Origin of the sequence: Ureibacillus yapensis (genome assembly GCF_003515775.1) — a bacterium.
In the GTDB taxonomy this organism is placed as follows: Bacteria; Bacillota; Bacilli; order Bacillales_A; family Planococcaceae; genus Ureibacillus; species Ureibacillus yapensis.
In genome coordinates this window covers 173014-214761 of the sequence record NZ_QWEI01000005.1, presented here as the reverse complement: position 1 = coordinate 214761, position 41748 = coordinate 173014, and the positions used below count along the sequence as shown (strand labels likewise).

Annotated in this window: 55 protein-coding genes (1 of these 55 only partly in view); 5 read left to right on the top strand and 50 right to left on the bottom strand. The window is 40.8% G+C overall.

Features of this window, described 5'->3' with window-relative positions:
* Window positions 1-243 precede the first annotated feature (243 nt).
* Window positions 244-897, top strand: a complete 654-nt coding sequence (locus D1B33_RS11710; RefSeq protein WP_118876579.1) for a hypothetical protein — start codon at window positions 244-246, stop codon at window positions 895-897.
* A gap of 87 nt (window positions 898-984) precedes the next feature.
* Here D1B33_RS11710 and D1B33_RS11705 read toward each other — a convergent pair whose 3' ends face one another.
* Window positions 985-1662, bottom strand: a complete 678-nt coding sequence (locus D1B33_RS11705) for a KinB-signaling pathway activation protein (RefSeq protein ID WP_118876578.1) — start codon at window positions 1660-1662, stop codon at window positions 985-987.
* 244 nt (window positions 1663-1906) lie between these two features.
* Between D1B33_RS11705 and gerD the strand changes: the two genes are divergently transcribed.
* Complete coding sequence (gerD, locus tag D1B33_RS11700; RefSeq protein ID WP_118876577.1) at window positions 1907-2521, top strand: spore germination lipoprotein GerD; 615 nt, start codon at window positions 1907-1909, stop codon at window positions 2519-2521.
* A 66-nt stretch (window positions 2522-2587) separates the two neighbouring features.
* Here gerD and D1B33_RS11695 read toward each other — a convergent pair whose 3' ends face one another.
* The 9 genes from D1B33_RS11695 to D1B33_RS11655 form a co-directional block, all read right to left on the bottom strand.
* Window positions 2588-3643: an Mrp/NBP35 family ATP-binding protein gene (locus D1B33_RS11695; RefSeq protein WP_118876576.1), complete on the bottom strand. Its 1056-nt coding sequence runs from the start codon at window positions 3641-3643 to the stop codon at window positions 2588-2590.
* 106 nt (window positions 3644-3749) lie between these two features.
* Entirely contained in the window at window positions 3750-4595 is an 846-nt protein-coding gene (locus D1B33_RS11690) for a glycerophosphodiester phosphodiesterase (protein WP_118876575.1), read from the bottom strand.
* Window positions 4596-4717: 122 nt separating this feature from the next.
* Complete coding sequence (locus tag D1B33_RS11685) at window positions 4718-6073, bottom strand: ABC transporter substrate-binding protein (protein ID WP_118876574.1); 1356 nt, start codon at window positions 6071-6073, stop codon at window positions 4718-4720.
* A 64-nt stretch (window positions 6074-6137) separates the two neighbouring features.
* A complete protein-coding gene (locus tag D1B33_RS11680) occupies window positions 6138-6953 on the bottom strand; it encodes a carbohydrate ABC transporter permease (RefSeq protein WP_199677401.1) in 816 nt (271 codons plus the stop codon).
* Entirely contained in the window at window positions 6950-7876 is a 927-nt protein-coding gene (locus D1B33_RS11675) for a carbohydrate ABC transporter permease (protein ID WP_407656725.1), read from the bottom strand. Before D1B33_RS11675 ends, D1B33_RS11680 begins: the two co-directional genes overlap by 4 nt.
* Before the next feature lie 14 nt (window positions 7877-7890).
* Window positions 7891-9003 carry an ABC transporter ATP-binding protein gene (locus tag D1B33_RS11670; protein ID WP_118876573.1) on the bottom strand — a complete coding sequence of 371 codons (1113 nt, stop codon included), beginning with the start codon at window positions 9001-9003 and terminating at the stop codon, window positions 7891-7893.
* Between the two features lie 249 nt (window positions 9004-9252).
* Complete coding sequence (locus tag D1B33_RS11665; protein WP_118876572.1) at window positions 9253-9966, bottom strand: N-acetylmuramoyl-L-alanine amidase; 714 nt, start codon at window positions 9964-9966, stop codon at window positions 9253-9255.
* Between the two features lie 156 nt (window positions 9967-10122).
* Complete coding sequence (locus D1B33_RS11660; protein WP_118876571.1) at window positions 10123-11943, bottom strand: ABC transporter ATP-binding protein; 1821 nt, start codon at window positions 11941-11943, stop codon at window positions 10123-10125.
* Window positions 11936-13675 carry an ABC transporter ATP-binding protein gene (locus D1B33_RS11655; protein WP_118876570.1) on the bottom strand — a complete coding sequence of 580 codons (1740 nt, stop codon included), beginning with the start codon at window positions 13673-13675 and terminating at the stop codon, window positions 11936-11938. Before D1B33_RS11655 ends, D1B33_RS11660 begins: the two co-directional genes overlap by 8 nt.
* 165 nt (window positions 13676-13840) lie before the next feature.
* On the opposite strand from D1B33_RS11655, the gene D1B33_RS11650 reads away from it, so the two are divergent.
* On the top strand, window positions 13841-14710 hold the full coding sequence (locus D1B33_RS11650) for a carbon-nitrogen hydrolase family protein (RefSeq protein WP_118876569.1): 870 nt from the start codon (window positions 13841-13843) through the stop codon (window positions 14708-14710).
* 12 nt (window positions 14711-14722) lie between these two features.
* Window positions 14723-15385 (top strand): GNAT family N-acetyltransferase, encoded by a 663-nt coding sequence (locus D1B33_RS11645; RefSeq protein WP_118876568.1) that lies wholly within the window; start codon window positions 14723-14725, stop codon window positions 15383-15385.
* 55 nt (window positions 15386-15440) lie between these two features.
* Here the strand turns inward: D1B33_RS11645 and D1B33_RS11640 are convergent, their stop codons facing one another.
* The gene (locus tag D1B33_RS11640; protein WP_118876567.1) at window positions 15441-15701 is read right to left on the bottom strand and encodes an alpha/beta-type small acid-soluble spore protein; all 261 of its coding nucleotides are present in this window, start codon (window positions 15699-15701) and stop codon (window positions 15441-15443) included.
* Between the two features lie 343 nt (window positions 15702-16044).
* Between D1B33_RS11640 and D1B33_RS11635 the strand changes: the two genes are divergently transcribed.
* On the top strand, window positions 16045-17751 hold the full coding sequence (locus tag D1B33_RS11635) for a methyl-accepting chemotaxis protein (protein ID WP_118876566.1): 1707 nt from the start codon (window positions 16045-16047) through the stop codon (window positions 17749-17751).
* 282 nt (window positions 17752-18033) lie between these two features.
* Here the strand turns inward: D1B33_RS11635 and rpsI are convergent, their stop codons facing one another.
* The 39 genes from rpsI to D1B33_RS11440 form a co-directional block, all read right to left on the bottom strand.
* Window positions 18034-18426 (bottom strand): 30S ribosomal protein S9, encoded by a 393-nt coding sequence (gene rpsI / locus D1B33_RS11630; RefSeq protein ID WP_118876565.1) that lies wholly within the window; start codon window positions 18424-18426, stop codon window positions 18034-18036.
* 22 nt (window positions 18427-18448) lie between these two features.
* Window positions 18449-18886, bottom strand: a complete 438-nt coding sequence (rplM, locus tag D1B33_RS11625) for a 50S ribosomal protein L13 (protein WP_118876564.1) — start codon at window positions 18884-18886, stop codon at window positions 18449-18451.
* Between the two features lie 167 nt (window positions 18887-19053).
* On the bottom strand, window positions 19054-19794 hold the full coding sequence (gene truA / locus D1B33_RS11620; RefSeq protein WP_118876563.1) for a tRNA pseudouridine(38-40) synthase TruA: 741 nt from the start codon (window positions 19792-19794) through the stop codon (window positions 19054-19056).
* Between the two features lie 18 nt (window positions 19795-19812).
* A complete protein-coding gene (locus D1B33_RS11615) occupies window positions 19813-20610 on the bottom strand; it encodes an energy-coupling factor transporter transmembrane component T family protein (protein ID WP_118876562.1) in 798 nt (265 codons plus the stop codon).
* Window positions 20607-21479, bottom strand: coding sequence for an energy-coupling factor ABC transporter ATP-binding protein (locus tag D1B33_RS11610; protein WP_118876561.1), 873 nt, complete (start codon window positions 21477-21479; stop codon window positions 20607-20609). The genes D1B33_RS11615 and D1B33_RS11610 overlap by 4 nt, the downstream gene beginning before the upstream one ends.
* Window positions 21455-22300 (bottom strand): energy-coupling factor ABC transporter ATP-binding protein, encoded by an 846-nt coding sequence (locus tag D1B33_RS11605; RefSeq protein WP_118876560.1) that lies wholly within the window; start codon window positions 22298-22300, stop codon window positions 21455-21457. Before D1B33_RS11605 ends, D1B33_RS11610 begins: the two co-directional genes overlap by 25 nt.
* Window positions 22301-22859: 559 nt before the next feature.
* A complete protein-coding gene (gene rplQ / locus D1B33_RS11600) occupies window positions 22860-23240 on the bottom strand; it encodes a 50S ribosomal protein L17 (RefSeq protein WP_097073496.1) in 381 nt (126 codons plus the stop codon).
* 45 nt (window positions 23241-23285) lie between these two features.
* The gene (locus D1B33_RS11595; protein WP_118876559.1) at window positions 23286-24230 is read right to left on the bottom strand and encodes a DNA-directed RNA polymerase subunit alpha; all 945 of its coding nucleotides are present in this window, start codon (window positions 24228-24230) and stop codon (window positions 23286-23288) included.
* A 140-nt stretch (window positions 24231-24370) separates the two neighbouring features.
* Complete coding sequence (gene rpsK / locus D1B33_RS11590; RefSeq protein ID WP_118876558.1) at window positions 24371-24760, bottom strand: 30S ribosomal protein S11; 390 nt, start codon at window positions 24758-24760, stop codon at window positions 24371-24373.
* 25 nt (window positions 24761-24785) lie between these two features.
* A complete protein-coding gene (gene rpsM / locus D1B33_RS11585) occupies window positions 24786-25151 on the bottom strand; it encodes a 30S ribosomal protein S13 (protein WP_118876557.1) in 366 nt (121 codons plus the stop codon).
* Between the two features lie 23 nt (window positions 25152-25174).
* The gene (gene rpmJ / locus D1B33_RS11580; RefSeq protein ID WP_000868344.1) at window positions 25175-25288 is read right to left on the bottom strand and encodes a 50S ribosomal protein L36; all 114 of its coding nucleotides are present in this window, start codon (window positions 25286-25288) and stop codon (window positions 25175-25177) included.
* A 37-nt stretch (window positions 25289-25325) separates the two neighbouring features.
* The gene (infA, locus tag D1B33_RS11575) at window positions 25326-25544 is read right to left on the bottom strand and encodes a translation initiation factor IF-1 (RefSeq protein WP_016839390.1); all 219 of its coding nucleotides are present in this window, start codon (window positions 25542-25544) and stop codon (window positions 25326-25328) included.
* A gap of 426 nt (window positions 25545-25970) precedes the next feature.
* Entirely contained in the window at window positions 25971-26627 is a 657-nt protein-coding gene (locus tag D1B33_RS11570) for an adenylate kinase (protein WP_118876556.1), read from the bottom strand.
* A gap of 62 nt (window positions 26628-26689) precedes the next feature.
* On the bottom strand, window positions 26690-27988 hold the full coding sequence (gene secY, locus D1B33_RS11565) for a preprotein translocase subunit SecY (RefSeq protein ID WP_118876555.1): 1299 nt from the start codon (window positions 27986-27988) through the stop codon (window positions 26690-26692).
* A complete protein-coding gene (rplO, locus tag D1B33_RS11560) occupies window positions 27988-28428 on the bottom strand; it encodes a 50S ribosomal protein L15 (RefSeq protein ID WP_118876554.1) in 441 nt (146 codons plus the stop codon). Before rplO ends, secY begins: the two co-directional genes overlap by 1 nt.
* Before the next feature lie 33 nt (window positions 28429-28461).
* Window positions 28462-28644, bottom strand: coding sequence for a 50S ribosomal protein L30 (rpmD, locus tag D1B33_RS11555; RefSeq protein ID WP_118876553.1), 183 nt, complete (start codon window positions 28642-28644; stop codon window positions 28462-28464).
* A 14-nt stretch (window positions 28645-28658) separates the two neighbouring features.
* Window positions 28659-29159, bottom strand: a complete 501-nt coding sequence (rpsE, locus tag D1B33_RS11550) for a 30S ribosomal protein S5 (RefSeq protein WP_118876552.1) — start codon at window positions 29157-29159, stop codon at window positions 28659-28661.
* A 21-nt stretch (window positions 29160-29180) separates the two neighbouring features.
* Window positions 29181-29540 carry a 50S ribosomal protein L18 gene (gene rplR / locus D1B33_RS11545; RefSeq protein WP_118876551.1) on the bottom strand — a complete coding sequence of 120 codons (360 nt, stop codon included), beginning with the start codon at window positions 29538-29540 and terminating at the stop codon, window positions 29181-29183.
* 31 nt (window positions 29541-29571) lie between these two features.
* Window positions 29572-30111 (bottom strand): 50S ribosomal protein L6, encoded by a 540-nt coding sequence (gene rplF, locus D1B33_RS11540; RefSeq protein WP_118876550.1) that lies wholly within the window; start codon window positions 30109-30111, stop codon window positions 29572-29574.
* A gap of 30 nt (window positions 30112-30141) precedes the next feature.
* Complete coding sequence (gene rpsH, locus D1B33_RS11535) at window positions 30142-30540, bottom strand: 30S ribosomal protein S8 (RefSeq protein ID WP_118876549.1); 399 nt, start codon at window positions 30538-30540, stop codon at window positions 30142-30144.
* A gap of 29 nt (window positions 30541-30569) precedes the next feature.
* Complete coding sequence (locus D1B33_RS11530) at window positions 30570-30755, bottom strand: type Z 30S ribosomal protein S14 (protein ID WP_118876548.1); 186 nt, start codon at window positions 30753-30755, stop codon at window positions 30570-30572.
* Window positions 30756-30776: 21 nt separating this feature from the next.
* Window positions 30777-31316 (bottom strand): 50S ribosomal protein L5, encoded by a 540-nt coding sequence (gene rplE / locus D1B33_RS11525; RefSeq protein ID WP_118876547.1) that lies wholly within the window; start codon window positions 31314-31316, stop codon window positions 30777-30779.
* A 28-nt stretch (window positions 31317-31344) separates the two neighbouring features.
* Complete coding sequence (rplX, locus tag D1B33_RS11520) at window positions 31345-31653, bottom strand: 50S ribosomal protein L24 (RefSeq protein ID WP_118876546.1); 309 nt, start codon at window positions 31651-31653, stop codon at window positions 31345-31347.
* 37 nt (window positions 31654-31690) lie between these two features.
* Window positions 31691-32059, bottom strand: coding sequence for a 50S ribosomal protein L14 (gene rplN / locus D1B33_RS11515; protein ID WP_036200739.1), 369 nt, complete (start codon window positions 32057-32059; stop codon window positions 31691-31693).
* A gap of 44 nt (window positions 32060-32103) precedes the next feature.
* Window positions 32104-32367: a 30S ribosomal protein S17 gene (rpsQ, locus tag D1B33_RS11510; RefSeq protein ID WP_036200740.1), complete on the bottom strand. Its 264-nt coding sequence runs from the start codon at window positions 32365-32367 to the stop codon at window positions 32104-32106.
* Window positions 32368-32401: 34 nt separating this feature from the next.
* On the bottom strand, window positions 32402-32602 hold the full coding sequence (gene rpmC / locus D1B33_RS11505) for a 50S ribosomal protein L29 (protein WP_118876545.1): 201 nt from the start codon (window positions 32600-32602) through the stop codon (window positions 32402-32404).
* Entirely contained in the window at window positions 32592-33026 is a 435-nt protein-coding gene (rplP, locus tag D1B33_RS11500) for a 50S ribosomal protein L16 (protein ID WP_118876544.1), read from the bottom strand. Before rplP ends, rpmC begins: the two co-directional genes overlap by 11 nt.
* A 2-nt stretch (window positions 33027-33028) precedes the next feature.
* Window positions 33029-33685, bottom strand: coding sequence for a 30S ribosomal protein S3 (gene rpsC / locus D1B33_RS11495; RefSeq protein WP_118876543.1), 657 nt, complete (start codon window positions 33683-33685; stop codon window positions 33029-33031).
* 3 nt (window positions 33686-33688) lie between these two features.
* The gene (gene rplV, locus D1B33_RS11490; RefSeq protein ID WP_118876542.1) at window positions 33689-34033 is read right to left on the bottom strand and encodes a 50S ribosomal protein L22; all 345 of its coding nucleotides are present in this window, start codon (window positions 34031-34033) and stop codon (window positions 33689-33691) included.
* 22 nt (window positions 34034-34055) lie between these two features.
* Window positions 34056-34334 carry a 30S ribosomal protein S19 gene (gene rpsS / locus D1B33_RS11485; RefSeq protein ID WP_004233637.1) on the bottom strand — a complete coding sequence of 93 codons (279 nt, stop codon included), beginning with the start codon at window positions 34332-34334 and terminating at the stop codon, window positions 34056-34058.
* A gap of 60 nt (window positions 34335-34394) precedes the next feature.
* Complete coding sequence (gene rplB, locus D1B33_RS11480) at window positions 34395-35225, bottom strand: 50S ribosomal protein L2 (RefSeq protein WP_118876541.1); 831 nt, start codon at window positions 35223-35225, stop codon at window positions 34395-34397.
* 35 nt (window positions 35226-35260) lie between these two features.
* Complete coding sequence (rplW, locus tag D1B33_RS11475) at window positions 35261-35545, bottom strand: 50S ribosomal protein L23 (protein ID WP_118876540.1); 285 nt, start codon at window positions 35543-35545, stop codon at window positions 35261-35263.
* Window positions 35545-36168, bottom strand: coding sequence for a 50S ribosomal protein L4 (gene rplD / locus D1B33_RS11470; protein ID WP_118876539.1), 624 nt, complete (start codon window positions 36166-36168; stop codon window positions 35545-35547). The genes rplW and rplD overlap by 1 nt, the downstream gene beginning before the upstream one ends.
* A gap of 26 nt (window positions 36169-36194) precedes the next feature.
* On the bottom strand, window positions 36195-36824 hold the full coding sequence (rplC, locus tag D1B33_RS11465; protein WP_118876538.1) for a 50S ribosomal protein L3: 630 nt from the start codon (window positions 36822-36824) through the stop codon (window positions 36195-36197).
* A 48-nt stretch (window positions 36825-36872) separates the two neighbouring features.
* On the bottom strand, window positions 36873-37181 hold the full coding sequence (gene rpsJ, locus D1B33_RS11460; protein WP_036172433.1) for a 30S ribosomal protein S10: 309 nt from the start codon (window positions 37179-37181) through the stop codon (window positions 36873-36875).
* Between the two features lie 380 nt (window positions 37182-37561).
* Entirely contained in the window at window positions 37562-39544 is a 1983-nt protein-coding gene (locus D1B33_RS11455; protein WP_118876537.1) for an FtsX-like permease family protein, read from the bottom strand.
* Window positions 39534-40295, bottom strand: a complete 762-nt coding sequence (locus D1B33_RS11450; protein WP_118876536.1) for an ABC transporter ATP-binding protein — start codon at window positions 40293-40295, stop codon at window positions 39534-39536. Before D1B33_RS11450 ends, D1B33_RS11455 begins: the two co-directional genes overlap by 11 nt.
* A gap of 99 nt (window positions 40296-40394) precedes the next feature.
* A complete protein-coding gene (locus D1B33_RS11445) occupies window positions 40395-41411 on the bottom strand; it encodes a sensor histidine kinase (protein WP_118876535.1) in 1017 nt (338 codons plus the stop codon).
* Between the two features lie 9 nt (window positions 41412-41420).
* On the bottom strand, window positions 41421-41748 hold the end of the coding sequence (locus D1B33_RS11440; RefSeq protein WP_118876534.1) for a response regulator transcription factor. 356 nt of this gene lie beyond the right edge of the window; 328 of the gene's 684 nt are visible here — the last part of the coding sequence; its start codon lies beyond the right edge, outside the window; its stop codon occupies window positions 41421-41423.

The following is a 41748-nucleotide window of genomic DNA, read 5'->3' as shown; positions in this document are numbered from 1 at the left end:
AATTTTTAGCTGGCATCAATTTTGATGTCCAAATTTTTGTTCTTCTTATTAAAATAGAAGAAACTTTATTCATTAACGTTTTGTTGTTCAGTTTTCAAGGTTCATTTCTTAATTCACCGCATTCTCTCGCGGCGACTTTTCTATAATACAACGATTTATTCATGAAAGTCAACACTATTTCATAAGTTTTTTATAAGGCACTATTTTCATGTTTAAAATCCATTAGCAAAAAGGGGAAGATGCATGGCTCGTAAATTCGTGGTAACAGTGGCTTTGGCGGTGATATTAACAGTATTCGCTTACCCGCAAAGAGATTCAATCCTTTCTGTTTTTCGTATGACTGAAGAACCCCTAATAATCTCAAAAGGAAATTATGGACAATCTATAATCGTTGAAATTTCTTTTTCGCATGAGGGATTAGAAGAATGGTTACAAACATTGAAACAACCATATCCATTATTAATGTTAGATGCAAAATGGATTGAGCGTTCACCTAAGATTGTTGAACAAATTAAAAATCAAAATATCCCCACTGGACTGCTTGGGGGTAAAGGTGCAGAAGAATCATACACCCTTGATGACTTCAACAGAGATATACAAATCTATGAGAAACATTTCGACCAAAAACCGCTTTGGTTCATGACCTCCGACTATGAATTTAGCCCAACTCTTCAACAAACTGCTTTTAATGAAGAGGTCAACTTAATATCCCCATCCTCAATTTATTCGAAAGACACGTTTCAAAAGATGGATGGTGCAATTGTTTCATTGAGGTTACATGAAAAAACCAAACCCGACTTTGAGGAATATAATAAACTAATTGCAACAGAAAAATTTATTTCTGTAGAAGAAAATGTATTCGGCTATACCATTAAGACGAAAAGAATGCCGCAATAGTGCCTAAGAGGTTCCTTGCCTCATCCACATAACAACAAAAAGGCTAAAACCATCTAAAACGGTTTTAGCCTTTTTTTGCATTTTATATTAGATGGTTTTGCTTTTGGCAAGTTTACGTTCTTTTCTGCGTTCTTCCAACTTTTTACGGTCTTCGTCCGACTTTGCATTATATTTTGGCAACATTAATAACTGGTATGCATTCACCGCAATTAAAGGGAATAATAATAATGCAACATATGTATCGATATTTCCTTGGCGTCCCATTAACGCGATAATCCATTCTAAAGATGTGATAACAATCATGAAAAACATGGATGAAATCAATACATGTTTTTTACCTGTTAGTTTAACTTTTTTTATTGAAGTGGCAATTGCACCAAAAATCAATACAATTAATAGACCTATGTAAAATAACCAGTCTTTTGCACTTTCAGCGGCAGGAACAAATCTGAATAGAATCAAGTCTACAAGCAAAATTATAATTAAAAGCATTTGCACCCAATTCCACAAAGTTAAAGTCTTGAAAATTCCCACGCCTACTTGATGCAGTGTCAGATACGCAAAAAATCCTGCTTGGGCGATAACACTCATAGTACAACCCAATAAAATCATCCAACCGAAAGCAGCGATGAATTCACCAAACTCACCTGCAGCCAAATAAGGCTGGAAGAAGTTCCAACGAATAATGATTCCCGCAATCCCCGTTACAACACCGCCTATTAGCATGCACATTAAGAAAAATTTTACCCAATTTCGTATTGTCACGACTTGATGTCCCCCATTTTTATCTATGTCTCGGCGTATAGCATCTCTCAACTAAAACAAGGAGAGATACCGATGCACTCTACAGAATTCCCCAGCACAAGAAAATGGCTCTAAAAATTCATCAAAAGCATCAAACTATATTTTACCAATGCAAACATAAAAAAGCTATCGCAGTCGGATACATATTATGTCCAAGATTGTGAACAATAATCTAAAGAGAGCCTTTAAGAAAGGACTGAGATTAATGTTTAATCGTATACTTTCCATAATGTTCGTCGTTCTTATACTCGCCAGCTGTTCCGAGCCAGCCAATACAACACTTTCCTATGAAGAAGTAAAAAAGATAATGATGGATTCCATACAAACCGAGGAAGGGAAAGCGGCAGTTCGCCAGCTATTGCAGGATCCGAGTTTCCGCGATCTTTTAGTTCTTGAAAATGACGAAGTAAAAACGGCTATTAACGATACCATGCTCTCCGACAAAGCCAAAGATTTTTGGAAGAAGCAGTTTGAAGATCCAACATTTCAAGAAAAGATGGCAAAAAGCATGAGTGCGGAACAAACCAAGATTATGAAAGAACTCATAAAAGACTCTACCTACCAGGAAGATTTAATTTCCTTTTTTGGACAAGCTGAGATGCAAAAAGAACTTGAAACCATCCTAAAGAGTGCAGCGATGCGCAAGCAAATGGAACAGGTGGTAATGGAGACAATCGAGAGTCCTCTTCTGCAAACAAAATGGCAGGAACTAATCAAGAAAAGTGGAGAAACACAGGAATCCGGCGGCGGTGGTGGAAAATCAGGCGGTGAATCCGGCGGTGGTGGCGGCGGTTCTGACAAATCAGGCGGCGGCTCATAGTGTGAACTGATAAAAGGAGTGATCTCGAAAAGCAAAACTTTCGAGACCACTCCTTTTTTGTTCTAATTATTTTGAAAGCTTATCTATGATGTTTTGCGCTGCTTCCAAGTAGATTTTACCGGTTGGGTGATCCTCTTCATAAACAGAAGGGGCAAAATCTTCATTTGTCCAATCCGGTTGACCGAGTGGGATTTGCCCTAATAAATCTGTACGCAACTCTTCCGCAAGTTTGGGTCCGCCACCCTTACCAAATACATATTCACGCTCACCAGATTTCGATTCGTACCATGCCATGTTTTCAATAACGCCCAAAATATCATGGTTTGTTTGCAACGCCATAGCACCCGCGCGAGCTGCAACAAAGGCTGCTGTTGGGTGTGGAGTTGTCACAATCACTTCTTTTGAAGACGGCAGCATTTGGTGAATATCCAGTGCCACGTCTCCAGTTCCTGGCGGCAGGTCAAGCAGCAAGTAATCGATATCTCCCCATTCTACATCACGGAAGAATTGATCCAATACTTTCCCAAGCATAGGGCCGCGCCAAACAATAGGTGCATTGTTCTCAACAAAGAATCCCATGGAAATAACTTTTACGCCTTTTCGTTCTACCGGGTAGATTCGATCATCTTTCACCACAGGCATTTCCTGGATGCCCATCATATCCGGAACGCTAAAACCATAAATGTCCGCATCAATCAAACCTACTTTTTTCCCCAAGCGAGCTAGTGCCACAGCAAGGTTTACAGACACGGTCGATTTTCCGACGCCTCCTTTTCCTGAGGCAATCGCGATAAATTGAACGGATGATAATGGTGATAATAGATCATGTACTTCAGCCTCTGTAGCAGTTCCGCGGAATTGCTCCAACATTTCCGCAGATAACTCTTCAAAGCGGATACCGACAGTTGACGCTCCCGCTTCTTTTAACACCTCTACAATTTTCATTTGCAGCTGCATTTGCTCCGGTGTATTCGTTTTCGCAATAGCCACTTTCACGCTCACATGATTTTTTTCTTCTTTAATGGATACGTTTATGATGCCATTTGTTTCAGCAAACGTTCTATGTAAAAAAGGATCTTCCAACTTCCCTAACACTTCACGGACTTGTTGTTCGTTAATCACCTGAAACACTCCCCTATTTTGTTTCTTATGCTAGTATAACATGGTGTTATTGTACTACTTATTTGACTTGCACTCCACTATTACCGCTTAATGAAATCGAATCAGGCTACTGCTTAATGGAGTTCAATAATTGCTTCGTATAGGAAATGTCATCCGTAAAATAACCATCGACATTTAATTCTTTCATTTTCGCCTGTTGCTCTTTCATCTTTTCAGCATGGTTGAAAAAAACATGAACTTCCTTTCCCTTACTATGTAGCGCATTCACTGTTTTTACCGTCGCATCGCTAGACTCAAGGCCAATAACAGGAAAATCAACCGCTAATGCTTTATCCAAATTAAAATGTCCTCTTTTAAACAACAGCGTTAAACGTAATTGTGGTGCCAGTTGCCCCATTTTCTTCAGACTTTCTTCAGAAAAAGATTGAATGGCCACCTTCTTTTTATGCAGCAAATTATACTTTGCCAGCAATTGCACCAACTCTTCTTCCATGAGTGTTTTACCATCTACTAATCGAGTTTCAATATAATAATTCTGTGAGCTTCCAAAGGTTTGGAAAACTTCTTCTAAAGTGGGGACTTTCTCCTTGGTTGCCCGGTTGTTATATTCACCGACTGTTTCGTAGGACTTAACTTCTTTTAGGGTTATTTCACTCACTTTTCCGCTTCCATTGGTTGTACGGTCAATCGTTTCATCATGCATGACAATCAATTTCCCGTCTTTCGTCATTCGTAAATCCAATTCAAGAGCATCGACTTTTTCTCCACTCGCAATTTTATAGGACGTAATTGTACTTTCATTAAAACGATCCACTGCCCCACGATGCGCAAAAATTTTAGGTATTTCAACTATACCGGGTTCCGCTTCTATATTCTCCACCTCGACAAACCAGAATACCGCAACGATTAGAAATAGCATGATGATTGAAATCGTGATTTGTTTTTTGTGCATATAGAGTCCACCCCTTTTCAGTCATTCTATGTATATCATGAACTTTTTTATAAATTAGAAAGAGAATAAAACGAGTGCTGACTCGCTTTATTCCCTTAACCCTTTACTTATTCATCTATTTTCTATTCACCGCGTGCAGCATTTGCCTGTTCGATCGCTGCATTGAATTGTTCAACAGCCGTGTTGTAAGCTTCATCTACTTCTCCGCCATTATATACCTTTTCAAGTGCAGTCTCCATGATTTTACGGCCTTCTGGCAGCATATCCATCAAAGCACCTTGAGTTGCATAAGAAGCTTTTGTATCTTGTAATTGATTAACTGTTACTTGTAATTGCGGTTTTTCTGCATATGCATCTTTTACTGTTTGTTCTTCATAAGCAGCTGGATTAATGGCAAAGTATCCTGTACCAACATGCCACTCGGCTTGTACTTCCGGAGTTTGCAAGTATTTCATGAATTCCCATGCCGCTTTTTGCTCTTCTTCCGGCTTGCCATCAATCATCCAAAGACTTGCTCCGCCAATAACAACACCTTGGCGTTCTTTATCTTCAGGGTGTGGTAAATAAGCGATTCCCACTTCAAATGGCGCATTATCGATAACATCTCTTGAGCTTGCAGAAGATTGCAGGAACATCGCTACATCGCCAGCCAAGAAACCAGCCATCATGTTATCTCCGTTTGTTCCATAGTTTGCGAATGTTCCATCATCCACCATTTGTTTTACCCAATTAAAGATCGACTTTCCTTCTTCTTCCGTCCAGCCAATTTCAGTTGGCGTTCCTGTACGGCCATTGTCGTTGTTTAACAATAAAGCACCTTGGTTCGCTAGAAGTTGCTCCCATAACCAGCCATAAGCTTGAAGAGCAAAGCCTTTCATATCCGGATTAGATTCGACAATTGCCTTATTTGCTTCGATAATTTCTTCAAATGTTGCAGGGGGAGCTTCCGGATCAAGACCTGCTGCTTCAAAAGCCTCTTTATTGTAATACATTACTGGTGTTGAAGAGTTGAATGGCATTGAATAGAACGTACCATCCAATGAATAATAATTAACGATATTTTCTTCCAAGCCGCTCATATCATACCCATCTGCATCGATAAACTCTTGGATTGGCGTAATTTGGCCACTGTTAATCATCGATTTTGTACCAATTTCAAACGTTTGGATCATTGATGGAGCACTATCGGTACCAGCTACTGCATTGAATTTAGTTAAGGATTCATCATATTCCCCTTGGTATTCTGCATTAACCTGAATTTCATCTTGCGAACTGTTAAAAGATTCAACAATTGAATTTAATGCCTCTTGTCCAGCGCCACCCATTGAGTGCCAGAACGTGACAACTTGTTTTTCTTTTGTATCTGAAGATTCAGCTTCTACTTCTGTTTCTCCGCTTGAACTTTCATTTGAGCTGCATGCTGCTAAAAATACCACTAGCAACAACATCATAAAAGATGTTAAAAAATGTTTTCTCATTTTCCATACTCCTTTTTCTGTCTCATTTATCTATTTATCCTTTCTTTTACAAAAGGTATAAACCTTATTTAATAGCTCCTTCTGTTAAGCCTTTTTGTAATTGTTTCTGTCCCAGGAACAACAGAATCATCGTTGGAATGATGACGATAATCGCACCCGACATAATGACTCCCCAGTCGTTCAACTGCTCTTGTGTTTGAAGCTGTTTCAACCCGATCTGAACCGTTCTTACTGTGTCATTCGTCGTTGATAGCAATGGCCATAAATACATATTCCATGAAGTTAGGAACCCATAAGCCCCTAAAGTGACCAGGCTGGTTTTAGCAACGGGCAAAACGACCTTTAAATAGAATTTGAAATCGCCCATTCCGGCAATTTGACTTGCTTCCCTTAACTCTTTCGGAATTTGTTTAAAGTTTTGTCTAAGCAGGAACGTACCGAAAGCAGTTGCGAAAAACGGTACAGTTAAACCGGGATATTGATCGATCCAACCTAAATCCCGGATAATGTGGAAATTCGGGATAATGGATGCTTCAAATGGAACCATCATCGTAGCGATAAACAAGAAAAACAAGAGGTCCCTGCCTTTAAACTCCAGGAATACAAAGGCATAGGCAGCCAAACTCGATAAAATCAGCTGTCCAATTGTAATCGCAATGGCCACAATGAAACTATTGAGCAAATATTTCAATAACGGAAACTGCTCAAAAGCTTTAATATAATTATCAAAAGATAATGATTGGGGAAGGCTTCCCGTCATAATGTCCTTGTTATCCATAAAACTCATGACAAAGGCCAATAACGCCGGGGCGAAGACGACAAGTGCCGAAATGGAAAGCAAGAAATAAAATAGTATTTTTTTGCTGATTGGCATGGTCATTGATAATGAACCTTCCTTTCACCAAGTTTAAATTGAATGATCGTCATAATCAGGATGATGACGAAAAGGACGATTGCCTGCGCACTGGCTGTACCAAACTGGTAGTTGGTAAAGGCTTCGCGGTAAATCGAATAAACGATCAGGTTCGTAGTATTTTGAGGACCACCCTGCGTCAAAATATCGATTTGTCCAAATGTTTGAAAAGCATTAATAATGGTTACTGTAATAACAAAGAATAAAGTTGGCGATAACATCGGAATCGTAATTCTTCTTAATTTATAAAAATAGCTTGCACCATCGATATCTGCGCTTTCATATAAGTAGGAATCAATCGACTGAAGACCACCAAGCAAAACGAGGAAGGTAAACCCGAGATTCATCCAAATGGTTGTTACGGCAACAGCGATCAATGCCCATTTCGGATCCGTCAGCCATCCAATGGATTCCATTCCAATCATTTCGAGAATTCCATTGATAAAACCGATTGATGGATGGAACAGGTATAACCAAAATACCGATGCAGCCGCTACCGAAATTCCCATCGTGGATGTGAAAATGGTTCTGAAAAAACCAATTCCTTTTAGTTTCTCATTTGCCAAAACCGCTAAAAACAAGGCAATGATAATTGTCGTGGGTACGGTGTAAAGGACAAATAAAAATGTTGATTTCATGCTTTGATGAAATATAGGGGAAGCAAACATCCCCAAATAGTTCTGCAGTCCAACAAATACCGTTGTTTCACCACGCGCATTCGTTAAAAAGAAACTCAAATATAGCGTTTTAAACAAAGGATAAAATAAGAACACGCCAAATAATAGGAGGGAAGGCAATAAAAACAGCATCCCTTTTGCAAAAGTTCTTATTCGTTGTTTTCTTTTTACACTTTCATAGTTAATCTCCGGGATTTCCGTCGATTCAATCATCGGATTGCTCATATTCATATTGCTACAACCTCCCGTTTAAGAGAGGATGTTGCCGCTTGAATCAAGTTCCCCGTGTCCTCGTCAAAGAAGCACATATTCTCTACTGAAATTTGTACTGGCACTCGATCGCCCACACCAACGAGCCATTGCCCTAGCCATTTTGCTGTCCAGAGTTTTGACCCCACTTCAAAAGAAATCAATGTTTCATTTCCCAGCTGTTCCACATTAACAATTTCAACCGTTTGGACTCCATCCTTTTCAGCTCCATGAGGGATATGTTCCGCTCGGATCCCAACCACCAATTGGCGATTTTGAAACTTTGCCAGTATTTGCTCATGGTTAAATGGAATAGTAAAGACATCTTCTATAACAAGGTTTGATTCCTTTAACTTGGCCTTCCCTAAATTCATCTTCGGCGACCCTATAAACGTCGCAACAAATAAGTTGGACGGTTTATTGTAAAGTGCAATCGGTTCGCCTACTTGCTGAATGATCCCATCGTTTAATACCATGATGCGATCTCCCATTGTCATGGCTTCAACTTGGTCATGCGTTACATAAATCATCGTTAGGCCCAGTTTCTTTTGCAAACGGCGAATTTCAATTCTCATATTTGCCCGTAACTTTGCATCCAGGTTCGATAGAGGCTCGTCCATCAAACAAAGGGGGGCATCACTAACCACTGCGCGCGCCAAGGCAACTCGCTGCCTTTGACCTCCGGATAGCTCACGCGGCTTTCGCTTTAGCAAGTCACTTAACCCCATCATCTCCGCAGTTTCTAAAAGTCTTTTCTTTTGAGTTGCTTTATCGATTTTTTTGGCGTTAAGCCCGAATAGTATATTTTGTTCAACTGTTAAGTGTGGATAGAGTGCGTAGTTTTGAAATACCATTGAAAGATTGCGGTCCTTTGGTGGAAGATGGTTCACAATATTTCCGTTAATTTTCAGCGTGCCTCCAGAAATATCTTCAAGCCCTGCAATCATGCGAAGCAATGTACTTTTCCCCGAACCCGAGGGACCGACCAGAACAAAAAATTCACCTTTTTCTATCTGTAAGTCGATACCATTCAATACATCGCTTTGCTTGTTGTAAGACTTTGAAATATCCATCAGTTCGATGTAGCCCATACATAGACCTCCTTCATATAACTACATCTATTCAACCATATTAATTTGGTGAAAACAGCGTATCGGGGGACTTTTTACAACTATTATCAATGGGTCCATATTCTTTACAGTAGCGTGAAAACTTGTTAACAAAATTAAAAAACCATTCACAATCACTGTGAATGGTTTAGAGCAACTTATCATTATGTACTGTTTTGCAGATTGGCTAAGGCAATAAGCAACTATTTCATACATAACAATAATTCGATCTTATTCAAACTCCAAACTTACATATCCTTCAACGCCATCTACAATAGCTGTCGCCATCTTTTCTTGATAATCCTTGCTGGACAACAATTGGCGTTCTTCGTTATTGCTCAAGAAACCTGTTTCAATTAATACGGAAGGCACTTCCGTCTTCTTTAATAGATAGATTTGTTTAATGGCCAATGCTTCACGATCGGTATTTTGAAGCGATTCTTTAATCGTCGATTGTATGGATTTTGCAAGCAATTCACTGTTGGGATGTCCATCTTTATGGTAAAACACTTGTGCACCCCGCCATTTTTCCTCAGGTATTGCATTTGCATGAATAGTCAAGAAAATATCAGGTTTATTTGATTTCACAAGATCCGCACGCAAGAAGATATCCTGCTTTTTTCTTTCGCGCAGCGTTCCAAATTCCTCGCTTGGCGCATGTTCCTCTATGACATCTCCATCTGTTGTACGCGTCATCACTACTTCAGCACCTAAACGCTTCAATTGCTTTTGAACCTTTTCAGCAATCGCAAGTGTGATATCTTTTTCAACCACTTCCCCGGATGATGCACCACCATCAATTCCGCCATGCCCTGCATCGATTACAATTTTAACGCCGCCTAATGGTTCAGGCAAAAAGAAACTTCGATCGGAGGCGCTTGTCTCATAAAAAACCAGTCCCAAACAGGCCAATAAAATGACACCTAGTGCAATCCATCTTTTCAAACATTTACACCGCCTTTGCAACCTTTTGCACTACTATACGCAAAAAAATGGACGAGTATGCGTAAAGTACTTTAATTCATTGTTCATCAAAATAATAAAGAACACGCTAAATCATCGTATGTTTAGCGTGTCCCAATTATTTCTGCCATTCAAATTTCACTGTACTTGCAATTCGTGCTGCAAAGAAGAATAGAAACCGTTTCTCGCCATTAAGGAATCATGATTGCCCTGCTCCAGAATACACCCATCTTTAATCACCAAGATTTGATCAGCATTTTCAATCGTTTTCAACCGATGGGCAATGACAAAGCTAGTCCTTCCTTTCATTAAGTTATGCAGGCCTTTTTGGATTTGTACCTCTGTCATCGTATCAACGCTGGATGTCGCTTCATCCAAAATCAGAATGTCCGGGTCTTCCAGAATGGCCCGCGCAATGGCGATTAACTGGCGTTGCCCCTGGCTTAAGTTCATGCCTCCCGACACAAGGATTGTGTCATAGCCTTGTGGCAAGTATTTAATAAAATTGTGTGCATAAGCAATTTTTGCAGCGTGTTCCACCTCTTCATCGGTTGCCTGCAGCTTGCCATAACGGATATTTTCCCGGATTGTTCCCGAAAATAAATACGTATCCTGCAAAACGACGCCAATATGGCCGCGCAGATTTTCAATTTTATATTTCGCAATATTTTGGCCATCTATTTTTATTTCTCCATGCTGCACATCGTAAAAACGGTTGATGAGCTGAATAATCGATGTTTTCCCAGACCCAGTCGGTCCAACAAGCGCAATGGTTTCTCCGGCTTTTGCATGAAACGTGAGATCATGCAGTACGGGTTTGCTTTTCTGGTAATAAAAGCGAACGTTCTGGAACTCAACTTCCCCGTCATAGTGATCTTTTGAAATAGCGTTCGGAACATCCGCCGCCTCTCGTTGCTCATCCAGTATTTCAAACACCCGTTCCGCCCCGGCAACCGCGGATTGGAAAGTATTCAATAAATTCGACAATTGGTTGATCGGACGGAAAAATTGTCTTGTATATGTAACAAAAGAAGCAATGACTCCAACCGTGACGCCATAGCCGCCAATTGCCATGAATGCACCAACGCCAATGACCAAACCAATCCCCAGGTTATTGATAAAGTTATTGATGGGACCAAGAAAGCCGGATGCAATATCTGCCTTTAACGCTGAAGCGCGAAGTTTTTCATTGGCTTCTTTAAATTGCTCGATTGTCTTTTGTTCTTTTCCAAATAGTGTTGTAATATTGGCATTTGAAACGGTCTCTTCAATAAAGCCATTTAAATTGCCCAAATCCCTCTGACGTGCTACAAAGTTCTTGCTGCTCCGCTTAATAATCTGTTTTGTGGACCAAATAATAATGGGAATCACTAGCAATGTCACAACGGCCAATACCCCGTTTAAAGCAAACATTGCAATTCCCGTTCCCACTACTGTTAAAACGGTTGAAACGATTTGAATAACGCTTTGCGATAAAGCAGCATTCAAATTTTCAATATCATTGGTCATGCGACTCATCAAATCGCCCTGTTGCCGTTTATCGAAAAATGAGATTGGCAAGGATTGAAACTGTTCAAACAAATGCTGACGCAATTGGTTAATCGTGTTTTGAGCTACCCGAATCATGACAAAAGTCTGCAGCCAGGCAAATGCCGCGGCCACAATATAGATTCCCGCCAAAACCAAAGTCATACGGATGGCACCTTCAACATCCCCTGTTAAAATATGCTCATCAATAATGATTCCAATCATCAAGGGACCCAGCAAACTTAAAGTCGACGACAGAATGACGAAAACGACGGAACTAATCAAGCCGAAACGCTGGTTTTTTAAATAGGTCCAAATTCGGTCCAGCGTGGCTTTTTGATTTTTTGCTTTCTCGGCAGGACCATTGAATCTTGGTCCTGGATGCCTTCCAACTGGTCGAGGTCCTGCAGGGCGTGCACCAGGTTTATTCATTTAAAGTCCCCCCTCTTACCAACTGGGTTGAAACAATTTCCTGATATGCAGGATTCGCTTCCAACAGTTCATCATGCGTTCCCTGTCCAACAATCTCGCCATCATCCAACACCAAAATTTTATCTGCATGACGAATCGATGAAACCTTGGATGATATAATGAATTTCGTACTATCCTTGAAGTTTTCCTTGATCGCATTTTGAATTTTGCTCTCCGAGATGCTATCAACTGCCGAAGTGGTATCATCCAGTATTAAAATAGCAGGTTTTCGAATAAAAGCACGCGCCATTGCCAACCGCTGCTTTTGGCCTCCGGATAAGTTGGCCGCGCCTTGTGCCACCGTGTACTGCGCTTTGTCCTCAAACTTTTCTACAAATTCCAGGGCACACGAAGATTCCAATGCTTCGATTAACTCCTCCAAGCTGGCACTTTCATCCCCATACTTAACATTTTCCTCGATTGTTCTTGAAAATAACGTCGCCTTTTGAGGTGCATAGCCAATTGCCGCGCGCAACGCTTGTAAGTCATATTGCTCAATTGGGCGGTCATCTATTTTAATAACCCCTTGGTCGGCATCATAGAGTCTGGGAATCAATTGCACGATGGTTGTTTTTCCGCTTCCCGTCATCCCTATGATTCCGATGGTTTCCCCGGCATTGGCCTTGAAAGAGATATTCTTCAACACGGGTTCACTGTTTTTATTGTACGCAAAGCTTACATTTTCGAATGTCACCGCTCCTTTAATGGAACCGGTGAATGGTTGTTCATTATTGTGTATTTCCGATTTTTCCTTTAACACGGCATCGATTCGATTTGCACTCGGAACAGCCCGTGCAATTAGCATTAGTACGTGCGTAGAGCTCATTAAACCGCCCATAATCATCATTAAATAGTTGATAAAGGCTAAAATCATCCCTACTTCAATTGTATCGTTTTCTACTTTAATGGCACCCAGCCATAACGCAGCTATAATTCCCATATTAACAACAAATACTGTTAAAGGCATTAAAATGCCGATGATTTGCTCTGCATGAATGTTGCGTCTCATTAGCGCCCCATTCACCGCTGTGAACTGTTCAATTTGATGCTGTTTGCGGTTGTAGGCTTTAATGACGCGTATTCCCGCCAAATTTTCTTGAACGCGAGTGTTGACCGCATCCACTGCCTCCTGGACCTTTAAAAACATTTTCCCGGAGATTTTTGAAAAATAGATGATGGCGATTGCCAAGATTGGCACAACAACCAATAATATTGGAAATAACTCTCGTGCTGTCAGAAAAACAATCAAGATGGCCCCCATAAATGTTAACGGGCCACGCACAAAAACCTTCAGCAGCATTGTCAACGCCCGCTGCAGCATTTCTACATCGCTTGTTATGTTGGTTATGAGTTTTCCAAGTGTAAAATGATCTTTATTTTTATTCGAAAAATATGTAATGGTTTCATATAATTCCTGCCGAATGTCCGCCGCAAAATTGATGGCGGTCTTGGATGCATAAATCGAACATCCCGCACCCCCTATTAAACCGATGATTGCACAAAGAATCATTAATCCAAACATTTTCACCACATAGGATGTATCCCCTGCGGCAATGCCTCGATCGATAATATGCTGCATGATGGTAGGCTGAACCAAATCCATGCTCACTTCCAGCACCATCAATAATGGTGCAATCAATGCAAACGCCACATAGGGCTTTAAATATTTTTTCAAAGATAAAACGGCTTGCATGGTGTCCCTCTCTTCTATTAATTCAAATACGCCTCGGCGTATATTTTATACAGTAGGATACCAAATTACAACCGGCTTTTCTGGCAATGCCATACATTTCTCTTCTTCCACACGCCCAATAAATACCATATAATAGCCATATCTCAATAAGTGGGGGAATGACTTATGAAACTACGAGTTTCCGCTGTGCAATATCATTTACATACAATCGAGTCATTTGAGGATTTTGCTCATCAAAGCGAACACTATATTAAAGCAGCATTGGAATTTGATACGGAGTTTATCTTATTTCCTGAGTTTTTTACCACTCAATTGCTTTCAATCAAAGGGAAAAACGGACATGTTTTAACCATTGATGATTTACCTTCTTTTACGAATCAGTACCGCACTTTATTTTCTAAGTTGGCCAAACAATATAACCTCCATATTATTGCGGGAACACATGTGGTCGAAGTGAATGGAAAACTTCGAAATTCCGCGCACTTATTTTATCCCGATGGACGAATAGGCACCCAGGAGAAGCTTCATATTACCCCGACCGAAGTGCATGAGTGGAATATGTCGAAAGGCGACGGTCTAGAGGTGTTCGAAACGGATAAGGGAACGATCGCTCTGTTGACTTGTTATGACATTGAATTTCCGGAGATTGTTCGAATGGCTAGGGCAAAAGGGGCGGATGTCATTTTTTGCCCTTCTTGTACGGATGATCGTCATGGCTTCCATCGTGTACGTTATACAAGTCACGCCCGCGCAATCGAGAATCAGGTGTATGTCGTGTTGACTGGGACAGTAGGTGCACTGCCAACAGTTGATTTTATGCGCGCCAACTTCGGGCAAGCCGCCATTATTACACCAAATGATATCCCGTTTCCTCCAAAAGGTTTGTTGGCGGAAGGTGAAATTAATCAAGACATGCTTATTACAGCCGACCTGGATTTAAATCTTCTCTACCAAGTACGCGAAAAAGGTTCTGTTACAACTTGGCGCGATCGGCGAATCGATCTTTACCCTGATTTTGAAATACCTTTTAAATAGGGGGCATCTAGTATGTATCGAAACGAGCAGTGGTTATTTTATAATGGAACGCCCATGAAAATTGTTGTTCGCAATTATACAGAAAACGATTTTGATGAATTAATCGCGATTCAAGCCGAATGTTTTCCTCCGCCTTTTCCTTCTGAATTGTGGTGGAACAAAGAACAATTAACAAATCATGTTGCCTTATTCCCGGAAGGTGCTTTATGTGTTGAGATGAATAGTCAGATTGTCAGCTCAATCACTGGCGTATGCATTTCATTCGATTCTTCCCGTCCGTCCCATACTTGGTCTGAAGCAACAGATGATGGATATATCCGGAATCATGATTGTAACGGGGATACACTTTATATAGTGGATATTAGTGTTCGCCCCGCATTTCGGTCTTTAAGCCTTGGGAAAATCATGATGCAAGCCATGTATCATGTAGTGGTGAATAGTGGACTAGAGCGTCTTCTGGGCGGCGGCAGGATGCCTGGATATCATAAACACGCAGGCGATTTGTCCGCTCAAGAATACGTCGATAAAGTTGTCAGCCATGAAATACACGACCCAGTCATTTCGTTTCTATTAAAGTGTGGACGGCTGCCGATCACGGTAGTGGAGAATTATTTGGAGGATAAAGAATCCCATAATTACGGTGTGCTGATGGAGTGGAAAAATCCCTTTAAATAGTTGTACCATACTAAAAGCTTCTTTCACATTGAAGAAAGAAGCTTTTTTCATCTTTTTATTGGTTGTTGCGAAGGTTTTCCTGCGCCATCTTGACAAGTTCCTTCACCATGCTTCCCCCAAGGCGGCCGCCTACTTTTCCGGCTTGCTCGGACGTCAGCTTTCCATTATATCCTTCTTTTAAGGGAACGCCAACTTCCTCCGCAATTTCAAACTTAGCTCGCTCGGGATCGGTCGTACCGGCAACCTTTGCCTTTAATTCATCAAGGCCTTGTCTTGCTTCCGGTACGAGAATTTTATTTCGGTTCCTTCTTGCCATGTTCTCGCCTCCTTTTCATTAGCATGTCCGAAACCGCGCGGAACATGTTGAAATGGAAAAGAAATTACTGCAGCCCTGCCTCTGTTTTGCGTTAGTATACCCTTGAATTGTGTACTTTTTATACTCCAGCCATTCCTTATTCCAACCAACAATATATCTTCAACATAATTACCAATTTTATTTACAATTTAATATAAAATACTATTTTTTAGGTTAAAAAGTTATAGATATTTATAAAAAAATGGGTGTAAAGTTTTATCTCTAATGATATATTTGTTTTTAGCAGAGAAGGTGGAAAGCGTTTCCTTTCCTCTGCATAGACCGCAATATATTAGAGGAGATTATGATGAAAAGTATTAAGGGGAAGATTCTAGCAGGTTTTGCTGTTGTTTTAATCATTTTATTGGTAATGGCCATTAACAGCTACAGAACGATTTATTCTTTTTCTAATGATTTTAAAGATATAAGCTCAAACGATATAGCCTTTTTGGAATCTTCCAATTCCATGAAATTTAGTGTAGTCAATCGGGCAAAAATTGCACGTGATTATGTTCTTTTTAATAGAGAAGAATTTAAAGTGAAATTTTTGGAAGAGACGGACAAGGCGATTGAAACGGATAAGGCTCTTCAAGAAGCCATCTCAACCGGCCGCTTCACAAGCGAAGTGAAAAGTGCTTTTAAGGATGCACAAGAAAAGACAGTCCGATGGAGAGTGCTTGTAACGGAAGAGATTATTCCTCTTTATGATCGTGGCGATCGGGATGGAGCCATTCGTTTGATGGAGGAAAGATGTCTTCTTTATAGTCAGGAAGCAATCGATGCATGGGTCAATGTAGTTGAACTTCAAAATAGCCAGATGAAAGACAAAACACTTGAATTGCAGTCATCTGCTTTACAGGCTGAAGTTGTCATTTTGGTCACTTCAGTTTTAGCCATTGTCGCTGCAATTGCCGTAGCTCTATATAATGCCAATAATATTTCCAAAGCGATTTCGTTGGTAGTGGAACGTTTGGAAGCAATCGCAAAAGGTGATCTGCGCGGCAATATGCCTGAAACAGTATCCAAGGATGAAATGGGCCGACTGATACGGTCTACCAATACTATGACAACAAATTTAAAAGCTCTGATGACCAAAGTTTCGGAGACCACAAACCAATTAGCAGCATCTTCCGAACAGTTTGCTTCTTCTGCTGAGCACTCTTCCGCTTCCACAGAACAAGTAACTATGTCTATTCAAGAAATCGCTGCGGGTGCTGAAACGGCTTCTCAAAGCGCTAGGGAATCTCTCCGTGCGATGAATGATGTTTCCATTGGCATGCAGGAAATTGCCGAAACATCTGCTGGAGCAGCGAATGAATCACAAAACACAACAAAACAGGCTATAGAAGGGCATACAAGCATTCAGAAAGCCGTAAATCAGATGGAGGCGATCAAGAACTCCGTTGGCACCACTTCCAAACTGGTCACAAACCTTGAAGTACGCTCCAAAGAAATTGGACAAATCGTTGAAGTCATTACAAGCATTGCAGACCAAACCAATTTATTGGCGTTGAATGCAGCGATTGAAGCTGCACGAGCCGGAGAACATGGGAAGGGGTTTGCGGTAGTTGCTGAGGAAGTTCGCAAGCTGGCTGAGCAATCAAAACTTTCCGCGGACAGTATCACGCAGCTGATTCTTCAAATTCAAAATGATACGATGATAGCTGTTGAATCAATGGATCAAGGGACAAAAGAAGTAGAAAACGGAACAGATGTCATTGCAGAGGCGGGAGAAACATTTGAGAGCATTCTGGAATCCATTCGACTAGTTTCTGAGAAAATTGAAGAAGTCTTCACTTCTGCTGGACAAATGGCCGCTTCCTCCCAACAAGTCAATACAACCATCCATTCTTTAACAGAGATTGCCCAAAACACTTCTTCAAACTCCCAAAATGTGGCCTCAGCATCCGAAGAACAGCTGGCCACGACACAAGAGATTACTGCATCCGCTACATCTTTGAGTGTTCTTGCGGAAGAGCTAAGAGAAGAAATTAGCAAATTTAAATTCTAGACAGAAAAGACCGGATCATTTCGGTCTTTTTCTTTATTCCCACTTATCTCTATACTTATATATATCTTTCGGAAGCTTTTGCATTTCTTTATCTTCAGCTAGCAGGGTTTTAGTGCAATAAAGGAGCTTTTAAGTTAAAGAATTGAAGGATTTTAAGACTAGTATCTTTCGAAGGCATTATTATTCAAAAGGGTATTGATTTGATGTTGATGAATTCTCAACATAAAAAACCCTCTCCCAAAAACTTGAGAAAGGGTTTGAAAACGTTGATATAACGCTTGATTAACGTTTTGAGAACTGAGGTGCACGACGCGCGCCTTTAAGACCGTATTTTTTACGTTCTTTCATACGTGGGTCACGAGTTAGTAAACCTGCAGTTTTAAGTGCTGGACGGAAATCTGGGTCAACTTGAAGTAACGCACGAGCGATACCGTGACGGATTGCTCCAGCTTGACCTGTGAAGCCACCACCGTTTACGTTTACAAATACATCATAGCTACCTTTAGTTTGAGTTGCTTCTAATGGTTGGTTGATGATTAAGTGCAACGTTTCGAATGGTAAGTACTCTTCGATGCTGCGGTTGTTGATAACAATTTTACCTTCGCCTGGTACTAAACGTACGCGAGCTACTGAGCTTTTACGGCGACCTGTGCCGATATATTGAACTTGTGCCAAGGGTATATCCTCCTCTTAATAATTATCCGCGAAGCGTATAGCTTTCCGGTTTTTGTGCTGCATGTGGGTGTTCTGCTCCAGCGTAAACGTTAAGTTTACCGAACATTTTGCGTCCTAAAGAGTTTTTAGGAAGCATCCCTTTTACTGCTAATTCGATCATTTGTGTTGGGTATTTTTCTTTCATTTCGCCAGCAGTACGTGTTTTTAAACCACCAGAGAATTGAGTGTGACGGTAATAAATTTTACCTTCTAATTTGTTGCCTGTTAAATGAATTTTGTCTGCATTGATTACGATTACGTAGTCACCTGTGTCTACGTTTGGTGTGAATGTTGGTTTATGTTTACCGCGTAAGATAGCAGCTACTTCAGAAGCTAAACGTCCAAGAGTTTGGCCTTCTGCGTCTACTACTAACCATTTGCGATCTACTTCGTGACCTTTAGCCATGAATGTTGTACGCATTTATATATCCTCCTAATCGATTCGATTACCGTTATTTTTCATTATATACACTTCATAAGTTTCGGGGCTTATTTGTGGTGGTAATGAAAATACCATATGTCATCTTATAACATTTTTACGTTTTCGTCAAGAAAAAAAACAAAACACCTGGAGATGTTGTATTTCCTTTAATAAAACACCTTTTCCAGGTATAAACCGTGTGCTGGCGCTGTTTTGCCCGCCTTTCCACGGTCCATTGATGCAATAATTAACTGCAATTCATTCGAATCTTTTTTTCCAATACCGACTTCCCACAACGTTCCGGCAATAATGCGGACCATATTATATAAAAATCCATTGCCCTCGATTGTCATATGAAGTTCTTCATCATGCCACGAGAAGTTGAGAGCATTTACTGTACGCACTTTATCCACTACACTTGTATTGGCCGCGCAAAAGCATGAAAAGTCATGCGTCCCGATGATAAATTGCGCTGCAGTCTGCATTTTTTCTAGATCCGGCTTTATTCCATTCGTTTCAACTGTATAGTGTCTACGGAAAGGGCTTTGTTGCTCCTCACAGTTCCAAATATAGCGATAACGCTTGCCTGATACACTATATCTCGCATGGAACTCAGAGTCTGCCTCCTCTACTTCCAGCACACGAATATCCCGAGGCAACTGGACGTTTAGCGCCTTTTTATAGCGTTCAACCGGTATTTCCAACGAAGTATCGAAATGGATGACCTGGCCAGTAGCATGGACTTTCGCATCCGTACGACCGCTCGCAGTGATTTTCACTTGATTCCCTTTATGCATTTTCGTTAATACATTTTCGATTTCAAGCTGAACCGTGCGTTCTCCCGGCTGAACTTGATAGCCTGCAAAAAGGGTGCCATCATAACTTATGGTTGCTTTTAAACGCCGCAATGGACCTCACCTCGCTTACTAATTACGATAAAATACCAACAATGCCGTCATTGCCGCCAGCACGACAAGGCTTAGTGTATCGCGCCAATCCCATTTTAGTTGACGGTAGCGGGTACGCCCTTCTCCCCCTCGGTAACCACGTACTTCCATGGCTGTTGCCAAATCTTCGGCACGTTTAAACGCACTGACAAACAGCGGGACAAGAAGGGGCACAACGGCTTTTAAACGTTCTTTTAAAGAACCTGCGCTAAGGTCGGAACCCCGGGCCATCTGTGCCTTCATGATTTTGTCGGTCTCGTCCATTAGCGTTGGAATAAAACGAAGGGCGATGGACATCATTAAAGCCAACTCGTGGACAGGCAGTTTCACCTTTTTTAACGGGTTCAGCAATACTTCAATTCCATCTGTTATCGAAATTGGTGAAGTGGTCAACGTCAAAATGGACGTCATGAACACAAGCACCAAAAAGCGGATGGAAATGAAGATCCCTTGCCTTAGTCCCTCTTCATACACTTTCAGAAAACCAAGGTCTAAAACAACATCCCCTTCTCTCGTAAAGAGAATGTGGATTAAGAACGTAAAGACCAATAGAATCATGATCGGTTTCAGGCCATTAATTAAAAAGTATAAACGGATTCTGGACGTTAAAATGACAAGCAATGTAAAAGCCAATAATAAACCATATGTAATGGCATTGTTCGCCAAAAATACAACTACTATAAAAGCAAATACGAAAATAAGCTTGGAGCGTGGGTCAAGTAGATGAACGAATGAGTCCCCGGGAATGTATCGGCCAAAAATCATTTTATCCATCATTGTCCATCACGCTCCTCTCGCAAAGAACGTGCCACTTCTTCTGCCAGCTCTTCCTCTGTTAAACAAATTTTCGACAATGGTTTACTCATGCGTTCCTCAATCTTTGATTGGAATCGAACAATATGGGGCAATTCCAATCGATACTTCTCGAGCGTTTTGGCATCCGAGAAAATTTCGCGGGGCGTTCCGGTCAAAACACATTTCCCTTCATGCATAATGGCAATCCGATCAGCATATTTCGCTGCATCTTCCATGCTGTGCGTAACGAGAATCGTTGTGAGTCCACGCTCTTTATGAAGAGTATAGAACATGTCCATAATCTCTTTTTGTCCCCTTGGATCAAGCCCTGCGGTTGGTTCATCCAGGACAATCACTTCCGGATCCATAGCAAGCACCCCAGCAATCGCTACACGGCGCATTTGTCCGCCTGATAAGTCAAAGGGTGATTTGTTCAAAATATCGTCTGGAAGACCTACAAGCTGGATTAATTCGCGTGCCCGCTGCTCAGCCACCTGTTCAGAAACGCCAAAATTCATCGGCCCGAACATAATGTCTTTTAAAACTGTTTCTTCAAACAGTTGATGCTCCGGAAACTGAAACACAATGCCCACTTTTTGGCGGATTGGCTTTAGTTCTTTTGCCTTTTTACCTGCAACAATTACACGCTCTCCAATATGTACTTCGCCTTTAGATGGCTTCAGAAGGCCATTAAAGTGCTGCAGAATTGTTGACTTCCCTGAACCTGTATGCCCTATGATTGCTTGATATGTTCCATGAGGAATCGTTAAATCTACATCAAATAAAGCAAACTTTTCAAAGGGTGTGCCCATTGAATAAGCATAGCTTACTTGCTGAAGCTTGATGTCCATAAATCATTCACCAACTCATCTTCTGTCATATGTTGTCCTGCAAGAGGTACGCCTTTTTCCTGGAACAGCTTAGTCATTCGCATAGCAAAAGGCAGTTCCAATCCAAACTCCTCCAGTTTATCGCCCAGGGCAAAAATTTCGGATGGAGTTCCTTCCGCATACTTTTTCCCATCATTCATGAATAGTATCCGATCTGCAAAAAGCGCTTCTTCAACATCATGCGTGATTGAAAGCACGGTTAACCCGATTTCTTCTCTTAAGGCACGAACGGTTCTTAATACTTCATCCCGCCCTTGTGGGTCAAGCATTGAAGTCGCCTCATCCAATATCAGTAATTTCGGCCGCATAGCAAGTGCTCCTGCAATAGCCACCCGTTGCTTTTGTCCACCTGATAGATGATGTGGTTCATGATTCAGAAACTTGTCCATTTTTACTTGAACAAGGGACGAATGAACCCGTTCCACCATTTCTTTATATGGCACGCCGCTATTTTCCAATGAAAACGCGACATCGTCTTGTACAGTGGCCCCAACAAACTGGTTATCAGGGTTTTGGAATACCATTCCGATATTTGAACGAATGTCCCATAAATTCTCTTCTGTTAAAACATCTCTCATCACACGGACTTCGCCTTCTTGAGGGAAAAGCAGTCCGCTTACTAACTTGACCATCGTGGATTTACCAGAACCGTTATGGCCGACCATCGCAATCCATTCTCCTTCATTGATTGAAAAGGATACATCTTGGACGGCTTTGCGCGCATCAGGCTGATCTGGTGTATATGAAAAACTAACGTTTTGAAACGATAAAATCTCGGTCACTAATCTTGGCTCCTCTCCTTGCTCTACTAACTAAATTACACTGTTTTATGCATCATTTCTACCCTTTGGTGCAAAGTGACATATATAAAAATAAGGCACGTTTACAAATCCGAAAAATAGCAGATTGAAACGTACTTTATTTTTGTATATGTATATAAGAAAAGCGCAGGCGCCTTGCTTTCATAAGGTTATTAAATAAAAAAGCGCGCACCTCATTCAAGAGAAATGCGCTTTAATTCTACATTTGTACAAGAAACACGGCTGCTCAATTCCATGTTTCGTTGAATGAGGTGCGGAGAGCTAGACGAGACGCCGTCAACAAGTGACCCGCTCATTATAACGCTCAAGCCATTTTATTGTCGTATAAATCATTGATCGACACATCACTGTGCCTTATAAAGATTAGAAAAACACGATTTGCCGCCATGAAGGCGAAAACCGATGCTTTAAATACACTGCTTTCAAAAGGCAACCCTTTCTTAACAGTGTAAAAATAGAGGGGCCCGGGTTCAACCGGTGAACCGGACACCCTCTTGCCCAAGTAAGAATTAATTAGTAATTAAACTAATTCAATTACTACTACAGGCGCACCGTCACCACGGCGAGGTCCTACTTTAAGGATGCGAGTGTAACCGCCTTGACGGTCAGTGTAACGCGGTGCAACATCATTAAATAACTTTTGAAGTGCAAATGAAGTTGTTTCGTTACCTTCCTCATCAGTAGTTGTTACTACTTCGCGACGGATAAATGCAGCCGCTTGACGACGAGCATGTAAATCTCCACGCTTACCTAAAGTAATCATTTTTTCAACTACAGAACGTAATTCTTTCGCACGTGCTTCAGTTGTTTCGATGCGTTCGTTGATGATTAAGTCAGTAGCCAAATCACGCAATAACGCTTTACGTTGAGAACTTGTACGACCAAGTTTTCTGTAACCCATGGATGTTCCCTCCTTTATATCTAAACTGCTTTAGAAAAGTATTGTTTAGTCTTCTTTACGCAATCCTAAACCAAGCTCTTCTAATTTCGCTTTAACTTCTTCTAGTGACTTACGACCAAGATTGCGCACTTTCATCATGTCGTCTTCTGATTTATTCGCAAGTTCAAGTACCGTGTTGATACCAGCGCGTTTTAAACAGTTGTAAGAACGAACAGAAAGATCGAGTTCCTCAATCGTCATCTCTAAAACTTTTTCTTTTTGATCCTCTTCTTTTTCGACCATGATTTCAGCAGTTTGTGCTTCATTCGTTAAGCCTACAAAGATATTAAGGTGCTCAGTTAAAATTTTCGCGCCAAGCGAAATCGCTTCTTTTGGACCGATGCTGCCATCTGTCCACACATCAAGTGACAATTTATCGAAATCAGAATTTTGTCCAACACGAGTGTTTTCCACTTGAAAATTAACGCGTGAAACTGGAGTGTAAATAGAGTCGATCGGGATCACGCCGATAGGAAGATCCTCACGTTTGTTTTGATCAGCAGGAGTATATCCACGGCCACGGCGAGCGTACATACGCATGCGTAAATGACCATTTTTAGCGATTGTTGCAATATACAAATCAGGATTTAATATTTCAACGTCACTGTCATGAGTGATATCAGCAGCTGTAACCGTTCCATCACCTTTCACGTCAATCTCGATGACTTTCTCTTCGTCAGAGTAGATTTTCAGTGCCAGCTTTTTGATGTTCAAAATAATGGAAGCAACATCTTCTTCAACGCCTTCTACAGTCGAGAATTCGTGTAGCACTCCATCAATTTGAATAGATGTAACAGCAGCTCCTGGTAATGAAGACAGAAGGATACGACGCAAAGAATTGCCCAAAGTGTTTCCATACCCGCGTTCAAGCGGTTCTACAACAAACTTGCCATATTTGGAATTTTCGCTGATCTCAACAGTTTCAATCTTTGGTTTTTCAATTTCGATCATTCAATTTACCCTCCTTCAAAACATCGAATGTATAGGTTCATAACATCATAATAGTCAAAAAAGGTTGACTTTATAAGATTTGCACAAGATTTAGTTTTGTACAAGCAATGATGAACTCAAATTACTTTGAGATGCACCCATTACACACGACGACGTTTTGGCGGACGGCAACCGTTATGTGGAACTGGAGTAACATCCTTGATTGCAGTTACTTCTAAACCAGCAGCTTGAAGTGCACGAATAGCAGCTTCACGACCAGCACCAGGACCTTTAACAGTTACTTCCAACGTCTTCAGACCATGTTCAACGGACGCTTTTGCAGCAGCTTCAGCAGCCATTTGAGCAGCATAAGGAGTAGATTTACGTGAACCTTTAAATCCAAGCGCACCAGCACTAGACCAAGATACTGCGTTACCTTGCATATCCGTAATCGTTACGATTGTATTGTTGAATGTAGAACGAATGTGTGCAATACCAGCTTCGATATTCTTTTTCACACGACGTTTACGAGTTTGTTGTTTACGAGCCATGTTAAGAAGGAACCCCCTTTACTTATTATTTTTTCTTGTTCGCTACAGTTTTACGAGGACCTTTACGCGTACGCGCATTGTTTTTCGTATTTTGACCACGAACAGGTAAACCACGACGGTGACGGATACCACGGTTAGAACCGATTTCCATCAAGCGTTTAATGTTAAGTGAAATTTCACGGCGAAGGTCACCTTCCACTTTATATTGATCTAATTGTTCACGGATTTTGTTTAACTCATCTTCAGTAAGATCGCGCACGCGAGTGTTTTCGTTAACACCAGCAGCAGCCAATACTTTTTGAGAAGAAGTTTTACCAATTCCGTAAATGTAAGTTAATGAAATTACCACGCGTTTGTCGCGAGGAATATCAACTCCAGCAATACGTGCCATTTACTTGTGCACCTCCTTATTAATTATCCTTGTTTTTGTTTGTGTTTAGGATTTTCACAGATTACCATTACTTTACCGCGTCGGCGAATTACTTTACATTTTTCGCAGATCGGTTTCACAGATGGTCTCACTTTCATCTAACCCAACCTCCTTAATAGTCCGGAGTGCAAAAGATTATTTAAAACGGTATGTGATACGACCGCGAGTTAAATCGTATGGAGATAACTCAATAGTAACCTTATCTCCAGGTAAAATACGGATAAAGTGCATGCGAATCTTACCAGATACGTGTGCAAGCACCGTGTGCCCATTTTCTAATTCTACCTTAAACATCGCGTTTGGCAAAGTCTCAACAACTGTTCCTTCGACTTCAATTACATCGTCTTTCGCCATCAACCCTGTCTCCCTTCTATATGCGTTTTCGATTCTCTAACATACATGATAAAGAGAATCTATGCAACTGATTTTGTTTACTAGAAGCAACTCCACCAACATATGCTTGGATTGTATGAGAGATGTTCGAAAGACGCTCGTCTGGTTTCGCTTCACACAATCCAGGGAATGACTAGTCTTCGCTTAGGAATGTATTTCATTCGTTTTCACGTTTTCCCGGAATGTCTTGGATGAGAGATTCATACCCGTTACACAGATGCTTCCACGAAACCCATTACACTTACCACAAAATAGATTTTATCATATTTGTGTCTCATGTGTACCGGGCACAATATGCTTTTGCAACTCTCAATAAAATTTTATTATTTTGTTGCACCCGCAGGCCTCCAGCGAAAAGCAGTATGCCTTCTATTCAATACCCAGGTATTAACTGCGGCTGCTCTGCAGTAATAGAGCGTCAAGATCAGCAAATACTTTGTCGATATCTTGCTGTCCATCGATATTCGTTAAAACACCTTTAGCTTCATAAAAATCAAGTAAAGGTTGTGCTTGATTCATATTTACTTCCAGACGGTTTGCTACCGTTTCAGGATTATCGTCCGCACGTGTATATAATTCGCCGCCATCTTTATCACATTTTCCTTCCACTGCAGGAGGGTTGAAAATCACGTGATAGGATGTACCGCAAACTTTACAGATACGACGACCACTAAGACGTGCAATTAGTTCATCTTTTTCTACTTGGATATTGATCGTATGGTCAATTTTTTTCCCAAGTTCATCTAGGATGCCATCTAAAGCTTCTGCTTGTGGAACTGTACGTGGGAACCCGTCTAATAAGAAACCTTTTTCACAATCTTTTTGTGCAAGTCGTTCACGAACGATGCCAATCGTTACTTCATCCGGTACTAGAGCACCTTGGTCCATATACGATTTAGCTTCCAAACCTAATTCCGTTCCGGCGCTAATCGCCGCACGGAACATGTCGCCTGTAGAAATATGAGGGATTTCGTACTTATCAACAATTTTGTCTGCTTGAGTACCTTTACCGGCACCAGGCAGCCCCATTAAAACGATATTCATACGTTTTCGCTCCCCCTAAGCTTGCTGGCTTAGGAAACATGTTTGTTTCCTAAAACCTGCATTTATTTCATAAAGCCTCTATAGTGACGTTTTACAAGTTGCGCTTCCAGCTGTTTCATAGTTTCCAATGCAACCCCGACAACGATGATAACACTAGTACCGCCAATTTGAGCCGAAGCAGGCAGGTTCATGAAATTAATGAAGAGGATCGGCAATACAGAAATCACAACTAGGAATAATGCACCAACCAATGTTAAACGATATAAAACTCTTGTTAAGTAACTTTGCGTATCATTGCCCGGGCGAATACCTGGGATGTACGCACCTTGTTTTTTCAAGTTGTCGGCCAAGTTTTCCGGATTCACTTGAATGAAAGCATAGAAGTACGTAAACGCGACAATCAATGCAACATAGATGATCATCCCAACCGGTTTTGTATAATCAAACGTGTTGGTGATGAACGTTGTGACCTGGTTTTGACCGAAGAACGTAGCCAACGTTTGAGGAGTGACAATAAACGCGACAGCGAAGATTACCGGAATAACCCCAGCTGCATTCACTTTTAACGGTAAATGAGTTTGTTGTCCACCAGCTTGCGGCGTACGGCCTCCTGCAACTCGTTTTGCATATTGAATAGGAATTTTACGCAACGCTTGTTGAATGTAAATAACCCCTACAACAATCGCAAGCATAACTAAAACAAGCAATACTAGAATGGCAATTTGAATGAATAATTGATCTCCAGCATCCTCGATTTGTTGTGCATAGATTTGGTTCACAGTTGTCGGAATTGCAGCCACAATCCCTGCGAAGATAATGATTGAAACACCATTACCAACACCGTGAGCCGTAATTTGTTCACCTAGCCACAATAGGAACATGGTACCGGCCGTTAAAACAATTGCAATGGTTAAGTAGGATAATACACTTGTATCAGTAATTAACGTACCACCGTACATTTGGTTGAACCCAAATGACATTGCAAATGCTTGAATGAAAGCAAGAACAACTGTTAAATAACGAGTGAATTGCGCCAATTTGCGTCGGCCGACATCACCTTGTTTTGCCCATTCAGCAAACTTCGGAACAACATCCATTTGCAATAGTTGAACAATAATTGAGGCAGTAATGTAAGGCATAATCCCCAATGCAAAGATCGAGAAGTTAGACAATGCACCACCGCCGAAAGTATTAAGGAAACCAATCAAATTAAATTCGTCGGCAACCTTCAATACTTGCGAGTCGACGTTCGGTACCGGAATGAAAGTTCCGATACGGAAAACGATCAACATCAATAGTGTAAAGATGATTTTATTTCGAATATCTCGCACGCGCATAAAGTTTGAGATTGTTTGAAACATTAAATCACCTCAGTAGTTCCGCCAGCATTCTCAATTGCTTCTTTAGCAGAGCCTGAGAATTTGTGAGCTTTCACAGTAAGCTTTTTATTAAGAGTTCCGTTACCCAGAACTTTAATGCCAGCTTTTTCATTGCTCACGATACCAGTTTCTAGCAATAATGCAGGTGTTACTTCTGCACCATCTTCGAAACGGTTTAATACGTCAAGGTTAACGATCGCATATTCTTTACGGTTGATGTTCGTAAAGCCGCGTTTTGGTAAACGACGGAATAGTGGGTTTTGACCCCCCTCAAATCCAGGACGAACGCCGCCGCCAGAACGAGCGTTTTGACCTTTATGACCTTTACCTGCAGTTTTACCGTTACCAGAACCGATACCACGACCAACACGGTTACGTTCTTTACGTGATCCTTCTGCTGGTTTTAACTCATGAAGTTTCATATGGGTGGCACCTCCTTGTTCAATGTTTGAAAATTAGTTTTCTTTAATAGTAACTAAGTGAGCTACTTTATCTAACATACCGCGAATAGCTGCGTTGTCAGCTTGTTCTACAGTTTGGTTCATTTTACGTAAACCTAGAGCTTCCGCAATTTTACGTTGCTGAGGCTTTGCACCGATTAAAGATTTAGTAAGGGTAATTTCTAATTTGTTAGCCATGATAATTTCCCCCCTTAACCTAATAGTTCTTCTACTGATTTACCGCGAAGTTTTGCAACGTCCTCTACGCGTTTTAGTTCAGTTAATCCAGAAACAGTAGCGCGAACCATGTTAATTGGTGTGTTAGAACCTAGAGATTTTGAAAGAATATCAGTAATACCAGCAAGTTCAAGTACGGCACGTACAGGACCACCAGCGATAACTCCAGTACCAGGAGCTGCAGGTTTGATTAAGATTTGACCTGCTCCGAAGCGACCAATAACATCGTGTGGAGTAGTTCCACCAACACGTGGTACTTCGATTAAGTTTTTCTTCGCGTCTTCAACAGCTTTGCGGATTGCGTCTGGAACCTCTTGAGCTTTACCAGTACCGAATCCAACATGGCCATTTTTATCACCTACAACAACAAGTGCTGTAAAGCGGAAGCGACGACCACCTTTAACAACTTTAGCAACGCGGTTGATTGTAACTACGCGTTCTTCAAGTTCAAGTTTGTTTGCGTCAATGCGACTCATGAAGTATGTCCCTCCTTCTTATTAAAATTCTAAGCCGTTTTCACGTGCAGCTTCAGCTAAAGCTTTTACACGTCCATGATATAAGTAACCACCACGGTCAAATACAACAGCAGTAATATTTTTTTCCGCAGCGCGTTTAGCGATTGCTTCACCGATTTTTGCTGCAGCTTCTACATTGCTACCTGCACCCTCAAAACCATTATCTTGAGTAGATGCGCTAACAAGTGTTACGCCTGCAACATCGTCAATAAGTTGCGCATAGATGTGTTTGTTTGAACGGAATACATTTAAACGTGGACGTTCAGCAGTACCCGCGATTTTCGTACGAACACGCGCATGACGTTTTTTACGAACTTGATTTTTATCTTGTTTCGTAATCACGAGAGGTCACTCCTTTCTAATGCGAAAAGCATTATTTACCTGTTTTACCTTCTTTGCGACGTACATATTCACCTTCATAACGAATACCTTTGCCTTTGTATGGCTCTGGTGGGCGAACAGCACGAATGTTAGATGCTAATGCACCAACGCGTTCTTTGTTAATACCTTTAACGATCACTTTTGTGTTAGAAGGAACTTCGACTTCTAGACCTTCTTCTGGTGTGAATTCTACTGGATGAGAGTACCCAACGTTAAGTACAAGTTTTTTGCCTTGTAATTGCGCACGGTAACCTACACCGATAAGTTCTAGAGAACGAGAGAAACCTTCAGAAACACCAGTTACCATGTTTGCTAATAAAGCACGAGTTGTACCGTGGATCGTACGGTGTTCTTTGGATTCAGAAGGGCGAACGATCGTAATGATGTTTCCTTCTTGTTCGATTTTCAAGTCATTGTTGAATTGATTAGTTAATTCGCCTTTTGGTCCTTTAACTGTAACAAAGTTAGTTTCATCAACAGTAACTGTTACGTTAGCAGGAACCTCGATTGGCTTTTTACCTACACGAGACATTTAGTTGCACCTCCATTCTTTTATTGCTTATTACCAAATGTAAGCTAAGATTTCTCCGCCAACTTTTTTAGCACGTGCTTCTTTATCAGTTAATAAACCTTGAGAAGTTGATACTAAAGCGATACCTAAACCGTTAAGTACACGAGGCACTTCATCAGTTTTAGCATATACGCGTAGACCAGGTTTTGAAATACGTTTCAAACCAGTGATAACGCGTTCGTTTTCTTTTCCATATTTCAAGAAGATACGGATGATACCTTGTTTGTTATCTTCAACATACTCAACATCACGAACGAAACCTTCACGCTTTAGAATTTCAGCGATATCTTTCTTTAAGTTTGAAGCAGGTACTTCTAACTTCTCGTGACGAACCATGTTAGCATTACGAATGCGTGTTAGCATATCTGCAATCGGATCTGTCATTGTCATAAATTTTACCTCCTTCCCAATTTAGGGGATTACCAGCTAGCTTTTTTAACGCCAGGAATTTGTCCCTTATATGCAAGTTCACGGAAACAAATACGGCAAAGTTTAAATTTACGATATACAGAGTGTGGACGACCACAGCGTTCACAACGTGTATATTCTTGGACTTTAAACTTTTGCTTACGTTGTTGTTTAACGACCATTGATTTTTTAGCCACGTTTTCGCCCTCCTTATTTTATTACTTTTGGAACGGCATACCGAATTGTGTCAATAACTCGCGAGCTTCTTCGTCAGAATTCGCAGTTGTTACGATCACGATGTCCATACCGCGTACTTTTGAAACTTTATCGTAATCGATTTCCGGGAAAATCAATTGTTCTTTAACACCTAAAGTGTAGTTACCGCGACCATCGAATGATTTTTTTGAAACCCCATGGAAGTCGCGTACACGTGGAAGTGCGATAGAGATTAATTTATCCAAGAATTCATACATACGTTCACCACGTAATGTAACTTTTGCACCGATTGGCATTCCTTCACGTAGACGGAAACCAGCGATTGACTTCTTAGCTTTAGTTACAACTGGTTTTTGACCAGTGATGATTGTTAATTCTTCTACAGCAGCGTCTAATGCTTTAGAGTTTTGAACAGCGTCACCAACACCCATGTTGATAACGATTTTCTCAACTTTAGGCACCTGCATTACTGATTTATATTCAAACTTGCTCATAAGAGCAGGAGAAACTTCACTTAAATATTTTTCTTTTAGGCGGCTCATGTTCGTACCTCCCTTCTCAAATTTCTTATTAGTCGATTACTACACCTGATTTTTTTGCAACACGAACTTTTTTGCCATCTTCGATTTTGTAACCTACACGAGTCGGCTCGCCAGATTTCGGATCGATTAGCATAACGTTCGATACGTGGATTGCTGCTTCTTGGCTTACAATACCACCTTGTGGGTTTAACTGGTTAGGTTTTACGTGTTTTTTCACGATGTTTACACCTTCAACAAGAACACGGTCTTGTTTAGGGAAAGCAGCTAATACTACGCCTTCTTTACCTTTGTCTTTACCAGTAATAACTTTTACTTTGTCGCCCTTTTTAACATGCATTATGTGTCGCACCTCCTTGATTGGTACTATCATGAAATTAAAGAACTTCTGGAGCTAATGAAACGATTTTCATGAAGTTGCTATCACGTAATTCACGTGCAACAGGTCCGAAAATACGAGTTCCGCGTGGTGACTTATCGTCTTTGATGATTACGCAAGCATTTTCGTCAAATTTAATATAAGTACCATCTTTACGGCGAACACCGGATTTAGTGCGAACGACAACAGCCTTAACAACGTCGCCTTTCTTGACAACGCCACCTGGTGTTGCTTTCTTAACCGTTACAACAACGATATCACCGATATTAGCAGTTTTGCGGCCAGAACCACCAAGTACTTTAATAGTTAAAACTTCACGTGCACCTGAGTTGTCAGCAACTTTCATACGACTTTCTTGTTGGATCACTTAGGTTACCTCCCTTCGGAACTATAAATTTTTCCGAAATGATATTAGATAATAACAGCTTTTTCTACGACTTCCACTAGACGGAAACGTTTTGTAGCTGATAATGGGCGAGTTTCCATGATACGGACGATATCACCGATTTTCGCTTCGTTCAACTCATCATGAGCCTTGAATTTTTTAGAGTATTTTACACGCTTGCCATATAATTTATGTTTCTTATAAGTTTCAACAAGAACAGTTACTGTTTTGTCCATTTTATCAGAAACGACACGGCCAGTGTAAACTTTGCGTTGGTTACGCTCAGTCATTCTTCCGAACCTCCTTATCAGTTATTTGCACTGATTAGTTATTTGAACTGATTTCTCTTTCACGAATCACAGTTTTCATGCGCGCAATCGCTTTACGAACTTCGCGAATACGAGCTGTGTTTTCTAATTGACCAGTCGCCAATTGGAAGCGAAGGTTGAAAAGCTCTTCTTTCAGTGATTTCACTTTTAATTCAATTTCAGAAGTGGCAAGGTCACGGATTTCATTAGCTTTCATTAGATTCACCACCAGTTTCTTGACGTTTAACGATCTTACATTTAACAGGAAGTTTGTGTGCTGCTAAACGAAGTGCTTCACGTGCTACCTCTTCGGAGACACCTGCAACTTCAAACATAATTTTTCCTGGTTTTACTACTGCTACCCAACCTTCCGGAGAACCTTTACCGGAACCCATACGTACCTCTAGAGGCTTTTTCGTATATGGTTTATGTGGGAAAATTTTAATCCAAACTTTACCGCCACGTTTCATGTAACGTGTCATAGCAATACGGGCAGACTCGATTTGACGGTTTGTAATCCAGCTAGCAGTTGTTGCTTGTAAGCCCCACTCACCGAAAGCTACTTCTTTGCCGCCTTTCGCTTCACCACGCATGTTACCACGGTGTTCACGACGATATTTTACGCGTTTTGGTAATAACATAATTATTTGCCTCCTTCCACAGAGTTCTTCTTCGTTGGAAGGACCTCACCACGGTAAATCCATACTTTAACACCTAGTTTACCATAAGTAGTGTCTGCTTCTGCGTGAGCATAATCGATGTCAGCACGAAGAGTATGAAGTGGAACAGTTCCTTCACTGTAATGTTCAGCACGCGCAATGTCAGCGCCGCCTAAACGACCAGATACTTGTGTTTTAATTCCTTTTGCACCAGCACGGATTGTGCGTTGGATTGCTTGTTTTTGAGCACGGCGGAATGATACGCGGTTCTCAAGTTGACGAGCGATGTTTTCAGCTACTAGACGAGCGTCAAGATCTGCTCTTTTAATTTCTACGATATTGATGTGTACACGTTTACCAGTTAAATCGTTAAGGTATTTACGTAAGTTTTCAACTTCCGCACCGCCTTTACCGATTACCATACCTGGTTTCGCAGTGTGAATTGTAATATTAACGCGGTTTGCAGCGCGTTCGATTTCTACTTTAGAAACAGAAGCGTCTTTTAAAGCAGATTCGATATATTTACGAACTTTGATATCTTCGTGTAAAAGAGTAGCATAGTCTTTCTCAGCGTACCATTTTGACTCCCAGTCACGAATAATACCAACTCGTAGTCCTATAGGATGTACTTTTTGACCCACGGATTAACCCTCCTTCTTCTCAGATACCACTAATGTAATGTGGCTTGTGCGTTTGTTAATTGCGCTTGCACGTCCTTGTGCACGTGGACGGAAACGTTTTAATGTTGGACCTTCGTCAACATAAACTTCAGAAACAACTAAGTTGTTTACATCTAATTCATAATTATGCTCAGCGTTAGCAACTGCAGATTTCAATACTTTCTCAACGACTGGAGACGCCGCTTTTGGAGTATGACGTAAAATTGCAACTGCTTCACCAACTTGCTTGCCTCGGATCAAATCTACTACTAAGCGTACTTTACGAGGAGCAATTCGCACTGTGCGAGCGATAGCTTTAGCTTGTGTCATCAGGATTTACCTCCTCTCAAAATTAGCGTCTTGTTTTCTTGTCATCTGCACCGTGACCTTTGTAAGTACGTGTTGGTGCGAATTCGCCTAATTTGTGACCTACCATATCTTCTGTCACGTATACTGGAACGTGTTTGCGTCCATCATATACAGCGATTGTTAAACCGATGAAGTTCGGGAAGATAGTAGAACGGCGAGACCAAGTTTTGATAACTTGTTTTTTCTCAGAAGCCTCTTGCGCCTCCACTTTTTTCATTAAGTGGTCATCGACAAAAGGTCCTTTTTTCAAGCTGCGACCCATTTAGGAACCTCCCTTTCGTGACTCACCACGGCTCTATTGTTGAACCGCAGTACAATCACATTATTTTTTGCGAGAACGAATAATAAATTTAGAAGATTTGTTTTTCTTTTTACGTGTTTTGAAACCAAGAGCTGGTTTGCCCCATGGTGTCATTGGAGATTTACGTCCGATTGGAGAACGTCCTTCACCACCACCGTGTGGGTGATCATTAGGGTTCATTACAGATCCACGTACAGTTGGGCGTTTACCTAACCAACGAGAGCGACCTGCTTTACCAATGTGGATAAGTTCATGTTGTTCGTTGCCCACTTGACCGATTGTAGCACGGCAAGTTGCAAGTACTAAACGAACTTCACCAGATTGTAAACGAACAATTACGTATTTCCCTTCACGGCCAAGTACTTGCGCCGAAGTACCAGCAGAACGTACCAATTGTCCACCTTTACCAGGTTTTAACTCGATGTTATGGATAGTAGTACCCATTGGGATGTTAGCTAACGGTAATGCGTTACCTACTTTAATGTCTGCTTCTGGACCAGAATAGATTGTTTGACCAACTTCCAATCCTTTTGGAGCTAAGATGTAACGTTTTTCACCATCAGCATAGTTGATTAATGCGATATTCGCAGAGCGGTTTGGATCATATTCGATTGTAGCAACGCGTCCTGGAATTCCGTCTTTAGTACGTTTGAAGTCGATTACGCGATATTGCTTCTTATGACCGCCACCATGATGACGAACAGTAATTTTACCTTGGTTATTACGACCAGCTTTGCGTTTTGTTGGTTCTAATAAAGACTTTTCAGGCTTATTAGTTGTGATTTCCGCAAAGTCAGATGACGTCATGTTACGACGACCATTTGAGGTTGGTTTATACTTTTTAATCGCCATGTGTATTCCCTCCTTCTTAAATGTTCATATCTGAATTAGATATCGAAAATTTCGATTTCTTTGCTGTCTGCAGCTAATTTAACGATTGCTTTACGACGTTTGTTTGTGTATCCGCCGAATTTACCAACGCGTTTGAATTTGCCTTTGTAGTTCATGATGTTAACTTTATCAACTTTTACATCAAAGATTGCTTCTACAGCATCTTTAACTTGAGTTTTGTTTGCGCGAACATCAACTTCAAAAGTGTATTTTTTCTCAGCCATAAGCTCAGAAGAACGCTCAGTAATGACCGGACGTTTTAAGATATCACGTGCTTCCATTATCCAAGCACCTCCTCAACTTTTTCTACTGCAGCTTTCGTGAATACAACTTTATCATGACCCAATAGATCAAGAACGTTGATTCCAGAAGCCGTTAAAACTGTTACACCAGGGATGTTGCGAGCTGATAATGCTACGTTCTCATCTAGTTCAGCTGTAACAAACAAAGCTTTTTTATCGATGTTTAGGTTACCTAGAATCGCTTTGAAATCTTTAGTTTTTGGTGCGTTTAATTGTAATGCATCCAATACTAATAGGTTTTGTTCTACTACTTTAGAAGATAAAGCAGATTTAAGAGCTAAGCGACGAACTTTCTTAGGTAATTTGTAGCTGTAGCTACGTGGAGTCGGTCCGAATACAGTACCACCGCCACGCCATTGTGGAGAGCGGATAGAACCTTGACGAGCACGGCCAGTTCCTTTTTGACGCCATGGTTTACGTCCACCACCAGCAACTTCGGAACGAGTTTTTACTTTATGGTTACCTTGACGAAGAGAAGCGCGTTGTGCAACTACTGCGTCGAATAATACTGCTTCGTTTGGTTCAATGCCGAATACTGCGTCGTTTAATTCGATTTCACCAACAGAAGCGCCTGTTTGACTAAGTACAGATACCTTTGCCATTCCTGTTTCCTCCTTTCTTCGGGAAATTATTTAGATTTTACAGCTGTTTTAACTGTAACTAAAGCTTTTTTAGAACCAGGAACATTACCTTTAACTAATAGCAAGTTACGATCAGCATCAACTCGAACGATTTCTAAGTTTTGGATTGTAACTACAGTTCCACCAGTTTGACCAGGTAATTTCTTTTGTTTGAATACGCGGTTCGGAGCAACTGGACCCATTGAACCAGGACGACGGTGGTAACGTGAACCGTGGGCCATAGGACCACGAGATTGTCCGTGGCGTTTAATAACACCTTGGAAACCTTTACCTTTCGTAATACCCGTTACATCTACTACATCGCCTTCTGCGAAAATTTCTACTTTGACTTCTTGACCAACCTCGTACTCTTCCACGTTTACGTTGCGGAATTCACGAATGAAGCGCTTAGGAGCAGTATTCGCTTTTGCTACGTGACCTTGTTCTGGTTTGTTAGAAAGCTTTGCACGCTTATCTTCGAAACCAACTTGAACTGCTTCGTAACCGTCTGTTTCAACAGTTTTCTTTTGAAGAACTACGTTTGGAGCAGCTTCAATTACTGTTACAGGGATTAAGTCGCCGTTCTCAGCGAAAACTTGTGTCATACCAACTTTTCTACCTAAGATTCCTTTAGCCATTTGTCACACCTCCTGTGATTATTAAAAAGTTTCTATTTGTTTTTACCATTAAAGTTTGATTTCGATATCAACGCCAGATGGTAAATCAAGTTTCATTAACGCATCAACAGTTTGTGGTGTTGGGTTAATGATGTCGATTAAACGTTTATGCGTACGCATTTCGAATTGTTCACGAGAATCTTTGTACTTGTGAACCGCACGAAGAATTGTGTACACAGACTTTTCAGTTGGTAACGGAATCGGACCTGATACACTTGCACCTGAACGTTTAGCAGTTTCCACAATTTTCTCAGCAGATTGATCTAAAACACGGTGATCATACGCTTTTAAACGGATACGAATCTTTTGTTTTGCCATTATTTTCCCTCCTTTTTTTCGCCTAATTACTAGACATTCTCCACGGAAATTTCCCACACACTCGCCATGGCAAAGCGGCCGGGTGTGTCGGCAACCTCCCGCTTCATCGCAGTCAAAGACCAACGTTATTCAGTATACACAATAAAAAAAGAATAAGCAAGTGTTATTTGCTAAATTCTTTTAAACTGTTGTCTTTATATACAAATCGCTTTTCAACATCTGTTTTAAAGCCTTTATTAGTATATAAGAAATCGTGTCCTATATCAAATAATTTCTTCATAAGATTCATAGGTAAATTTTCACGTTGCTTCCTGAAATACGTTAAATCGCTCCCCCATAAATCGAGGAGCGATTTTGAATATGATTAAGACTTTCTTCTATTATAAAGAATTGTTCACCACTCTTTTATAATATTGGATGGAAAGAACCGCAAATACCGTATACAGAACAATATAGAGCACCATTATGATGAGTAGCGGCGCCACCAGTTCAGAGCCAAACAGCCACCATCCTGATTTTACTGCAAAATAGCTATGAAGCAGCCCAATCACCAACGGGACGCCAAAATTAAAAACTTGCTTTGCATAAATTCCTTTTAATATATCCGCCTTGGAAAATCCAATCTTGCGCAGGATGTTGTATGACTCTCTTTCTTCTTCGGCTTCTGCCATTTGTTTAAAGTAAAGGATGCTCCCCGTCGTCAGCAAGAAGGCCAACCCTAAAAAGGCTGTTACAAAGATGGTTAACCCAAATACCGCTACATTCTGTTTTCGTACTTCTTCATAGGAACTTTGTACAAAAGTATCCGTATACTTATCATTTAACTCGACGGTTCTTTGATCAGCGAGGCTCGAATAGATTTCCTCCGCCTTTTCTTTATCTCCCTCGTGAACCAGGTTAATACCGATTTGCGAACTTATGCGCTCTGGTTCCGTGTTGTTCTCCTGAATTTCCTCGAACAGCGCATCTTGGACCACAACAAGTGGACTACCATAGGACACGATGTTGGATAGTAAATAATCTTCTCGGATTTCAGTAATATAGATAGGAATTTCGGTTTCTCCTGCTTTCACCACAATTTCTCTTCCTGCATGGATAGGCAGCACTTCCGCTATTATATCCGCGTAACTTGTAATAAACGCTTCTTCATTTTGAAGTTGCACTTCATGCACTCGTTGTTGAAAATTACTTAGAGAAATAACAGGTGTAGTAGAATCCCCTTCAAACAAGGGACTATCTTGTAGGGTATCTGAAACCAAATCTTTGATGTTCAAATTTACCGTCGCAATTTCATACGTATCAATATTGTATTCAACCCCCTCTTGGTCAAGCTGTTGTATAAATTCATTCCCTTGGTTGTTTAATAGAATGTAGTCATACGGGGAAACTTGTCTTGCTTTCGTTTCAGCAGAATAATATGAAATATACGACAAGGTCATAATGCCTACAGCCAATCCTGTTAATAGTGTAATCAGCGTTAAGGACTTTGCATTGCTCTTCATTCTGTGCATTATTGGCGTGACGGCAAGCACATCCGTTACTTTTAAATGCCCTTTCTTATTGGCACGAACCGTATTCATAATAAGCGATACAGAATAGCGGAAGAATAAAAACGTCCCCAACACCGTGGAACCCAAAATGACCAGCATGTGTAAATATAAATTTTCAAACATAGCAGATTTTTCGACATCAAATAACATGGTCGATTGGTAATAGCCAAAGGCGATCAAGAGCAATCCAATCAGCCCCATTACGGAATGGAAGATGCTAAAACGCTTCACACGCTCATCCGCCTGCTTCGTTGCACTAAACAGGGATAATAAGGAAACTCTTCGAATCATCCACACCAGCTGCAATATAATAACCACTAATAAAATGCTAAAGATAATAATAGATTGCTTAAGCGCTTCCTGGGAGAAAGCCAGGTTGATGACCATATCAATTTCCAATAGCTGCAGGAGGGCCATGGCAAATAAGCGCGAGCTAAAGTAGCCGATCACCATTCCGGCACAAACGGCCACAACAAACAAAACAATATTTTCCAATGCAATCAAACGGACTACCAAACCTTTTGTCATACCGATCAACTGGTAGAGTCCGATTTCTTTGCTGCGTCTCTTCATAAACAGCTGATTCGCATACAGTACAAACAAGGTAATAATAAAATACAAAATATAACTGGCCGCTTTAAACCCTGCCGATGCAGTTCTGCTCAGCTCAAGCGCTTCTACTACACTCGGATTATATTGGAGCGTTGTAAACGAAAAACATAATGTCACGCTAAAGATCAGCGCAAAGAAATATAGATAATATTGTTTTACGTTTTTTCTCATGCTTCTGAAGACTAATCGACTAAGCGTCATAGCCGTCACCACCCAGTACACTTTGCGTACTCAAGATTTGCTGGAAAAACTGTTGTCTTGTTTTATCCCCTCTATACAATTCAGTATAAATTGCTCCATCCTTTAAAAACAAAACTCTCGAGCAAAAGCTGGCCGCCACTGCATCATGCGTCACCATCATGATTGTGGCAGTCTTTTGCTGATTGATCTTTTCCAAATTCGTCAATAGCGCATTTGCCGATTTGGAATCAAGGGCACCAGTAGGTTCATCGGCAAATACAAGCGTTGGACTTGTAATCAGTGCACGAGCAGCAGAAGTTCTTTGTTTCTGCCCTCCCGAAATCTCATTCGGATATTTATTCAAAATATCTTCAATATCCAATAATCCCACCAGTTCTTTTAAACGGCTCTCTGCAACGGCTTTCGGAAGCTTGCTTATGGAAAACGGCAGCAAGATATTTTCTTTCACCGTTAACGTATCCAGCAAATTATAGTCCTGAAAGATGAATCCGAGCTGTTCACGTCTAAATTTGGCTAGTGCCTTTTCCTTGAATCCACTTAAACTTTGGCCATTAATCTCCACGACTCCTTCTGTCGGATAATCGATGGAACATAATACATTTAGCAAGGTGGTTTTCCCTGAACCCGATGGCCCCATGATTCCGACAAACTCACCTTTATTTACTTCCAAATCTATACCTTTCAACACTTCCTGTGCTGTAGACTTTTTTCCATAGACTTTTCTTATCTTTCTGCCCACTAGAACTGCCATTGTTTTCGCCCCTTTCGTTCATTATCTTAATTGTAGCTTTTATTGTTGCTGTCTACCTTCGTTTAACATGACAAAATAAAATGGTAGGTGACAATTCTGTCATCTACCAAAGACGTTTTGATATTCATTTTGCAAAGGAAACTGTAAAGTAAATGTGGACCCTTTGTTTAGGTGGGATTCTACAGTAATGCGAATTCCAAGCTTTTCGCAAGCATTCTGTGCCAGAAATAGACCCATTCCTGTGGACTGGACAGACTCTCTTCCGATTGTGCCTGTATAGGATTTATGGAAAATACGCGGCAAGTCTTCCGACGAGATTCCAATGCCGTCATCTTCTATATGAAGAAGCAAATGACCTAATTTGTCTTCTTCCGTATAGATTTTAATCTCCTCGTTTTCATGGCTATATTTAATCGCATTAGATAATAACTGGCGCACGATAAAAGCAAGCCATTTTTTATCGGAAACCACTTCTCCGTTAAGCTCTTCCACTTGAAAGCCAATACCCTTTTCCATGCACCAAGGCTGGAATTCCTTAATTTCCTTGAAGATAACCGACTTCAAAGGGAATTTCTCCAAGCGATTATCCTTTTCGATTGAAGCCAATCTTGTATTATGTAGTTGCTGGTCCAATAACAAATGGGTTCTCATCCATTCATTTTCGAGCCGGGAGCGCACTTTTAAATCATCTACCTGTTCAATCATTAATTTCATTGCAGTAAGGGGTGTTTTCATTTCATGAACCCATGCGAGCAAATCCTCCGTATCTTCCATCAATTTATTTTTAGTTCGATTCAACAGCTGTTCCTTTTCACCAAGTATTGCATGAAGTTGCTCTAGGTACTTACGTTGAAACGGAGAAAGGCTCATACTTTCGAAATCAATAACCACTTCTTCTCTCGACAAATTTCCCAGGAAATCCCTCAATTCGCCAACTTCCTTAATATACCGCCATATTAAAAACACGGTGAAGATTGAAAATACGACAATATTAAAGTAGCCGACTGATATTCCTGATAACCCCGTGTCTAAATAGAAAAGTAAATTAATAAATAAAAGAAGCGAAATCATAAAAGCAATCCATATCCACCGCTCTTTAAGAAATAATAGAAACATTGCTCACCTCTAAAGTGTAATCGCCATATACCCTAACCCTTTTTTTGTCACAATGACCTCTTCCAACCCGATTTCTTCAAGCTTCATACGTAACCGGTTAACATTCACCGTTAAAGTATTATCATTGACGAACCGTTCATCATCCCAAAGTTTGCGCATTAATTCATCCCGGGAGACGATTTTATCAATCTGCTGCAAAAGAATTCGCAAAATATACAGCTCATTTTTCGTCAGCTCACATGACTTTTCTTTTAGAAAAACCATCCCTCTTGCATAGTCAACGGTTGCTTTATTCCACCGGACAAGATCTGTATTTTTATCAGTATAGTCATATGCA

Coding starts and splice junctions, on each gene's coding strand:
- secY (WP_118876555.1), bottom strand. CDS start 27,988: ATGTTTCAAACAATCTCAAACTTTATGCGCGTGCGAGATATTCGAAAT.
- rplP (WP_118876544.1), bottom strand. CDS start 33,026: ATGTTATTACCAAAACGCGTAAAATATCGTCGTGAACACCGTGGTAAC.
- rpsS (WP_004233637.1), bottom strand. CDS start 34,334: ATGGGTCGCAGCTTGAAAAAAGGACCTTTTGTCGATGACCACTTAATG.
- rpmD (WP_118876553.1), bottom strand. CDS start 28,644: ATGGCTAACAAATTAGAAATTACCCTTACTAAATCTTTAATCGGTGCA.
- D1B33_RS11610 (WP_118876561.1), bottom strand. CDS start 21,479: ATGGACATCAAGCTTCAGCAAGTAAGCTATGCTTATTCAATGGGCACA.
- D1B33_RS11640 (WP_118876567.1), bottom strand. CDS start 15,701: ATGGCAAGAAGGAACCGAAATAAAATTCTCGTACCGGAAGCAAGACAA.
- rpsK (WP_118876558.1), bottom strand. CDS start 24,760: ATGGCTCGTAAACAACAAACTCGTAAACGTCGTGTGAAAAAGAATATC.
- rplD (WP_118876539.1), bottom strand. CDS start 36,168: ATGGCAAAGGTATCTGTACTTAGTCAAACAGGCGCTTCTGTTGGTGAA.
- rplV (WP_118876542.1), bottom strand. CDS start 34,033: ATGACACAAGCTAAAGCTATCGCTCGCACAGTGCGAATTGCTCCTCGT.
- rpsE (WP_118876552.1), bottom strand. CDS start 29,159: ATGAGTCGCATTGACGCAAACAAACTTGAACTTGAAGAACGCGTAGTT.
- rpmC (WP_118876545.1), bottom strand. CDS start 32,602: ATGAAAGCTAATGAAATCCGTGACCTTGCCACTTCTGAAATTGAATTA.
- rplE (WP_118876547.1), bottom strand. CDS start 31,316: ATGAGCCGCCTAAAAGAAAAATATTTAAGTGAAGTTTCTCCTGCTCTT.
- gerD (WP_118876577.1), top strand. CDS start 1,907: ATGTTTAATCGTATACTTTCCATAATGTTCGTCGTTCTTATACTCGCC.
- rplX (WP_118876546.1), bottom strand. CDS start 31,653: ATGCATGTTAAAAAGGGCGACAAAGTAAAAGTTATTACTGGTAAAGAC.
- D1B33_RS11455 (WP_118876537.1), bottom strand. CDS start 39,544: ATGACGCTTAGTCGATTAGTCTTCAGAAGCATGAGAAAAAACGTAAAA.
- rplO (WP_118876554.1), bottom strand. CDS start 28,428: ATGAAACTTCATGAGTTAAAACCAGCAGAAGGATCACGTAAAGAACGT.
- rpsQ (WP_036200740.1), bottom strand. CDS start 32,367: ATGACTGAGCGTAACCAACGCAAAGTTTACACTGGCCGTGTCGTTTCT.
- rplQ (WP_097073496.1), bottom strand. CDS start 23,240: ATGGGTTACAGAAAACTTGGTCGTACAAGTTCTCAACGTAAAGCGTTA.
- D1B33_RS11680 (WP_199677401.1), bottom strand. CDS start 6,953: ATGACCATGCCAATCAGCAAAAAAATACTATTTTATTTCTTGCTTTCC.
- D1B33_RS11670 (WP_118876573.1), bottom strand. CDS start 9,003: ATGGGCTACATCGAACTGATGGATATTTCAAAGTCTTACAACAAGCAA.
- rplM (WP_118876564.1), bottom strand. CDS start 18,886: ATGCGTACAACATTCATGGCTAAAGGTCACGAAGTAGATCGCAAATGG.
- rplB (WP_118876541.1), bottom strand. CDS start 35,225: ATGGCGATTAAAAAGTATAAACCAACCTCAAATGGTCGTCGTAACATG.
- rplW (WP_118876540.1), bottom strand. CDS start 35,545: ATGGAAGCACGTGATATCTTAAAACGTCCGGTCATTACTGAGCGTTCT.
- D1B33_RS11710 (WP_118876579.1), top strand. CDS start 244: ATGGCTCGTAAATTCGTGGTAACAGTGGCTTTGGCGGTGATATTAACA.
- D1B33_RS11655 (WP_118876570.1), bottom strand. CDS start 13,675: ATGCAAGCCGTTTTATCTTTGAAAAAATATTTAAAGCCCTATGTGGCG.
- D1B33_RS11650 (WP_118876569.1), top strand. CDS start 13,841: ATGAAACTACGAGTTTCCGCTGTGCAATATCATTTACATACAATCGAG.
- D1B33_RS11685 (WP_118876574.1), bottom strand. CDS start 6,073: ATGAGAAAACATTTTTTAACATCTTTTATGATGTTGTTGCTAGTGGTA.
- D1B33_RS11690 (WP_118876575.1), bottom strand. CDS start 4,595: ATGCACAAAAAACAAATCACGATTTCAATCATCATGCTATTTCTAATC.
- D1B33_RS11615 (WP_118876562.1), bottom strand. CDS start 20,610: ATGATGGATAAAATGATTTTTGGCCGATACATTCCCGGGGACTCATTC.
- rplC (WP_118876538.1), bottom strand. CDS start 36,824: ATGGCTAAAGGAATCTTAGGTAGAAAAGTTGGTATGACACAAGTTTTC.
- D1B33_RS11445 (WP_118876535.1), bottom strand. CDS start 41,411: ATGTTTCTATTATTTCTTAAAGAGCGGTGGATATGGATTGCTTTTATG.
- D1B33_RS11660 (WP_118876571.1), bottom strand. CDS start 11,943: ATGAATAAACCTGGTGCACGCCCTGCAGGACCTCGACCAGTTGGAAGG.
- rplF (WP_118876550.1), bottom strand. CDS start 30,111: ATGTCTCGTGTAGGTAAAAAGCCAATCGAGGTTCCTGCTAACGTAACA.
- rpmJ (WP_000868344.1), bottom strand. CDS start 25,288: ATGAAAGTGAGACCATCTGTGAAACCGATCTGCGAAAAATGTAAAGTA.
- D1B33_RS11570 (WP_118876556.1), bottom strand. CDS start 26,627: ATGAATATCGTTTTAATGGGGCTGCCTGGTGCCGGTAAAGGTACTCAA.
- rpsM (WP_118876557.1), bottom strand. CDS start 25,151: ATGGCACGTATTGCTGGAGTTGATATTCCTCGCGACAAACGCGTGGTA.
- D1B33_RS11595 (WP_118876559.1), bottom strand. CDS start 24,230: ATGATCGAAATTGAAAAACCAAAGATTGAAACTGTTGAGATCAGCGAA.
- D1B33_RS11635 (WP_118876566.1), top strand. CDS start 16,045: ATGATGAAAAGTATTAAGGGGAAGATTCTAGCAGGTTTTGCTGTTGTT.
- D1B33_RS11450 (WP_118876536.1), bottom strand. CDS start 40,295: ATGGCAGTTCTAGTGGGCAGAAAGATAAGAAAAGTCTATGGAAAAAAG.
- infA (WP_016839390.1), bottom strand. CDS start 25,544: ATGGCGAAAGACGATGTAATTGAAGTCGAAGGAACAGTTGTTGAGACT.
- rpsJ (WP_036172433.1), bottom strand. CDS start 37,181: ATGGCAAAACAAAAGATTCGTATCCGTTTAAAAGCGTATGATCACCGT.
- D1B33_RS11645 (WP_118876568.1), top strand. CDS start 14,723: ATGTATCGAAACGAGCAGTGGTTATTTTATAATGGAACGCCCATGAAA.
- rpsH (WP_118876549.1), bottom strand. CDS start 30,540: ATGACAATGACAGATCCGATTGCAGATATGCTAACACGCATTCGTAAT.
- D1B33_RS11675 (WP_407656725.1), bottom strand. CDS start 7,876: ATGATTGAATCGACGGAAATCCCGGAGATTAACTATGAAAGTGTAAAA.